Annotated in this window: 50 protein-coding genes; 31 read left to right on the top strand and 19 right to left on the bottom strand. The window is 31.0% G+C overall.

The window, feature by feature from the left end; all coding sequences use genetic code 11:
• The 9 genes from ACW9W3_RS00725 to ACW9W3_RS00685 all read left to right on the top strand — a co-directional run.
• The coding region (locus ACW9W3_RS00725; RefSeq protein WP_457764263.1) for a flagellar assembly protein FlaJ at nucleotides 1-1,080 on the top strand (1,080 nt) is incomplete at its 5' end.
• Nucleotides 1,081-1,166: 86 nt separating this feature from the next.
• Nucleotides 1,167-2,528: a methyl-accepting chemotaxis protein gene (locus ACW9W3_RS00720; RefSeq protein ID WP_457764262.1), complete on the top strand. Its 1,362-nt coding sequence runs from the start codon at nucleotides 1,167-1,169 to the stop codon at nucleotides 2,526-2,528.
• A complete protein-coding gene (locus ACW9W3_RS00715; protein WP_457764261.1) occupies nucleotides 2,528-3,097 on the top strand; it encodes a chemotaxis protein CheW in 570 nt (189 codons plus the stop codon). The genes ACW9W3_RS00720 and ACW9W3_RS00715 overlap by 1 nt, the downstream gene beginning before the upstream one ends.
• Nucleotides 3,098-3,325: 228 nt before the next feature.
• Nucleotides 3,326-4,381 (top strand): chemotaxis-specific protein-glutamate methyltransferase CheB, encoded by a 1,056-nt coding sequence (gene cheB / locus ACW9W3_RS00710; protein ID WP_457764260.1) that lies wholly within the window; start codon nucleotides 3,326-3,328, stop codon nucleotides 4,379-4,381.
• Nucleotides 4,353-5,924 carry a chemotaxis protein CheA gene (locus ACW9W3_RS00705; RefSeq protein WP_457764259.1) on the top strand — a complete coding sequence of 524 codons (1,572 nt, stop codon included), beginning with the start codon at nucleotides 4,353-4,355 and terminating at the stop codon, nucleotides 5,922-5,924. Before cheB ends, ACW9W3_RS00705 begins: the two co-directional genes overlap by 29 nt.
• 9 nt (nucleotides 5,925-5,933) lie before the next feature.
• The gene (locus ACW9W3_RS00700) at nucleotides 5,934-6,647 is read left to right on the top strand and encodes a chemotaxis protein CheC (RefSeq protein WP_457764258.1); all 714 of its coding nucleotides are present in this window, start codon (nucleotides 5,934-5,936) and stop codon (nucleotides 6,645-6,647) included.
• The gene (locus ACW9W3_RS00695) at nucleotides 6,647-7,453 is read left to right on the top strand and encodes a CheR family methyltransferase (RefSeq protein ID WP_457764257.1); all 807 of its coding nucleotides are present in this window, start codon (nucleotides 6,647-6,649) and stop codon (nucleotides 7,451-7,453) included. The genes ACW9W3_RS00700 and ACW9W3_RS00695 overlap by 1 nt, the downstream gene beginning before the upstream one ends.
• Nucleotides 7,454-7,614: 161 nt before the next feature.
• The gene (locus ACW9W3_RS00690) at nucleotides 7,615-7,992 is read left to right on the top strand and encodes a response regulator (protein WP_457764256.1); all 378 of its coding nucleotides are present in this window, start codon (nucleotides 7,615-7,617) and stop codon (nucleotides 7,990-7,992) included.
• Nucleotides 7,993-8,143: 151 nt separating this feature from the next.
• Nucleotides 8,144-9,526 carry a YncE family protein gene (locus tag ACW9W3_RS00685; RefSeq protein WP_457764255.1) on the top strand — a complete coding sequence of 461 codons (1,383 nt, stop codon included), beginning with the start codon at nucleotides 8,144-8,146 and terminating at the stop codon, nucleotides 9,524-9,526.
• On the opposite strand, the gene ACW9W3_RS00680 is transcribed toward ACW9W3_RS00685, so the two are convergent.
• The gene (locus ACW9W3_RS00680) at nucleotides 9,523-10,170 is read right to left on the bottom strand and encodes a hypothetical protein (RefSeq protein ID WP_457764254.1); all 648 of its coding nucleotides are present in this window, start codon (nucleotides 10,168-10,170) and stop codon (nucleotides 9,523-9,525) included. The genes ACW9W3_RS00685 and ACW9W3_RS00680 overlap by 4 nt on opposite strands.
• Before the next feature lie 135 nt (nucleotides 10,171-10,305).
• Between ACW9W3_RS00680 and ACW9W3_RS00675 the strand changes: the two genes are divergently transcribed.
• Nucleotides 10,306-10,674: a response regulator gene (locus tag ACW9W3_RS00675; protein WP_457764253.1), complete on the top strand. Its 369-nt coding sequence runs from the start codon at nucleotides 10,306-10,308 to the stop codon at nucleotides 10,672-10,674.
• A gap of 22 nt (nucleotides 10,675-10,696) precedes the next feature.
• Here the strand turns inward: ACW9W3_RS00675 and ACW9W3_RS00670 are convergent, their stop codons facing one another.
• Nucleotides 10,697-12,154 (bottom strand): sensor histidine kinase, encoded by a 1,458-nt coding sequence (locus tag ACW9W3_RS00670; protein ID WP_457764252.1) that lies wholly within the window; start codon nucleotides 12,152-12,154, stop codon nucleotides 10,697-10,699.
• A 113-nt stretch (nucleotides 12,155-12,267) separates the two neighbouring features.
• Here ACW9W3_RS00670 and ACW9W3_RS00665 point away from each other — a divergent pair, with 113 nt between their 5' ends.
• The 4 genes from ACW9W3_RS00665 to ACW9W3_RS00650 all read left to right on the top strand — a co-directional run bounded on the left by ACW9W3_RS00665 (nucleotide 12,268) and on the right by ACW9W3_RS00650 (nucleotide 14,281).
• A complete protein-coding gene (locus tag ACW9W3_RS00665) occupies nucleotides 12,268-12,651 on the top strand; it encodes a response regulator (RefSeq protein WP_457764251.1) in 384 nt (127 codons plus the stop codon).
• A gap of 30 nt (nucleotides 12,652-12,681) precedes the next feature.
• Nucleotides 12,682-13,179: a response regulator gene (locus ACW9W3_RS00660; protein WP_457764250.1), complete on the top strand. Its 498-nt coding sequence runs from the start codon at nucleotides 12,682-12,684 to the stop codon at nucleotides 13,177-13,179.
• A 69-nt stretch (nucleotides 13,180-13,248) separates the two neighbouring features.
• Entirely contained in the window at nucleotides 13,249-13,725 is a 477-nt protein-coding gene (locus tag ACW9W3_RS00655) for a universal stress protein (protein ID WP_457764249.1), read from the top strand.
• Nucleotides 13,726-13,828: 103 nt separating this feature from the next.
• Nucleotides 13,829-14,281: a hypothetical protein gene (locus tag ACW9W3_RS00650; protein WP_457764248.1), complete on the top strand. Its 453-nt coding sequence runs from the start codon at nucleotides 13,829-13,831 to the stop codon at nucleotides 14,279-14,281.
• 1 nt (nucleotide 14,282) lies between these two features.
• Here the strand turns inward: ACW9W3_RS00650 and ACW9W3_RS00645 are convergent, their stop codons facing one another.
• Entirely contained in the window at nucleotides 14,283-15,716 is a 1,434-nt protein-coding gene (locus tag ACW9W3_RS00645; protein ID WP_457764247.1) for an NAD(P)/FAD-dependent oxidoreductase, read from the bottom strand.
• A 143-nt stretch (nucleotides 15,717-15,859) separates the two neighbouring features.
• On the opposite strand from ACW9W3_RS00645, the gene ACW9W3_RS00640 reads away from it, so the two are divergent.
• Entirely contained in the window at nucleotides 15,860-16,234 is a 375-nt protein-coding gene (locus ACW9W3_RS00640) for a hypothetical protein (RefSeq protein ID WP_457764246.1), read from the top strand.
• A 44-nt stretch (nucleotides 16,235-16,278) separates the two neighbouring features.
• Here the strand turns inward: ACW9W3_RS00640 and ACW9W3_RS00635 are convergent, their stop codons facing one another.
• Entirely contained in the window at nucleotides 16,279-16,845 is a 567-nt protein-coding gene (locus tag ACW9W3_RS00635) for a hypothetical protein (RefSeq protein ID WP_457764245.1), read from the bottom strand.
• Between the two features lie 299 nt (nucleotides 16,846-17,144).
• Nucleotides 17,145-17,720: a hypothetical protein gene (locus ACW9W3_RS00630; RefSeq protein ID WP_457764244.1), complete on the bottom strand. Its 576-nt coding sequence runs from the start codon at nucleotides 17,718-17,720 to the stop codon at nucleotides 17,145-17,147.
• A gap of 406 nt (nucleotides 17,721-18,126) precedes the next feature.
• Between ACW9W3_RS00630 and ACW9W3_RS00625 the strand changes: the two genes are divergently transcribed.
• Nucleotides 18,127-18,753 (top strand): plastocyanin/azurin family copper-binding protein, encoded by a 627-nt coding sequence (locus tag ACW9W3_RS00625; RefSeq protein WP_457764243.1) that lies wholly within the window; start codon nucleotides 18,127-18,129, stop codon nucleotides 18,751-18,753.
• A 19-nt stretch (nucleotides 18,754-18,772) separates the two neighbouring features.
• Here ACW9W3_RS00625 and uvrC read toward each other — a convergent pair whose 3' ends face one another.
• The 5 genes from uvrC to ACW9W3_RS00600 form a co-directional block, all read right to left on the bottom strand.
• A complete protein-coding gene (gene uvrC, locus ACW9W3_RS00620; RefSeq protein WP_457764242.1) occupies nucleotides 18,773-20,359 on the bottom strand; it encodes an excinuclease ABC subunit UvrC in 1,587 nt (528 codons plus the stop codon).
• On the bottom strand, nucleotides 20,356-23,175 hold the full coding sequence (gene uvrA, locus ACW9W3_RS00615; protein ID WP_457764241.1) for an excinuclease ABC subunit UvrA: 2,820 nt from the start codon (nucleotides 23,173-23,175) through the stop codon (nucleotides 20,356-20,358). Before uvrA ends, uvrC begins: the two co-directional genes overlap by 4 nt.
• Nucleotides 23,162-25,117 (bottom strand): excinuclease ABC subunit UvrB, encoded by a 1,956-nt coding sequence (gene uvrB / locus ACW9W3_RS00610; protein WP_457764240.1) that lies wholly within the window; start codon nucleotides 25,115-25,117, stop codon nucleotides 23,162-23,164. Before uvrB ends, uvrA begins: the two co-directional genes overlap by 14 nt.
• A gap of 119 nt (nucleotides 25,118-25,236) precedes the next feature.
• Nucleotides 25,237-25,410, bottom strand: coding sequence for a DUF1059 domain-containing protein (locus ACW9W3_RS00605; RefSeq protein WP_457764239.1), 174 nt, complete (start codon nucleotides 25,408-25,410; stop codon nucleotides 25,237-25,239).
• 82 nt (nucleotides 25,411-25,492) lie between these two features.
• Nucleotides 25,493-26,125, bottom strand: a complete 633-nt coding sequence (locus ACW9W3_RS00600) for a pyridoxamine 5'-phosphate oxidase family protein (RefSeq protein WP_457764238.1) — start codon at nucleotides 26,123-26,125, stop codon at nucleotides 25,493-25,495.
• Nucleotides 26,126-26,202: 77 nt separating this feature from the next.
• Here ACW9W3_RS00600 and ACW9W3_RS00595 point away from each other — a divergent pair, with 77 nt between their 5' ends.
• The gene (locus ACW9W3_RS00595) at nucleotides 26,203-26,439 is read left to right on the top strand and encodes a hypothetical protein (RefSeq protein ID WP_457764237.1); all 237 of its coding nucleotides are present in this window, start codon (nucleotides 26,203-26,205) and stop codon (nucleotides 26,437-26,439) included.
• A gap of 69 nt (nucleotides 26,440-26,508) precedes the next feature.
• Nucleotides 26,509-26,928 carry a hypothetical protein gene (locus tag ACW9W3_RS00590; protein ID WP_457764236.1) on the top strand — a complete coding sequence of 140 codons (420 nt, stop codon included), beginning with the start codon at nucleotides 26,509-26,511 and terminating at the stop codon, nucleotides 26,926-26,928.
• Here the strand turns inward: ACW9W3_RS00590 and ACW9W3_RS00585 are convergent.
• From ACW9W3_RS00585 to ACW9W3_RS00575, 3 genes are all read right to left on the bottom strand, one after another.
• Nucleotides 26,923-27,153, bottom strand: coding sequence for a hypothetical protein (locus ACW9W3_RS00585; RefSeq protein ID WP_457764235.1), 231 nt, complete (start codon nucleotides 27,151-27,153; stop codon nucleotides 26,923-26,925). The two genes, ACW9W3_RS00590 and ACW9W3_RS00585, sit on opposite strands and share 6 nt — an antisense overlap.
• A gap of 59 nt (nucleotides 27,154-27,212) precedes the next feature.
• Nucleotides 27,213-28,319, bottom strand: coding sequence for an LLM class flavin-dependent oxidoreductase (locus tag ACW9W3_RS00580; RefSeq protein ID WP_457764234.1), 1,107 nt, complete (start codon nucleotides 28,317-28,319; stop codon nucleotides 27,213-27,215).
• A 94-nt stretch (nucleotides 28,320-28,413) separates the two neighbouring features.
• The gene (locus ACW9W3_RS00575; protein WP_457764233.1) at nucleotides 28,414-29,358 is read right to left on the bottom strand and encodes an iron-containing alcohol dehydrogenase; all 945 of its coding nucleotides are present in this window, start codon (nucleotides 29,356-29,358) and stop codon (nucleotides 28,414-28,416) included.
• A gap of 242 nt (nucleotides 29,359-29,600) precedes the next feature.
• On the opposite strand from ACW9W3_RS00575, the gene ACW9W3_RS00570 reads away from it, so the two are divergent.
• The 4 genes from ACW9W3_RS00570 to ACW9W3_RS00555 all read left to right on the top strand — a co-directional run bounded on the left by ACW9W3_RS00570 (nucleotide 29,601) and on the right by ACW9W3_RS00555 (nucleotide 33,792).
• A complete protein-coding gene (locus ACW9W3_RS00570; protein WP_457764232.1) occupies nucleotides 29,601-30,188 on the top strand; it encodes a response regulator transcription factor in 588 nt (195 codons plus the stop codon).
• A 266-nt stretch (nucleotides 30,189-30,454) separates the two neighbouring features.
• Nucleotides 30,455-31,537: a sensor histidine kinase gene (locus ACW9W3_RS00565; protein ID WP_457764231.1), complete on the top strand. Its 1,083-nt coding sequence runs from the start codon at nucleotides 30,455-30,457 to the stop codon at nucleotides 31,535-31,537.
• A 214-nt stretch (nucleotides 31,538-31,751) separates the two neighbouring features.
• The gene (locus tag ACW9W3_RS00560; RefSeq protein ID WP_457764230.1) at nucleotides 31,752-32,168 is read left to right on the top strand and encodes a response regulator; all 417 of its coding nucleotides are present in this window, start codon (nucleotides 31,752-31,754) and stop codon (nucleotides 32,166-32,168) included.
• Between the two features lie 346 nt (nucleotides 32,169-32,514).
• Nucleotides 32,515-33,792, top strand: coding sequence for a glycerate kinase type-2 family protein (locus tag ACW9W3_RS00555; RefSeq protein WP_457764229.1), 1,278 nt, complete (start codon nucleotides 32,515-32,517; stop codon nucleotides 33,790-33,792).
• A 189-nt stretch (nucleotides 33,793-33,981) separates the two neighbouring features.
• Here ACW9W3_RS00555 and ACW9W3_RS00550 read toward each other — a convergent pair whose 3' ends face one another.
• A complete protein-coding gene (locus ACW9W3_RS00550) occupies nucleotides 33,982-34,281 on the bottom strand; it encodes a hypothetical protein (RefSeq protein ID WP_457764228.1) in 300 nt (99 codons plus the stop codon).
• Nucleotides 34,282-34,532: 251 nt separating this feature from the next.
• Nucleotides 34,533-35,588, bottom strand: a complete 1,056-nt coding sequence (locus tag ACW9W3_RS00545; protein ID WP_457764227.1) for a sensor histidine kinase — start codon at nucleotides 35,586-35,588, stop codon at nucleotides 34,533-34,535.
• Nucleotides 35,589-35,747: 159 nt separating this feature from the next.
• Between ACW9W3_RS00545 and ACW9W3_RS00540 the strand changes: the two genes are divergently transcribed.
• Nucleotides 35,748-35,987: a hypothetical protein gene (locus tag ACW9W3_RS00540; protein WP_457764226.1), complete on the top strand. Its 240-nt coding sequence runs from the start codon at nucleotides 35,748-35,750 to the stop codon at nucleotides 35,985-35,987.
• Here ACW9W3_RS00540 and ACW9W3_RS00535 read toward each other — a convergent pair.
• Nucleotides 35,980-36,942: an exonuclease gene (locus tag ACW9W3_RS00535; protein WP_457764225.1), complete on the bottom strand. Its 963-nt coding sequence runs from the start codon at nucleotides 36,940-36,942 to the stop codon at nucleotides 35,980-35,982. The genes ACW9W3_RS00540 and ACW9W3_RS00535 overlap by 8 nt on opposite strands.
• A gap of 76 nt (nucleotides 36,943-37,018) precedes the next feature.
• Between ACW9W3_RS00535 and purN the strand changes: the two genes are divergently transcribed.
• Nucleotides 37,019-37,636, top strand: coding sequence for a phosphoribosylglycinamide formyltransferase (gene purN, locus ACW9W3_RS00530; protein WP_457764224.1), 618 nt, complete (start codon nucleotides 37,019-37,021; stop codon nucleotides 37,634-37,636).
• On the opposite strand, the gene ACW9W3_RS00525 is transcribed toward purN, so the two are convergent.
• A complete protein-coding gene (locus ACW9W3_RS00525; protein WP_457764223.1) occupies nucleotides 37,633-37,953 on the bottom strand; it encodes a cupin domain-containing protein in 321 nt (106 codons plus the stop codon). The genes purN and ACW9W3_RS00525 overlap by 4 nt on opposite strands.
• A gap of 1 nt (nucleotide 37,954) precedes the next feature.
• A complete protein-coding gene (locus ACW9W3_RS00520; RefSeq protein WP_457764222.1) occupies nucleotides 37,955-38,287 on the bottom strand; it encodes an antibiotic biosynthesis monooxygenase family protein in 333 nt (110 codons plus the stop codon).
• Nucleotides 38,288-38,331: 44 nt separating this feature from the next.
• On the opposite strand from ACW9W3_RS00520, the gene ACW9W3_RS00515 reads away from it, so the two are divergent.
• Complete coding sequence (locus ACW9W3_RS00515; protein WP_457764221.1) at nucleotides 38,332-39,195, top strand: bifunctional 5,10-methylenetetrahydrofolate dehydrogenase/5,10-methenyltetrahydrofolate cyclohydrolase; 864 nt, start codon at nucleotides 38,332-38,334, stop codon at nucleotides 39,193-39,195.
• Nucleotides 39,185-39,748, top strand: a complete 564-nt coding sequence (locus ACW9W3_RS00510; protein WP_457764220.1) for a 5-formyltetrahydrofolate cyclo-ligase — start codon at nucleotides 39,185-39,187, stop codon at nucleotides 39,746-39,748. The genes ACW9W3_RS00515 and ACW9W3_RS00510 overlap by 11 nt, the downstream gene beginning before the upstream one ends.
• On the opposite strand, the gene purD is transcribed toward ACW9W3_RS00510, so the two are convergent.
• Nucleotides 39,739-41,001 carry a phosphoribosylamine--glycine ligase gene (gene purD / locus ACW9W3_RS00505; protein ID WP_457764219.1) on the bottom strand — a complete coding sequence of 421 codons (1,263 nt, stop codon included), beginning with the start codon at nucleotides 40,999-41,001 and terminating at the stop codon, nucleotides 39,739-39,741. The genes ACW9W3_RS00510 and purD overlap by 10 nt on opposite strands.
• An 86-nt stretch (nucleotides 41,002-41,087) precedes the next feature.
• On the opposite strand from purD, the gene ileS reads away from it, so the two are divergent.
• The 5 genes from ileS to ACW9W3_RS00480 form a co-directional block, all read left to right on the top strand.
• Nucleotides 41,088-44,285, top strand: a complete 3,198-nt coding sequence (ileS, locus tag ACW9W3_RS00500) for an isoleucine--tRNA ligase (protein ID WP_457764218.1) — start codon at nucleotides 41,088-41,090, stop codon at nucleotides 44,283-44,285.
• 52 nt (nucleotides 44,286-44,337) lie between these two features.
• Nucleotides 44,338-44,925 carry a DNA protection during starvation protein gene (gene dps, locus ACW9W3_RS00495; protein WP_457764217.1) on the top strand — a complete coding sequence of 196 codons (588 nt, stop codon included), beginning with the start codon at nucleotides 44,338-44,340 and terminating at the stop codon, nucleotides 44,923-44,925.
• Between the two features lie 112 nt (nucleotides 44,926-45,037).
• On the top strand, nucleotides 45,038-45,367 hold the full coding sequence (locus ACW9W3_RS00490) for a hypothetical protein (protein WP_457764216.1): 330 nt from the start codon (nucleotides 45,038-45,040) through the stop codon (nucleotides 45,365-45,367).
• A 40-nt stretch (nucleotides 45,368-45,407) separates the two neighbouring features.
• Entirely contained in the window at nucleotides 45,408-46,514 is a 1,107-nt protein-coding gene (locus tag ACW9W3_RS00485; protein ID WP_457764215.1) for a succinate--CoA ligase subunit beta, read from the top strand.
• Nucleotides 46,511-47,038: CoA-binding protein (locus ACW9W3_RS00480; protein ID WP_457764214.1), on the top strand; the 528-nt coding region annotated here is incomplete at its 3' end. The genes ACW9W3_RS00485 and ACW9W3_RS00480, both read left to right, overlap by 4 nt.

Below are 47,038 nucleotides of genomic sequence, written 5' to 3'. Positions count from 1 at the left end.
AAATTATTTTCAGAAATGTTTTACACTTTAATGTCTACTGCATCATTTATGATTTCTGCAAATTCAATTATGAGTATGCTAATGGGATTTGGGGATTCTGAATCAATTCTCATAGTTTCAATGATGGGTACAGGGGCAGGAATGGCAGTTTTTGTGGCAATGATGTTTTTCATGTTTCCAAGAGATGTGTTAGCACATACAGATGATGCAATTGAGAAAAAATTTCGAATGAAAATGTACATTGGAATATTTGGAACGGTTGGAGTTTCAGCAGTTCTTTTATTGACTAATATGTTGCCTCCCATTCTTGCTATAGGACTAGGAGGAATTCCATTACTATACCCAGGGATAATTGCAAAAAAGCAAGAATCTAAAATTGCCACATATACAGAATGGTATCCAACATTTATCCTCCATTTCGGACAATTGTTATCCACAGTAGGTTCCATGGGGCAAGCACTTCAGGCAGTGATGAGAAGTAATTTTGGTACAATTCAAATATTCATTGATGGGTTAAAAAATAGGATTAAAAATAGAATAGACCAGACCATATGTTTTCAATTATTCTCAATAGAAGCTGGTCACCACATTATAGCAAATGGAAATGATATTGTTTCAACATCAATATACAAAGGTGCAGATATGAATCTGGTAGGAAACGTAGTTGCAGACATTACAAAAAAGATAAGTGAGTTAAGAGGAAAACGAGCTCAAAACGCATCCACATTTCAATTAGTCGTGGTAATTTTACACGTATTATCTCTATCAATTTTCGGATTAATGAATAAGCTCACTGAATTATTCAATGACTTATCAGAAGGAGATCTTTCAAATGCTGCATTTGAACTAAGTCCTATTGATCCAGTCCTTATGAGTATGCTTATGCCTGTTTTACTCATAATGACATCAATTATCAGCGGATTTGCAATTAAGATTATTCAAGGAGGATTATACAAAACAGTATTTTTCCATATTGGCATATTACTTGTAGTTGGAGGAATCTCAATGTTTGCAATAAATGAATTTATGGCAGACTTTTTAGATAGCATAATTTTCACAGCTCCAGTCCCAGGAGTATAAAATTATTTTTAATATAAATTAAAACCAAATCATTTGTCTGCAATGATCAAACAAATCATTATCTAGAAAATTTCAGATATGAATGTATGACATCACAATCCATTGAAATTATAGATGATGAACAAACAAAATCAACTGAAATTAAGTCCTCAAAGGATGAAAAAATTACATCAAAGGTTTTAAGAACATTTGATGAGGCTGTAATTGCTTCTCAGCAGTTGAGTGACACAGTAATAGAATTAGAATCTGCAACAAAAAGTCAAACAAGTGGGATTGAAGAAGTATCACAATCATTACAATCTATTGCATCTGCAATTCAAGGAGTTGCATCAAATGCTAATAAAGCAATGAATATGATGAAAGAATCCGAAAAAATTTCACAAACAATCAGTGCTGATGCAGAAAAAGGAATGAGTAAAATGGATAGTATGAAATCAATTGTTTCAGAATCATCAAAAGATGTTCAAAAATTAACTTTTGAACTTGCTAAAGTAGATAACATGACTGCATTTATCACCCAAATTGCAGAACAGACAAACTTATTGGCACTTAATGCCGCAATAGAGGCAGCTAGGGCAGGAGATGTTGGCAGGGGATTTGCAGTAGTTGCAGATGAAGTAAGAAGATTAGCAGAAAATTCTAAAAAAGGAGCAGAGGATATTTCAGAATTAATATCTTCATTAAAAAATTCATCAGATAAAACAACAGACAGTATTCAAAAAGGAAATAGTGTAGTTCAAGATGCACATGGAGTAATCACAAATATCTTAGTATCAATAAAAAATATCTCAACGTCAATGACACTAGTTGTAGATCAAATGCAAGAAATTTCAGCAGCAACAGAACAAGTATCAAGTGGCACAGAAGAAGCTACTGCTGCAAGTGAAGAAGTCCTATCAGTTGCACAAACAAATCTAAGTAGTTTTGCAGATATTGCACAAGCACAAGAAAAAGAAACAAAAATTCTAAAAGATGCAAATTATTCAGCTAGAGTACTAGCAGAAATTACAGATGTCATAGATATGTCAACGATCATATCTACAACAGATGCAGATGGATTAAGTAAGTACATGAATAAATTCTTTTTAGACATCACAAAAATGCCAAAAGAAAAACTGAAAGGTGAAATGCACAGAATATTCAAATTAGATTGGCATGATAAAGTATTTGAAGACAAATTATGGAAGAAAATTTCTACTGGAAAAACATTTCATGGATACATAAGAAATATAGCAGCAGACAATAATGCATATTGGCTTAAAACAACAATCAGTCCAACATTTGATGAAAATAATAAAATCAAAGGTTATGTTTGCATTGGAATGCCAATTACTGAATTGATGCAAATGACAGGTTTGGAAGGAGCTTGTAAAGACATCGAAAGTGGTAAGAATTCAAATCCAATATTCAAAGGAATAATTAAAAAATTAAAAGAAGGGAGTTTTTGATGTCAGAAAATGAAATATCTAATGAAATGATACAAGTTGTGACATTTGCAATTACTGAAGAGTCTACAAAAAAAGGAAATTATGCCATACCAATCCAACATGTAAAAGAAATCAAAACATTAGGACCAATCACAAATATACCAAAATCAAAATCATATGTAAAAGGAGTAATGAATCTAAGAGGTAAAATCATACCAGTAATTAGCGTAAATGAAAAACTTGGAATATATGAGAGTAATAAGGATCACTCTAAACAAAGAATTCTAGTTACAGACATCGATAATGTTCTAACAGGGTTATTAGTGGATGAAGTAAACGAAGTCCTAAGAATAGATAAAAAAGATATCGAAATTGCCCCTCTGGAAGCATTTGAGGATAGTAGATATATCAACGGTATAGCAAAAGTAAATGAAAAATTATATGTTATTATAGATATTCCCAAATTCCTAGGAGGAAATGAGGATGAATCATTACCAGAAAATATTTCATCAGAACAAAGTATAGAAAATGAAAAAGAAGAAAGTATTCCAGAAATTGAAGAAATGATTAAACAAGAGATACATAATTAGGTAAAGGAAAATAATTATGTTTTTAAATATATTTCAATATAAAATTTAGATGTTGTAAATGAGAATACATTAAATTCAAAATAAAATTATCATAAAATACAATATCAGGAAAAATAGAGTCTGTTCGGCTCAAACATACATCACGTTATTATAACTTTTTAAGATTTAAAAATAATGAACTATTACCGTAATAATTACTTAATTTTTTACAAGGAAGCGTGAGTCATATTGTCAAGCCAGCAGCTAAAATCGATCAACGTAGGTATCATTAACGATTCAAATCTTATGAGAAAATACATATCAGATTTGATTTCAGGGGATGGAATACAAATTAGTCTAACAGCAACTGATGGAGAAAATGCATTAGAAAAAATTATTAGAAAAAAACCAGATGTAATTTTATTAGATTTAGAAATGCCAAAAATGGATGGATTGACTTTTATTGAAGAAATAACCAAACGTGGAATTTTAATTCCAATAATTGTAGTTAGTAATTTTTCACATGAAGGATCAAAGATGGTTTTAGATGCATTAGAAAATGGAGCAGTAGATTTTGTAACAATTAATCAAACATATGAAAATAAAAAAGATCTTCAAAAGGAATTAATTTCAAAAATAAAAATTGCTTCAAAGTCAGATCCAATACATCTAATTACAAATAAAATTAATTCATTAAAACCAAATAAAAAAAGAATTCCAGGTACAGATTCATCTGAGAGGTTAATTATCATTGGGGCATCAACTGGAGGTCCAGGAACAATTCAAAAAATATTAGCGAAATTACCAGAAGAAATTCCGGCAGGAATTTTAGTTGTTCAACATATGCCCAAAGAATTTACAAATCATTTTGCTCACAGATTATCTGAAAATACAGGATTTGTAGTCAAAGAAGCAAAGGAAGGAGACACCATCAGAGATCATGAAATTCTCTTAGCCCCAGGAGACTATCACATGATAGTAGAATCAAATAAGAAAATTCATCTAGATTCAAGTGAAAAAAGATTTGGTGTAAGACCAGCTGTAAATATGACAATGGTTTCAGCATCTGAAGTTTTTGGAACAAACTTGATAGGAGTAATTCTTACTGGAATGGGACACGATGGTGGATTTGGAATGAAATCAATTAAAAAAAGAGGAGGACATACAATTGTTCAGAATAAAGAAACCAGTATTATTTTTGGAATGCCAAAAGCAGTAATCGATCTAAATGCAGCAGATCACATATTGGGAATAGATGAGATTCCTACAAAAATTTTTGAAGAGGTGCAGAATCTTACCAGATAATAATTATCGAGAGATGTATGTCTCAGAAGCAATAGAGCATATTGAATTGATGAATCAGACATTATTACAATTAGAAGATAGTCCTACAAACAGATCATTTTTAGATCAGATATTTCGTTCAGCTCATACCATTAAAGGAATGGCATCGACTATGGAATATAGTGAAACAAGTGAATTATGTAAAAATATTGAAAATATTTTTGATGAGATAAGAAAAGGCGAAAAACAACTAACACATAATCTGACAAGTGCCCTTTTTGTTTGTATTGATCTATTACAACAAATGATATCAGATGAAAAACTAAAAATAGATTTAAAACCATATTTAAAAAAATTAGAATCTCCTGATGAAGATGTTAAAAATGTTATAATGCAAGAAGGAATGAAAAAAAATACACCTTCAACAATTAGAGTTAAAATGTCAGATATGGATTCCATTGTAGATTTAGTAGGAGAGTTATTAACATCTAAAATGCAATTACAACAAACATTAAAAGATAAAAAATATAATGATTTGAAACAAGTATCAGTACAGATAGATCGTTTAGTTACAGATTTACAATACCATGCAATGAAGATCAGACTTGTTCCAATAAATCAAATTTTTGATAGATGTAACAGAACAGTACGTGATACATCACAAAAACTTGGAAAGAAGGTTAATTTGAATATGGATGGATCGGGAATTGAATTAGATAGAAATATTCTAGATTCAATAACAGACCCACTACTGCATATTTTAAGAAATTGTGTAGATCATGGCTTAGAATCTTCTGAAGACAGAACACAGTGCGGAAAATCAGAAACAGGGAACATAAATGTAATAGTTGAAAGAAAAGGAGAAAATGTTCTAATCACCATAGATGATGATGGAAAAGGAATTGATGTCGATAAAGTCAAAGAAAAAGCTGTAGATTCAGGAATAATAACTTTAGAGGAATCAAGTTCAATGTCAGATGAAGATGCAGTACAATTAATTGGAGCCCCAGGATTATCTACTGCAAAAAAAGTTACCGACATATCAGGACGAGGTGTTGGAATGGATGTTGTAATTTCTCAAATCGAAGCAGCCAACGGCACTGTAAAGATCACTAGTCAAAAAAATAAAGGAACACAAATTGTATTATCTTTACCTCTCAGTCTCTCAATAATTAGAGGACTTCTTGTAAATATATCAGGGGAAAGATTTGCCATACCACTTTCAAATATAATTACCACAGTGAAAATTAAAAATGAAGAAATATCCATACTGCATAATACTGAATTTATAAAACATGAAGAAAGCATTATTCCTTTGATTCGTCTAGACAATTTTTTAGAAATAAAAAAAGATAAAGAAAATTTAAATGAAGATTTGACTGTGATTATTATTGAAAATAATGGAAAGAAATATGGATTTTTAGTTGATGAATTTGAACGGAATCAAGAGATAGTTATAAAAAAATTGAATGAAAATGAATCATCGGATTTGTTTTCAAATGCAACTATTCTTCCAGATGGGAAGATAGCTTTAGTTATTGATCCATCAGCGATAATCAATTAGGAGATAATGATGTACTTAGAAAACTATGAAATTCAAAAATTAGTAGGAACCGTTGAAGAATTTATTACAGAAAAAACATGTTCTGCATTGTGTACATTATTAAATGAACCAATTTCCCATAAAATTTCAATTCAAGAAAATAAAAAATCATATAAAACAGATGTTTCTTTTTCATCCAATGAAATTAAACTTTGTTCTGTAAGATTAAATGGTAAAGGAGATTTACACATTGAATTACTTTATACTATAAAATTAGAACATGCATTAAATATTGCATCAAAACTATTAGGATCAAAAATCAATAAATTAGATGAAATGGGAATGTCTGCATTACAAGAAGTTGCAAATATTTTGACAGGTTCATTTTTCAATGCATTATCTGAAAATACAGGATATAGAATTGATCTATCTACACCATCATTCAAAGAAGGAAAATTAGATGACTTGATCAAAGAACCTACAAAAGATGTCGACAGTTGCCCTGATGATGTAGTTATTACAGACATAAGTTTGTGTGGAGAAAATACAAAAACCGAAATTCATATGATAATGATTCAACATCCAGAACATGCAAAAAAACTAATTTCATCTAATAATGAAATATTAAATGTAAAAAAATACTATACTGAGTTAAATACAAATTTGTTAGGAGGAAAAAATGATTCTATTGATGAATTAATAGAAGGTTATAATTCTACGGAAAAAACTTCAGGAGAACAATGATGATTGAATCTAAATCAATTTCACACATAGAGAAAATCATTGTAGAGATTAAGAAAAAAACAGGCAAAGACATACAAAATTTCAAACCTGTGTTCATAGAAAGACGAGCGCAATTCAGAATGAGAGACCTAAACATTTCAGATTGGAATGAATATATTAAATTATTTTCCACTTCAAATGAAGCCGAATTATTATATTCATCTTTTTCAATAAATGTAACAAAATTTTTTAGAGATCCTCAAATATGGGAGAAATTAGAATCAGAAACAATACCTAGTTTAATAAAGAAATCAAAATCATATTCATTTAAAGCTTGGAGCTGTGGTTGTGCTTCGGGGGAAGAATCAAACAGTATTTCAATATTACTTAAAGAATCATCTAAAGCACAAAATCATAACTATCAAGTTTATGCAAATGACATAAATCAAAATGCATTAACTCGTGCACAAAAAGCCATATATCGAAATGCAAATTTGATAAACGTTAAGAATCAATTATTAGACAAGTACTTTGAAAAAATATCAGAAGAAGATTATCTAGTTAAACATGAGATAACCAGTAAGATCGAATATGAGAATATTGAATTGATGAAAAATTCTAGGAAATTTTTTGATATTATTTTCTGTAGGAATGTTTTGATTTATCATGATAAAAAATCACATGATAGTATTTACAAGAAATTCGCAGAGGCGTTAAAAGATGGCGGGATTTTGGTTTTAGGTCAAGATGAATCTATGATTGGAACTAATGGGAATAATTTCTTCAAATTATTATATCCTAAAGAAAGAATTTATCAAAAAATATAGATGTAAATTTATTAAACTAGATGGATTTTTTAATATTATTACTAATGTTTGTATGTACTAAACAAACTCTGAGATATTAATACAAGTATGAAGATAATATATGAAAACATTGAGAAGAAGAATTAACAATAAGCATTTGGAATTTGTGGGGGATTTTTAGAATGGGTGGTGGAGTTAAAGTCTTAATTGCAGATGATGCATCATTTATGAGAACTGTTTTAAAAGACATTTTAAAATCAAACGGGCTTGCAACAGATATTGTTGAAGCGCCAGATGGGGTGGAAGCTGTTCGACAATATATTAATCACAAACCAGATTTAGTCACAATGGATGTAAACATGCCAAAGGCAGATGGAATTCAGGCATTAAAAGGAATAATGAAAGTAAATCCAAATGCTCGTGTAATAATGGTGACATCTGTTGAACAAAAACATATTGTTCAAGATGCAATGAAATCAGGTGCAAGAGATTACATAATAAAACCATTTGAGAGAGGAAATGTGGGATTAGTATTCAATAAAGTATTACGTACAAAATAAAAAACTCAAGAGATTTTGAAAATCCTTCAAAACCAGTGTATCAGCAGTAAAAAGCAGTACCGCATAAATCATAGTGTATTCTACCAGAATGGAAGTATATTTTCAAGAATAATTCCGGATTCCCTATAGTCTAATTTGCCATAATTCATGTATGAATTTTAAGCATAATGGACAGATACTAATTTTAGTATTGATCTTTGGGATAAGCACATTTTCAGGAAATGCTCATGCCATTCAAGATTCAGTATCAGTGGGAAATTTTCCACGAGATATAGACTTCGATCCATTTTTGAATAATCTATATGTCCCAAATTATGAATCAGGTACAATTTCTGTAATAGATGCCACTAATATGATTATCAAAAATACAATCAGCATAAATGAAAATAATTCAAATCCTACTAGAATAGCTGTAGATAAAAATCAGCATTTGATATATGTCACAGACAAAATATCTGGTACACTTACTATAATTAATGGAATAGATGAAAAAATCATCAACACGTTAAAGATAGGAGAATCATTATGGGATATAGAAATTAATGAAAAGAACAACAAAATATACATTTCAGACTTGATTAAAAACGAAATAATTATTCTTGATAAAAATAATTTTAAAGTAATTGAATCTATATTTGTTAATTCAAGTCCTTGGTCAATTGCAATAAATCAAAATACCAATAAAGTGTATGTTGCAAGTGGTACTTCAGAAGTAATCAATGTAATTGATGGTGAAACAAATAGTTTAATTGATGAAATTAATCCAGGAGTAAAACCTTGGGGACTATCAATTAATGAAAAGAGTAAAATTCTCTACGTCTCAAGTTGGGATTCTAATGAAATTATAGTAATGGATATTCAAACTAATCAAATAATATATGAAATTCCAATAATATCTGGAGCATGGCAAATGACTACAAATCAAAACAATGGAATAACTATAATTTCAAATGAGCATTCAAATGAATTATATCTGCTAGATGAAAATTCTAAGAAAATCCAGACAATTTCTGTATTAGACTCACCACAATCTATAGTGGCATCCCCAAATACAAATATAATTTATATTACAAATCCTTTATCTAATTCAGTTTCTTCGGTCATTTATGATTATGATAGTTATAGTCTTACACCAATTATTGAAGAGGTAATCAAGGGCAATGATTCAGTAAATGATGAATTAATTTTAGAAGTAATTCAGGGGATTACAAATATTCCCCAACGTGAAGATTTTGACACAGATATAATCTCAGGACTTTTAAAGAATTTAGGAATAACAGGTGAGTTTGATGGGAATGGAATTGCACAAATTCTATTAGATGATTATAATGAAAAGAAAAAAGTGCAACCAAAAACAGCTCAAGTACCTACCTGGACGACTGATCTAGCTATGATGTTTAGCGATGATCTTGGTAATCAGCCAAAGAAAGAAATCAATTGTGATGATGATGTATTTTTCCCTATTAACGATATTGACAACGTTAACCCATTTGATATTTGGGTAAGTATTCTACCCATCTGTGCATTATCTTAGTCATCAGTATTTTTTTTGATAAATAAAAATGATGTTCCAAGAATTCCAATCCCTAGAATAATTGCAAGGATAATTGCAGAAATGTAAACCAAACTAGGGATTGAGGACAATAAGTAGCTTAATTCAGTTTGATATAATGGGCTAGTGGCAATTCCTGCAAAAATTAAAGATATTGTAATCAAGCTTCCAAACACGTTTGTTCCAAACAAATGAATCCAAGATATCAGAGTATTAAATTTAGTAAATCCACTTTGCAGATTTGTTTCAATATGATTATAAAATATTCCAATAGTTGCCAAACCAGCAGTTAATCCAATTTGGAGTACAAATCCAAAAAAGAAAATTCCCAAATTATCTGTAAATGCAAATTCAAACATATTTTGTGGATTTCCATTGAATACAAAAAGTTGATTAAGAAATAGAGCTATAGTCAATCCAGTTACTATTGCACCTTGAATCATTGCAGATATGATGAATTTTTTGCCAAATTTTCCAGGTTTTGATTCATCAGAAACTTCAAGAAATGCTCGTTTTGAAATCTTTTTTTCTAGATTTGCATAATCGTTAAATTTTTCTAACAATTGTGCTTCTTTTTTAGAATCATATTCAAATTCATCAAAATTGTCAGAGTTTTCAAATCTCATAGAGATAATCACCAGTATTTGCATAATATTATATAATGTGTGCCAATTGAACGAACTGTATCAAAGTAAAAATCATTTTTTCTTGTTTGGTATGAACAGACAATATATGATTAACCACAAATTAACTAAAAAAATATGTCAAAACGAATTCTTGTAGCAGAAGACAATAGATTTACTGCTATGCAGTATGAGAAAATACTCCAAAGTGGAAATCACGAGGTAGAAATTGCAAAAGATGGAGATGATTGTATTAAAAAATACATCAAAAGTATGGATGATGTTTCAAAAGAAAGTAAATTTGATGTGCTAATTTTAGACCATTCTATGCCACAAAGAAACGGTGCAGAAGTAGCATCAGATATTTTATCATTAAATCCAAAACAAAAAATTATTCTTGCATCAGCATATGCATTATCAACTGAAAGGAATTTTTCAAAATTAAAAGATAAAATATTATTTCTTCAAAAACCATTCCAATTATCAAAAATTCTAGAACTAGTCTAAATTCACAGTAAATTATGTTATATCAATTATTTCTCATAGTTTTTTCAATATCATCCATAACTGAATCTTTCCAAGTAAGATCAAAGTCAACTATTGGCAATTCAATTTCAAAAACAGGGTGTCCATTTTTATTATATGCCAAAATTCTTCCATTATGAGCATCAATAATTTTTTTAGATATATACAATCCAAGTCCGAAACCTGAAACTTTGTAATTTCCTTTAGTTACAAATTTTTTGAAGATTTTTGGCAGAACATCATTTGGAATTTCAGGACCAGAATCACTTATGAATATTTTTATAGTTTTTTTATCTTTAAGTAGATTTGTTTGAATAGTTATATCTCCAGTTGCTGTAAATTTAATACAGTTATCCATAATATTTCTGAGAACCTGTTTAATTCTAGTTTTGTCAAGATTCATTACAACATCTAAATCAAGTCTAGTCTTTATCGGTACTTTTCTATCAGGGTTATAATGCTCAGAATCTAGAACTTCAGAAATTATATCATTTATATTATTTTTCTCTAAATGTAATTCTAATTCATCATTTTCAATTTTTGTGAGATCAAGTACGTTATTTGCGATATTTTCTAAATTCAGGGCAATATTAGATATTCCTTCTAGAGCTTCTTGTTTAGAAATTATGCCTGTTTTAGCAAGTTCTACAAATCCAAAAATTGGTTGTATTGGACCCTTGAGCTCATGAGATGCAATTGAAATGAACTCTTCTCTTTTCTTATCTACTTTTTTTAATTTTTCATTTAATTTTTGGAGGTTTTTTGTTTGTTCTTTAATTTCATTTTTAAGATTTTTGTTTGTTTGATTGAGAAAGAAGACCAACATCGAGGTCACAACCCCCACCAAAATAATCATAGTCCACTGCAAAATCTGAAAATCAGTAATTATTGCATCTACAGATAATTTTGAATGTACTGGGATTATCTGAAGCATTTGCTCAATATCCTCAAGTTTTTCAAGTAATTCGTATTGCAAATATTTTAAATTCTCATATTCTAGTAAAAATCCACCAAAATCCCCATCATAAAAATAGGATAATGCATTAGATGCACTATTTTCATATTCCAAATGTAAATTATAGTACAAATTAACAGTATTTTCAAGATCTAGTGATTGTTCATCTACCAAAATTTCATCAATTTGATTATTGTCTAGAATTAATCGATTAAAATCATAAATTTTATTTTTAATTTCAGTATTATATATCCAAAATGTCCCAACACCTGTCAAATGTTCTTCAGATTTTAAACTTTCAAATATTGTCATTTGTCTTTCATACTTTACTTTAATATCATCAAAATTAGATATTTTTTGATTGTAATCTAAAATAAAGTTGTAATTCTGATTAATATCATTCATTGTTTTTATGGTGTAAATTGAAACAACCCCCAACAACAAAATTATCATTGATATACATATTCCAATTCTAAACTGAGAATGACTAGAAATTTCTAACAACATTTTGTTTAAATTAAAACTAACTTGAATTACTGCTTGTTTAGATTAAACAGACGAATTTGTTTGTTCAAAAATTTAGAACAATTCCTTTTGATATAGAAAAAGCGTAAAAAAGCATGACTAGTGCAATTATTGTAGATGATGATTTTGATACAGTAGAAGTATTTTCAGAATTTCTTTCATTACAAAATATTGATGTTATTGGCAAAGCATACAATGGATTAGATGGGATAAAATTATTTGAGGAAAAACATCCAGATATTATTTTTTCAGATCTTTGGATGCCAGAATATGATGGATTTTATCTAATAACAAATTTAAGAGAAAAATTTAAGGATGCAAAAATAATTATGGTAACAGCAGATTTAACTCAGGAAACAGATAAAAAATTAAAAGAATACAATGTTGATGCGATAATTTTCAAACCTTTCAAAATAAATCAAATTATGAAAGCAATAGAAAATGTTTCAAATAATACAAAGCCCATTATTTCAACATAGATTATAAATAATAGAGAGAGGACTAAAAATATGAAAGTTCTAATTGTTGAAGATGAAATTGATTTATTAGAAGAGTATAAAATTTTCCTCGAATCAAATAATCATACTGTTTCATTGGAAATGAATGGAGAGTCAGGACTAAAAACATATTTTAGTAATTTTGATTCCAATTCCGAATCCACCCCATATGATATAGTAATTTTAGATTATCAGTTATCAGGGAAAAATGGCATGCAAGTTGCATCAGAAATATTGGCAAAATGTCCAAATCAAAGAATTTTATTTGCCTCAGCATATGTTGAAGACACATTAAAAGAATCAATTAAGACTTTGAAACAAATTGTAGAACTACTTCAGAAACCATTTGGATTGCAAAAACTTTTGAATGTAATTGAAGATACCACAACATACGAAGAATTAGCCAAACTCAATGTAGACATAAAAAATCTAAAAGAACTTGAACCCACTCATGCACAAATTAGCACTTATTTGGAGATTATGAAAAAGATTCATGATAAATTAGAATAGATTATGAAGTCATATTCTGTTTAATTTAATCATACAACTTGCTTTAAAATTTACATAATAATATTTAGCATGCAAGTATATGCGCCACAACAAGAAAAATTCTCAAAATCACTTTTTAAAAAAATTCTAGTCCCATTTGACAATTCAAAAATGTCAGATAAAGCATTTTGGCATGCAATAAATCTGAACTTTAGACACAAAATAGAAATAATTATTGTTTCAGTTTATCATAGCGATCATCTATCAATTTCATTTTTAGATTATAATGCACATCAGACAATTATAGAAAGAGAAAAATTAAATGAAATTAAATTAAAACATAAAAAATTAAAAGAGATTTCTCAAGAACGTGGGATTGAATGTAGATCTTTTGTAGCAGCTTCATCCTCAATAACTCAAACAGTAATGTCTTACATTTATTCAACTAAAGCTGATCTGGTAATTATGGGCACAAGAGGAAACGGTTCTGATAGAAAATTAATGTTAGGAAGTGTTTCTCTTGAAGTATCACAAAATTCACCAGTTCCAGTATTGTTAGTAAAATGATTTTACAATAAAACATAATCAATATTTATTAAAAAAATTAGATAACGTTTGTGTAAAAAGAACACACATATGATAATACTAGATTTGTTTGAGAAATATCTGATTGCAAAAAACTTTAGAGAAAAAATCAAATGAAAATATTTCTAGTGAAAAAATCAAAGAGGAACTCTTTCATAAATTTTATGAAGCAGTTAATTATAAAGATGAAATAAATTTTGATAAATATTCAATTAATGACATTATTAATGAAAAAGTTGAAAAAGCAATTAACGAGATTGTAATGAAAATCATTAATACAAAAACAACATTGACTAGTTCAAAAAATGTAGGTGAAATTGCTAAAAATTGTGAAAAGTTTTTTCAAGATTCAAATTTTGGAATATTTGAGTACACACAAAAATCAGGTAGAAATAATTTTAAAGTCACTCATAAATCAGGAGATAATGGTACTAAATTTTTAAAAAAGTTTTTTGAGAAAATATTCAAATCATGTTTAAAGAATTATTCTTATCACATAATTGCTAATGAGAATTCTTTATGTATAATTTTCAGATAAATTAATTATTTGACATTAATTGTTCCTTAATGGATGGAATATGTTCATTAATGTGGATTGAATGCATTTCTTTCTTCTTTATAGAACCAACAAGGGTTACATCTCGTGCAAGAATACTATCAGTGAGCCAATCTACACAGATTTTTAATTTTTTACCAAATGTTGGAATTTTTGACATATAATATGCCCTCCAAATTACCCATGCAGAAATTCCAGTGATATTTTTTCCTGCAATTGTAGCAATTCCAACTCTTTCACCAATTATTGCCATGATACCTAAACTATGAAAAGTGAATTTTTTAAATTTACTTTGTTTTTTATATGTAAGTAGCAAATTCTCAGCCACAGTTTTTGCTTCTCTTATTGCATGCTGTGCAGTTGAAGGGTAGTACGAGTTCAATGAATCATCCTTTATTAATGCACAGTCACCTAAAACAAAAACATTTTCTTTATCTTTCATTCTCAATGAACCATCTACAATTATTCTTTCACCAATACCATGTTCACATTTTAATTCAGAAATTACTTTATCCATTTTTGTTCCACCTGTCCAAATCAGTGTAGCGCAAGATAGTTTCCCACCATTACTTAATTCTACATTCTCCTCATCAGCATCAATGGCTTTTGTATTTTTTAGAATCACGATTCCATCTTTTTCAATAAACCTAGTAGCTTTTTCAGATAATTTTTCATTGATTTCAGGTAAAATACGATCTTTGGCAGAAATTAAAATGACATTAACATTTTTTGGATTTATCGTAGGATATGACTTTGAAATAGAATTTTTAATAAACTGGTTTATTTCACTGACTGTTTCAACTCCTGCAAATCCTGCACCTACAACTACAAATGTTAACAAGGTTCTTTGTAATTCATAATTTCCTGTTTGTGCAGCGTGCTCCAACATGACAATTAGATGATTTTTAATTGCTATTGCATCAGATATTGTTTTCATTGTGAAAGAATGTTTTTCAAGATTTTTATTGCCAAAGAAATTTGTTTGACCGCCTAATGCCAATACTAAATAATCATATTCTAGTGTTCTGACTTTATTATCAAATGATCTTTGAATTGTTACTAATTGTTGCCTTAAATCAATTGAATCAATTGATGCATGTAAAAATTTGGCTTTTTTGCAAAAATATCTTACAGGTATTGTAATGTTACTAGGATGTAACAATCCAGATGCTACTTGAGGCAACATAGGCGTAAAAAGAAAGAAGTTTTCATCAGACACAATAGTAATTTCAACGGATTCGTTTTGAAACTTTTTTTCAATTTTATTTAATACATTAATTCCACCAAAACCACCACCTAAAATCAAAATTTTCTTTATAGATGGAGAAGTGCTTTTATGAATTCCTATGTAATGAGCGTAATATTTTGATTCAGAATCAAATACAAGATCACAGCAATTACAATTAATTACAGACATGAATAATTAAATTTGAACAATCTAAAAACAACCTGTCTGTTTGGTTTCAACAACAGATGTATTTTGAGAAATAATTTGAAGGTAAATTGAGTGATTGAATCAAACAAACACTAGGTAATATTTTCAATTAAAGTAGAACTAATATGAATTATAAAATAATATCTTCAATAATGATTGTAACAGTTTTACTTTTAGCACAAACGGTGTCAGTTGTAGATGCACATCACGATGCAGATCCTAGAAATAAAGAAGCAAGAAGTACTGCAGAGGTAAAAAGTGAAGATTATGATAATCAAGGTAATAAAAAAGAAGTTATTGAAGAAAAGAGAGCTGCTTTTCTAGCATACAAAGAAGCATTTCTAGCATGGAAAACTGCCAAAGAGAATTATAAATCAGCTAAAAGTTCAGGAGTACAAGATGACATTGATGCAACAAAAGTGATTTTTGATGCTGCAAAAATTACTAAAGATAATGCATATGAGGATTATAAAGAAGCATTAAAAAAGAAAGCAAGGTAATATTTGTATTAAAAAAATTTAAAGTTAAAATAATTTAATTTGTATTAATATTTTTTAAAAATAAATTTCCTAGTAATACCCAAAAATATTGCAACCTCCATAGTTTCTATTACCATTATTTGCCAAAAATACATGACCCATCCCCCCATCATTTGATCAGTAACTGCCAATACTACAGAAAAAATTTCAAAATTTTGTATTGTTAACATTGGTAATGCAGCAATTGCACCAACTTGCTCTTGAGGAGAAACTTGAGAAGATATTTGATTTATCACATCAAAATTCAAATTAGAGTCAATAAGTATTCCCTGATTTCCAAATTCAGTGATTACTTGTTCTTTTAAAATATGATATTCAGTATTTCCAGCATGAATGCAAGAAATTGTCAAAATGCCCATTGATAAAAACAATCCAGTTTGAGAATAAATTATCCATTTTCGTTTTCCTTTATGATTTTTAGTAATTTGTCGAATGAACATTTTGCCAAAAAATCCTAATTTTTCTTTTTTTGATAAATATAATATCAATGCAAAAACTACAGTAATTATCCCAATAGAGCCTATCCATCCATCAATAAAAATTACTTTGGCAAAAATTCGTAGTGGAACCAAAATTACTATTAAAGAGAATGTCACAATTAAAAATTCAAAAAAAGGATGAAGTAAATGATCTTGGTTACTTTTTTTAATTAATGCCATAAATTAGAAATATCATCAATCCATCTAGAAATCAGCTAGTTCAAAAAAAACACGCAATATAATTTATCAAATTTTGTTTTTCTAGATACAGATAAAAAATAGTAACGAGTCAAAACTAAGAAAAACAGCAAAAAGATCTTTTTTGTTGGACGTTAGTCTGGTCTTTGATGGAACACTATTTTTATCAATTTTTTTTCTTTTGAAAATTATATTTATGGTTTAAACATGGATGGAAGATAATCTTTGTATTTATCATATTCAGATTGTGATTGCCATTCCTCATTTATCATCCCAGAGTTTTTGAATGTGATTATTTCTTGAGTAATTTTTCCATATTCTAGCATCAAAGAATGTTTAAGATCTAGTATATCCTCATCACCAATGTAAGAGTCAATTGCAGTCATGTATTTCTGATATTTGATTTGGAAATTTAACAAGTTAGAATAATATTCATCTTTACCAATTTTCTCTGTAGAATAATCAAAGCTTACTCGATTATAATCGTCACTTAGTTTCATTCCATTAGCAAATATCTTTTCACTTTCTTTAAGATCTGGAATTTTTGTTTCTTTACGAATTTCTTCCTCAGTGATTTCTCTGAGTTCGTTTAGAGTATGATCTTGTTCAGATTTTTCTTTTGATGCTTGTTCAATAAAGTCCTCGCCAACTTTTAAAATTGCCGATTGACCTGTAAGTTCAAGTTCAGAATATTTTTCCCCCTCAGTATTATTCATTACAAGAAGAAGTGGAATTGCAATTAAGGGCAGTAAAAATAATAATTTGTTCATTTCTTCTTCAAATTAATATCAAGAGGAATGATATTAAAAACAAGGTCAGGCAAAACAAAATACAGGTACTTATTAACTAAAAATTTGAAAAAAGCAAAAGAGCTTAAGACCAAAAACACAAAGTTACTTGGTGACAGCTCAATTGCAATGTATGTGTATCATACGAACCAATTTTCATAAAACAATGAATTGTTCAACATCATTGACTAGAGTCAATAAACAATTAGAGTGATCATGTAGGATTTACAAGAATAATTTAGAATTTTTGGGATTATTTGAAGAATTTGGTAAACCAGTATTCTATCAGGATTTGATGAACGAAATCATCATTAAATTTAGAACATTACCATAAAAATTCAGAATAGTAATTAGATTTATTTATTATTGGCATGGCTAAGAATCAATTATGGCAGGTATAGACAAGGCTGCAATTGCATTTTCTATTGCAATAGTAGCTATAGGCGTAGGTATTGCATTCACTATGGGTGCAGCGCAAGATGCCGCTCCTGTAGTCTCCGCTCCAAGTGTTTCAACCAAAACTATAGAGCCAAAAACACAAGCAGATCCATTTGCAGATATTGCAGAAAAGGTGAAGCAAGAAGCTCCAAAAGTTGAAGAAAAAAAGGTGGAGAAATCTCAGGAAAAACCAGCAGAAAAATCTGTAGATATTGAAGAAAAAGTCAAGATGGAAGAAACTCCAAATGACAAAGCTATGGAAAAACCAGCAGGACCAACAACACATACTGTTGATATTCCAGTAGGCACTTCAGTTCCAGGATGTGAAGAATCTAATGCATGTTATTCCCCAGCAAATATCACAATAAATGCTGGCGATACTGTGAATTGGGTTAACACAGACTCTGCAGCACATACAGTTACTGGTGGAAGTCCAGCAGATGGTCCATCTGGCGTATTTGATAGCAGTCTAGTCATGGCAAGTGCAGAATTTGCATTTACCTTTAATGATTCAGGCAGTTACGATTACTTTTGCATGGTTCATCCTTGGATGGTTGGCAGTGTTACAGTAAACTAACCAAAAAAATCCTTTTTTCTTATTTTATTTTATTTTTCCTAATTGTTCTATTATATGCAACACCAAATCGATGAGTTTCATCTCTAGCATACTGTAAAATTTTCAATGATGGTTTGGCTCTTGGAATTACAATAGGATTTTTATTTTTTGGAACGTAAACTTCTTCATTTTCTTTTGCCAGAGAAATACAAGGAAGTTTTAATCCTAAAGATTCTAGAGAATTTATTGCCGCATTAAGCTGACCTTTTCCACCATCAATTAATATCAAATTAGGTAATTGTAATTTATCTTCCAATAATCTATAATATCGTCTTTTAATTATTTCACCAATCATTGCAAAATCATCTCTTCCAGAAACAGTTTTAATTTTGAATTTTCTATATCCTGCTTTGTCGGGTTTTCCATCTACAAATCTAGACATTGAACCAACTGCAAAGTCAACACCATGATTAGAAATATCAAAGCATTCAATTATTTTAGGAATTTCAGATAAATTTAGAATTTCTTTTAATTCAATTAATCCAGGTTCGCCTCCCTTTGAATGAATCAATCGAATATTTTTTAAAATCAAATTAATAATTTCTCTTCGCTTTCCTTTAGTAGGAGTGGAAATTTGCACATTAAATCCTGCCTGCTCTGAAAGTAAAGATTCCAATAATTCTTTTTTTTCAGGAATCTCACTGACTAGAATAAATTTTGGGATTTTGTGAGTAGAATAATACTGGAAAAGAAAATTCGAGAAAGAGTTATCCCCCACTAGATCAAAAAAGAATTTATCACTATCTCGAATCACGCCATTAATCATTCTAAAATTCATCACAGTAACAGACTGCTCCAGAATACCAACTCCAAAATATTCCTCATCGGATTTATCAACATATTCCATTTTTTGTTTAGTTTGAAGGCTCCCTAGTCTCACCAGAGTATCACGAATATCTTTTGCCCGCTCAAATTGTTGGAGTTTTGCTGCTTGATGCATCTCTTCTTCAAGTTTTTTTGTAAAGATTTTTGTTTGATTTTTACCCTTTAGAACATCTTCCAATGCAGAAACATGTTTTGAGTATCTTTCCTGAGCGTCTTTAAATTCACAAGGCCCTTCACAATTTCCTAAATGGTATTCAAGGCATACTTTTTTTGGTAAAGTTTTACAGATTCTAATTTGAAAAGCTTTTCGTAAAGTTCCAATTGTGAGTAATTTTGAGCTACCCTGAGTAAACGGACCAAAAGTTTTTCCTTTACCTAAAAATTTACCATCTCTAGTTCGTCTTGCAACTAATAAGCGAGGATATTTTTCATCAGAAATTCTAAGATATGTGTATCTTTGCTGATCTTTTAATTCGATATTGAATCTTGGACGATATTTTTTTATCATGTTTGATTCTAAAAGAAAAGCCTCACTTTCATTATCTGTTAAAACAAATTCAATGTCAGAAATTTTTTCCACAAGTTTTTGTGTCTTGTAATTTTGATTTTTTGTAAAATATGACTTTACTCTGTTTTTCAAATTTTTGGCTTTTCCAATATAGATTATTTTTTTATCAGAATCTTTCATCAAATAAATTCCAGGGTTAGTTGGAACATTTATTGTGGAAATATCAAGGGTCATTTTTTCAATAATTTTCTCAAAAACTTTCCTGTATAACTCCCTAGTGCCTTTGATACTGTTGCAGGTGTACCAATAGTCACAATTTTACCACCTTCATCTCCCCCTTCAGGGCCAAGATCAATTATCCAGTCAGAATTTTTTATGACATCCATATTATGCTCAATTACAACAACAGTATTTCCCAAATTTACCAATCGATTAAGAACATCCAGTAACTTTTGAACGTCGGCAAAATGCAGTCCTGTAGTAGGTTCATCTAAAATATAGAGAGTTTTCCCAGTACCACGTTTTGAAAGTTCTGATGCAAGTTTGACTCTTTGAGCCTCTCCACCAGATAGAGTGGTTGATGATTGGCCCAGTTTAATATATCCCAATCCAACATCATGGACGGTTTGTAATTTTCGTTTGATTGATGGGACATTTTCAAAGAAATTTAATGCCTCATAAACTGTCATGTCCAAAATATCTGAAATATTTTTACCCTTGTATAACACAGATAATGTTTCAGTGTTGTATCTTTTTCCTTTGCACTCATCACATTTTACATAAACATCAGACAAAAATTGCATCTCTATTTGTTTAACACCGTCTCCATCACATGCAAAACATCTGCCATCTGCCACATTAAATGAGAATTGTCCTAGAGCATAACCGCGTTCTTTTGACAAAGCAGTATTTGCATATAGTTCTCTAATTGGAGTAAATGCTCCAATGTACGTTGCAGGATTTGATCTAGGAGTCCTCCCAATTGGAGATTGATCAATTGCAATTACTTTATCTATATTTTCTAAACCAGTGATTTCTTTGTGATTGCCTGGTCTAACAGTTGTTTTGTAAAAATGACTTTCTAAGGTTTTAAGTAATACATCATTAATTAAAGTAGATTTTCCAGAACCTGAAACCCCAGTAACTGACACGAATAGTCCCAAAGGAATTTCAACATCAATTTCTTTAAGATTATTTTCAGATGCTTTTTTTATCGTTAGTGAGCCAGATCTGTTTCGAGTTTTATTTTGTAAGGATATCAAAGAACTATCCTTTAGATATGCACCCGTAACCGAATCACTTCCATTGAGAATTTTTTTCACAGTTCCTTCAAAAACTACATTTCCCCCATGAATACCGGCACCGGGACCCAAATCAACTATCCAGTCTGAATTTCGTATGACTTCTTCGTCATGCTCTACTACAATGACAGAATTTCCAAGATTTCGTAGCTTATTTAGCGTTTTAATTAATCTTGCATTATCACGCTGATGCAAGCCAATTGTAGGCTCATCAAGAACATACAATACACCAGTAAGATTAGAGCCAATCTGAGTAGCCAATCTAATTCTTTGAGATTCACCTCCAGAAAGGGTAGAGCTCAAACGGTTTAATGATAAATAATTCAAACCAACATTCATTAAAAATTCCAGACGTTCTTTAATTTCTTTTAGAACATCTTTAGCAATGTATTGTTCATTTTTATTTAATTTCAGAGTAGAAAAAAAATCATAGCAATGATCAATTGACATATTACAAACATCAATTATTCCTTGTTCATTAATTTTCACTGCAAGAGATTCAGGTTTTAATTTTTTACCATCACATGTTGTACATGGAGTATCTCGCATGAATTGTTTTAGCCATTCACGTTTTGATTCAGAGTCAGTTTCCATAAATACTCGTTGAAGATTTACAAGTACTCCTTCAAATGCATCAGTGTATTGCCAAGAAGAATCTCCAGATTTTGAACGGTATTTAAAATCAATTAAATCAGATGTGCCATGTAGAATAATATCAAAATGTTTTGGTTTAATTTTTTCCAATGGAGTCATCAAATCAAAACCAAATTTCATTCCAACTGCTCTTAATGCTTGTCTTCTAAATGATGAGAATCTACCACTCCATGGAACAATTGCACCATCCAAAATAGATTTTGATTTATCAGGAATTACCAAATCAGCATCAAATTCCATTTTAACTCCCAATCCATTGCAAGTTTTACACATTCCAAATGGGGAATTAAATGAAAAAGAACGTGGTTCTAATTCACCAACAGTCAAGCCACAATAAGGACATGCATTATTTTGTGAGAAGATTTTTTCAGTTTTATCAGTTGCAATCATCACATCGCCTTTAGATGATTTAATCGCTGTCTGAATTGCCTCAAATAATCTTGATCTTTCTGATTTTTCAGCAGTTATTCTATCAACTATTATCTCAATATTGTGCCATTTTTGGCGATCAAGTGAAGGAATTTCATCATCTAGGCTTAAAATTTCGCCGTTAACACGTATTCTAGAATATCCATCCTTTTTGATTTGCTCAAATAATTTCTCATATGTCCCTTTTTTTCTTTGAATGATTGGAGCCAAAATCAGAATTTTTTTTCCTGAAAAATCTTTCAGTACAGAATCACATATTCTCTCAATTGATTGTGTAGATACTTTTCTGCCACAATTTGTACAGTATGGAATTCCTATTCGTGCATAAAGTAATCTCATGTAATCATAAATTTCAGTTGTAGTACCTACTGTAGAACGAGGATTTTTACTAGTGGTTTTTTGTTGAATTGAAATAGCAGGAGACAATCCTTCAATAGAATCAACATCAGGTTTATCCATCATTTCTAGGAATTGTCTTGCATAGGCAGAAAGTGATTCAACATACCGCCTTTGACCTTCAGCATAAATTGTGTCAAAGGCCAAAGTAGATTTACCAGAGCCTGACAAACCAGTAATAACAACTAATTTATTTTTTGGAATATCAATATCTAAATTTTTTAGATTGTGGTGTCTAGCTCCACGAATTTTTAATTTATTTTCGGTCATCTTTGAATTGAATCTCCTTTTCTAGTCTTTTTATTCTATCTCGGCATTCTATTGCTCGCTCAAAGTCTAGATCTTCAGAATATTTTTTCATTTGAGCTTCCAAATCAACAACGTCATTATGTAAATCATGAATTGATTTTAATTTAGATTCATCTAATGCCGTTTCTTGTTCGGGTACGGATTTTATTATTGTCTTCGGTGTGATATTATGTTTAAGATTATATTGAATTTGTTTTTCTCTTCTACGTTTAGTTTCATTCATCGCATTTTTCATAGATTGGGTATTGTTATCAGCATACATTATCACAGTCCCATGTTCATTTCGTGCTGCCCTACCACATGTTTGAATTAAACTGGTAAAATTTCTCAAGAATCCTTCTTTGTCTGCATCTAAAATTGCTACAAGTGATACTTCAGGAATATCCAATCCTTCTCGTAGTAAGTTGATTCCAACAAGGACATCAAATTCACCAAGGCGTAATTGCCTGATTAATTCAGTTCTTTGTAATCCCTCAATTTCTGAATGCATGTATCTGACCCGAACTTGTTTTTTTGAGAGATATTCTGCCAAATCTTCAGCCATTCTTTTAGTAAGGGTTGTAACTAAAACACGCTCAGATACGGCAGCTCTTTTGTGAATTTCATTGATTAAATCATCCATTTGGCCTTGTGTAGGCCTAATTTCGACCAATGGATCTAGCAATCCAGTGGGCCTTACGAGTTGTTCGGCAATTTTAGATGAGATTTTTTTCTCATAATCAGAAGGAGTGGCTGAAACAAATATCGTATTTTTGACATATTCTTCAAATTCCTCAAATTTCAGAGGTCGATTGTCATATGCACTTGGCAATCTAAACCCATATGTTACAAGTTCATTTTTACGTGAATGATCACCTTTGTACATCCCATGTAGTTGGGGTAGGGTTACATGAGATTCATCAATTACCAAAATATAATCATCTCCAAAAAAATCCATCAAACAAAATGCCTTTTCTCCAGGGGATCTCCCATCAAAATGTCGAGAATAATTTTCAATACCAGAGCAATACCCTAATTCTTCAATCATTTCCAAATCATATTTTGTTCTCATTTCAAGTCTTTGTTTTTCTAATTCATTTAATTCAGGTAGTCGTTTTTGTAATTCTTTTTTAATTGAATTAACAGCTTTTTTACGAACATCTTTTGCTATAAGATAATGCTTTGCAGGAAAAATCTTCATTTGAGATACTTTCTTTTTTTCTTTTAAAGAAACATGATCAAGTATGGTAATTTTTTCTATTTCGTCTCCAAACATAGAAATTCTCACTAGATCTTCAGAATATGCAGGAGTTACATCAATAGTATCACCTTTTACTCTAAAGTTTCCAGGTGCGACTTCAATATCATTTCGTTCATATCTTGCATCGATAAATTTTCGAATTATTTCAGTTCGTTTAATTTCTTCTCCAGTGTTTATTGTAATTGCCAAGTCTTCCCAATCCTTTGGATTTCCCAGAGAGTAAATACATGAAACAGTAGATACAATTATTGTGGGCTCTCCAGATAAAAGCATCGCAGTTGCTTCTAATCTTAATTTTTCAATTTTTTCATTTATTTGAGTATCTTTTTCAATATATGTATCAGTTTGAGGAAGATAGCTTTCTGGTTGATAATAATCATAATATGAAACGAAATAACCAACATTATTTTTAGGGAAAAACTGTTTTAGTTCCGAATAGAGTTGAGCTGCTAAGGTTTTGTTATGTGATATCACAAGTGTATTTTTCCCTGTTCGAGCAATGACATTTGCAATAGAGAATGTTTTTCCACTTCCAGTAACTCCAAGTAAAGTTTGAATTGATTTTTTATTTACACCTTCAACTAAAGTGTCAATTGCTTGAGGCTGATCCCCAGTAGGTGAATACTCAGAGACTAATTCAAATCTAGATGATTGTTCCAACATATACAATCCCTAAAAACTGAACTTATAGCTAACGTTTCTTAATTGAAACCCACAGGTAAACAAAAAATAATTTATAGTAATTAACATAGATTGAAAAAAATGATTAGTAAAAATACTATTTATCTATCTTTAATGGAGGATTGAATTTTTATTTTATCTCCGGTGGATAGTTGAAGATCGTGCTTGAATTCTGCATGAGCAACTATTTTCTTCATCAAAGTTGCAGTGTCATTAGCCGTTGTTGACCAAGTACAGTCTTTGACCAAGCTAGAGCATGTGTAATTTTTTACCACAATTCCAAATAATTTAAAACAACATAGTACATGTGTATGTTTGATTTGAATAAACTTGTAATAGTATAGAAAAATATAGTAACTACCAAATGGGCTCATCAATCATTCTTAGACCATCACTAGTTTCTTCAAAACCCATAATTTTTAGAGTTTGTTTAGATGATGGGGAATTTTTTTTCAGAATGTTTTTTGCAAGTTCCATTCTATCTTCAGGCTTCAAGTATTGTCCTATTTTGTATTTACCATGAATTGTGTTCGGAATAATTTTTATTATACTAACAGCATCTAAAACGCGCATTTCAGATTCAATTGGATCGTATTTTCCTTCTGGCTGATATTTTTCCATTAGACCATTAAGTGCAAGTGTTTTTTCATCCCTATTAGTTACAAACGTTCCAGTTCCTTTAACTACAACACTGATGTACAATGTATCTGCAAGTGATGCATTATGAGGATCTTCAAAATAAGAAGGCAAAAATTCTAGTTCTTTATCTGCCTCAAATCCAACTTTATTATTCCTTGAAATATTATCTAATTTTTCACCCTTTACATGAGAATGCATGTAAATTGCATCATTGAGAAATACAAAATTCATTGGAATAACTTGAGGAAATCCATTGACATCAATACTTGATAGACGGCCGACATGCTCGTCATGTAGAAATTCTTTTATTTTCTCATATGATCTAATCTGAAGAATTCCTACTAGCTGCATAAATTAAATGAGATAAATAATATTATAAATCCAGATCATAAAAAATAGCTAAAATACAAGATAGATGAAAAACAAATATGGATGATCCATATCTTGATGAATTAAAAAATGATTTTAAGAATTATTCTGAACAATTAAAAAAATTAAAAAAGAAACTTCTAAAGGCAGATTCGACAGAATTACAGACAAAAATAATCAAACAGATTGACTCTATTGCAAATAAAATGGAAAATAATCAAAAACAGTCAGTTAAAGTAACAAAATCCAGATTAAAGGAAATAAGAAAAAAATCAAAAAGAAATGAGCAGTATTGAGATTGACTTTTTCTATCATACTTTTTATGAATGTAAATTGCTAAATTTAGCTTAAAGATTCCAATATAGATGAGTAAAATTGATGAGGAATATGAAGATGCGACTCAAAAAGTACTAGAACTTTTAGAGGAATGGGGTTCAGAGTCAAGATTCATCTGGTTTAGAGAAATACATAGAATTACAGACATTGACAAGGGATTACTACGGAATATTCTCAATGAATTAAAAAAATCAAAAGAAGTTAAAGACATGCATGGTACAAATAATAGAATATTTTTCTGCCTCAAAAAATACTATATCAAATGCAGAGATGTTGAATTTAGGTTTAAAGGAAAAGAGATAATGTTGAAGGATGGAAGCAAAACAAAAATTATTCAGGGTTCAACAAATGCAACAGAACGTACACGTAAAAGATTGGAAAAACAGAAAAACAAACGCAAGGCTAAGGCATTTTCAAAAGCTAAAAACAAAAGACCACATAAATCATAAAGAATCTTCAGATTGTCTTCTAGAAAAATTAAATTCAGCACGTTTGAGTTTTGAAGATTCAGCAACATCTTCAGTCATATCATACAGATTATGGAGTTCCATATTTGGAGTTAATTCATCTTCTTGCTCATCATCTAAATCAAATTCCAGATTTGCCAAGATTTCGACATTTTCATCTAAAATGTCAAGACATTTTTTTACAGAGTCAGGAAGATCGTCCTTCATAATACATCATTAAAATAAGCTAAGTAAATGATTTTCTGTATCAAATAATATGGAACAAGTTATTGTTTGGCTTTTGCTCTAAGTGCAGGCATAACATGACTTGCAAATTTATCAATAGAGCCAAAGTAGTTCTTGCCCCAGAATCGAATTACAAAGTGATTAACACCAGCATCCATGAATCGTTCAAATGTTGGAATAATATCTTCAGGAGTTCCAACAGCAGTAGATGAACGTGCTATTTTATCTGGAATTTTAGTAGCTGCTTCTCTCATTTTAACAATCCAACTTTGATCAGACATGGAATATTCTGTAAAGTATTTTACGAAATCAAATCCTTCAATTTCTTTTAATCCATGAACTCTCAAAACTTCAGGTTTGAATAAACTAACTTTGACAGCTTCTTTCATTTTTGCCCAAGACTCTTCCGCATCTTCAGAAAAGTAAACATCGATATCTAAGGCCATTTGGAAGTTGTCTTTTTCTTCCTGAGTTCTATTATGTTTATCCATTGAAACTTCGATTTGTTTTCTATGATCTTCAAATAATTCAGGGGTGTAACCAATTGGCAACCAACCATCACCAAGTTTACCTGTTAATTCTAATGTTCGCTTTCCACCAGAAGCCATGTAAGTTGGAGGACGGGGTTTTCTAATTGGTGGTGCTTGCAAACATGCACCTTCTAATTGATAATATTTTCCAGTATAGTCTACAGTGTTATCTGGAGTAGAGTTATACAAAGTATGAATAACTTCAATTTGTTCTTCCCATTTTGAAACTGGTTTTTCAAATGGAATACAAAATTCTTTTAGATTTTGAGCCTCACCAGCGCCTATTCCAAGTATTGCCCTACCTTTTGAAACTCTATCAAGAGTAATAGCTGCTAGTGCAATATTTGATGGGTGTCTTCTAATTGCATCAGTTACACAAGTTCCTAATTCAACATTATTTGTGACAGCTGCTATTGCAGATAACATAACCCATGGATCTAACACTGTAGCGTTTTTCCATTGTGGTACATTGGTGTGATCCATATAGAAAATTGAATCATATCCAGTTTTATCAGCAAGCATGCAAGCCGTTAAAATTTGGTCTTCAGTATAACCAGCTCTTGCAACATTTAATCCATTTTGAATGCCAAATTTGAGTTTCTTTGAAGCCAAGTACAATTACCTTAGAGTATTAGCATAAAAAGTTTCATCTAGCTGCCAATTTCGCAGTTTATTAAGAAAATAGAAAAAAGGTAAAAAATTTATGAATTTTTTACAAATTACCTGCATTGATATCTTCAAGACATTTAACAACGTCATCTTTGGATATTGGGATTGGGTTTGGATCCAAATGTCCTTTATCAGTCATTACGACATCTGCAGCTTCAGAAATATCGGCTTTGAGTTCTAATTTATCAAATCCAAGTTTTCCCATAGCTTCTTTGAATCTATCATAGAAGATTGACTTGTTATGCTTGTGTGCAACTGTAGTACAAGATGATAAGGAATAGCCATGTGGTACACCTTCATTTGAGAACACATAGGACAAAGCATGTCCCAGAGTTGTCGAGCAATTTCCAAATCCCATTCCAGATAACATTGAACCATATGGGTAGTTTTCTGGTTTGTCATTCATTATTGCATCATAAAGAATCTCAAATGCCTGTTTACATAGAGTTCTAGTCAAGTCATTACCGAGTTTACTATCATAGCCCTCAGTAGCTTGAGCACATGCATCACAGACAGAATTTTTGATGACTTGTTCTGGAGTTCCATTCATAAAATATGAATCAACTACAGCCATGTCGGCCAAAAATCTATCTTCGTGTAACAATTTCTTTTTTCCATCAAATTTCAGAACACAATATGTTGTCATTTCAGCTCCAGTTCCAAATGTAGTAGGAATCAAAATCTTTTCTACACCAAAATCTTGGGCAGCATATTTTACAACATCCATTGAACTTCCTCCACCCAATCCAATTAAAACAGATGGTTTTTTGTCTTTGAATTGAGAAATCAATGTATTGACATCGTCAATTGATGGTTCAGGTTTCACTTGATCATATAACATATAATCCTGAATTCCCATTTTTGCCAACCATTTATCAGAGAGTTCTGGTGGAACAGTTGTAACAACAAGGGCATTTTTTGGATACTCTGTTTGACCAAGTGCGTCTTCTCCAAAGTTGATAACTTTTGGAATACGTACTGTGTGCATAAATCAAAGGCATCATTGATTATTATTATATCATCCGACGAAAAAGATGGGCAATATGTCTCAAAAGAGTATTTTTTGTAAATTATGAAGATATCATAATTTTTTGCCTATCAATCACCAGTATGCATTTGGCATTTATTTAATTCAAAATATTCATCATGTATAGTAGATGGTAAATTGTGTGGTTTTTTTGAGCTTACTGCAATACAATATCATATTATATGATAGAAAATGTGACAGAAATGAACCCTTTACGTTTTAGTAAAATTCTCATAGTAGATGATTCAGATGCATTTAGAGCAAAAATTAAGAGTCTTCTAATTGAGGCACAGGTAGGATATTACTTTTACGAAGCAAAAGACGGGTTGGAAGCAATTTCTCAATATATTGCCAAAAAACCACACATTGTCATAATGGATATTATGATGCCAAAGGTTAATGGAATACAGGCTGTAAACAAAATAATCCAAATTAATCCTTATGCCAAAATCATAGTTACTTCAACAAAAGACAACAAAGAATTAGTCAATGATGCAATTAGGGGAGGAGCAAAAGATTATGTCATCAAACCATTTGTTTCAGGATCAATGGTAATGGCAATTTCAAAACAACTACTTGAAAAGCGTTATGAGAAAAAACTCCCAATAACAAAGATCAATTCAAAAAGTAAACCATTAATGCATAATGGTATAAAATACGGAGATGTTGATAATATTAAAGAAGATGGGGAATTTGAGATGAGCGTAAATGCGGATTCTGAAACAGAGAAACTTTTGGAGGTAGCAAAAGAGATCAAAGATATGGGAAGTTATTACGAAATATTGGTGTAACATGAATAAATTTACAAATTAGAAGATGCGTAGTCTTGAAAAACTCCTCAAACCCAATTCCAATATACATAAACAATTTTAGGGTATTGTAAAAAAGAGCAGTGATTTAGCTAAGATACAAGTCGAGTATTTTTACAATTATCATAAAATCATAATTTTAAACATCAAGGAATCAGCAGTTATTAGATCATAGAAAAATATTCTGTCATTGTTTGTTTAAATTAAACACTGAGAAATGTTTATGCAAGTTTTTTGTATCAGAATTAATGCGTAAATATATGATTAGAAAAGGATTGGAAGCAGATATGGATCCGATGAACGCACCAGAAAGAACAGTATTTTATGAAAAAGAAAAGATACACAATGAAGGAATTCTACAAAATGAGAATTCAGATGGTAATGAAAGTCAATTAGAATCAAAAAACCCACATTCATTTACAAAAACAGAAAATCAGGAAGAAGGTAGTTTGCTCAATGAACATGCAAGAAGAATATTTAGTGATTCATTAACTGCCATGAATGAAGCGGATAAAAAAAGAAATGAAGTTGTTTTCATGCAATTAGATGCTGAAAAAAAAATATCCCAGGAACTTAATAAAAAACTCCATACAAATTTATCAAAAATTGCAAGTGCCGAAGTCGAACTTGTAAAAAAGAAGAGAGAGTTAGAAGAAGAATTAAATGAAAAAACCAAACAGTTAATAAATTCTGAACGATTTGCAGCCATAGGAGAGTTATCAGGGCGACTTGCTCACGAATTACGCACTCCATTGACGGTCATTAACGGATCGGTGGGGGTTTTAAAACTCAGAAAAGGCAAGGAAATAGATGATTTTGTAATGAAAAGATTAGCACTAATGGAAGAATCCGTATTTAGAATGAATCACCAAGTTGAGAAAGTTTTGAATTATGTACAAAAGATACCCATAGAAAGAAAAACAGCATCATTGAGGAGAATTATTGAAAAAGGAACAGCGATGCTTAAGACAAATCCAAACATAACAATTCTCACTCCAAAAAATGATATTATGTTTAATTGTGATGCAGTAAAAATGGAGATCATAGTAGGAAACATTGTTTTAAATGCTATTCAAGAATTAGGAAAAGAAGTAGGACAAATAATAATAGAGATGAGTGAAACATCAGAAAGTGTTAAAATTTCAATACAGGATTCCGGAAAGGGAATAGCAGATAAAGTTGGACAGAAAATTTTCGATCCTCTATTTTCAACTAAACAAGATGGAACTGGTTTAGGACTCTCAAGTGTCAAAAACATTGTAGAACAACATAAAGGTATAATACAATTTAAAAATAATCCTACAACATTTACAATTACGTTTCCAAAATAGAATAATTTACAACATAAAAAAAATAGATATTTTAAAAATCAAATAGTTTTATAAAAAAAAATTTGGTAACAATGAATCTTATTCTAATGATAAAATATTTAATTTAATTGGATAGAAATACTAATTTTCCTTTTGAATTCAAGGAAATAGTGAACCTAATCTGTTTTTCACGAGCTGACAACTTCATAATAATATATCTGAAGTATCAATTTTGATGGCAGAATTAGATCCTTTACGTTTTAGTAAAATTCTCATAGTAGATGATTCTAAAGCATTTAGAGAGAAAATTAAGAGAATTCTTTCTGATGCAAAAATTGGGTTTTATTACTATAATGCAGAAGATGGAATAGATGGATTTGCAAAATATGTCACATATAGACCCCACATAGTGATAATGGATCTCAATATGCCCAACGGTGATGGGGTAAAAGCCACTAAAGCAATTATGAATTATGATCCTAGTGCAAAAGTCATAATTGTTTCAGCAAGAGAAGATAGAAAAGCAGTAGACGAAGTAATTAATAATGCAGGTGCAAAAGATTACATTTTAAAACCATTTGACTCAGGTCAGGTAATTATGGCAGTGTCAAAATTACTTGCAAAAAATAGACTAATAAGAAAACATATTTAGTAGAGATTTTGTTACTCGATTAAATATATAGATATTTTTACAATAAGTCTAAATTTACCAAGTATTTGATGTTTAATACAGAGTTGTGGAATCAATCATTCCAATATGTTTTTTTAACAAATTACATACTTTCTTCTAAAAAATAGAATATCTCAAAATCTATTATTCATAAAGACAAGACTTGAATAATTGAATTATGTTTAAACTAGACATAATTGAGAGAAATTTGAAGTAAAAATTCAAAAATATCATGCATTGAACATTTCTAATATGAATAATAGAATAAACTTGTTTAATATTACAATTCATCACTTGTGTTATTATATCTTGTATAATTTAGTACAGTATGATTATCCAAAATTTTAATGAGTTAGCAGTTACAGATAAGAAAAAAGATTGTCTTGAAATTTTAGAGGCAGGTCTTCAAGCAGCAGATCCTCAAAATATCATTCCAAAATATGTTTCACCTAATCAAATTAAGATAAATGGTGAAATAATCAATATGGGGAAATTTTCAAATATCTATTCTGTAGCTTTTGGGAAGGCAGGTGATTCTATGACAAGAGCATTAAATGCAATAATACCCATAAAGAGTGGAATCGTGGTGATTCCTAAAGGTTCTAAATCAAAAATTAAAGGAAAGAAATTCCAGATTTTCAATTCCAGACACCCTGAACCTGATAAAACAAGTGTGAAAGCTGCAAAAGAAGTAATGAAATTTGTCGAAAATAAGAGAAGTGACGAATTAATCATTTTTTTGGTATCAGGAGGAGGATCCTCACTTCTTGCAATGCCCGATAAAATTACTCTAGATGACAAAGTCCATGTTACAAAATTGCTTTTAAAAACTGGGGTAACAATTCAGGAATTTAATTGTATTAGAAAACACCTGTCAAAAATCAAAGGTGGAAAATTAATTAAAAATATGAAATGTCAAGGAGTGAGTTTAGTAATGTCAGATGTTGAAGAAGATGATCTTTCATCCATTGCTTCAGGTACAACATACATGGATGATACTACTTATGCAGATGCGTTAGAAATTATTGATAAATACAAAATACGATGGAAGATGCCAACAGAAGTTTTACAGATTCTAGAAAATAGGTTAAATGAAAAAACAAATGAAACCCCAAAAAAAGCCCAAATTCAGAATTTCATTATTGCAAATAACAAGGATTGTTTAGATGCAATGCAAAAAAAAGCTGAAGGTATGGGGTATAGAGTATCTACAATACAAGTTTTTGGGGATATTAAAAAGATAGTCCCAAAAATACTTGAAAATATTTCAGATAATCAAAATACATGTTTGATTTTTGGGGGAGAACCAACAGTAAGGGTTTTGGGAAAAGGAATGGGCGGTAGAAATCAAGAATTAGTTTTGCGAATATTAAAAAATACTCAAAAATCAAAAAAAAGGGTTATCGCATCAATAGGAACAGATGGAATAGACGGAAATTCTCGATATGCAGGTGCAATTACAGAAAATATCAAAATAGATTTGAGTATGATAAAAGAATTTCTCAAAAATAGTGATTCAGGAAGATTTTTTCAAAAGCAAAAAGGAAATATTTTAACAGGTTTTACACATACAAATCTAATGGACATAGGTATTATTTTGAGATAAATGAAAAGAATTCAAAGATCATTTATGACAATTACAACTACAGCTGTCTGGTACACATCGATGAGTAATACAGTCCTTGCAACCTTTACTTCTTCCATTTTTTACACGTAGCCACTCTTTATCCAATTATATCACTGAAGATTATGACTTTCATATCAAGATAAACTATTATAAATTAAAGTTAAGAGATTATTTCGATTTTTCATAATACTCTACAGGATGGGAGAATTGTCTATAATAGTCAACTTCCTGCCAGAATTTTTCTTCATTTATGTCCTTTCCTTCTTTAATCCACACATTTAGAATTTTTTGCATGAACATTTGTGTAGTGTCATCAATTTGAGGCCTCACACCAGTATCTTTTTCGATTCTGTCTCTTTCTTCTTTGAATTTTTTCAGTAATCCTTTGAGATTATTTCCATTTATTTGAGCTACTTTTTTTCTTTTTTTAATTTGTAAATCGTTTCTAAAATTTGAAAAAAATCCCATAATTTATCTAGTTATTTGATTTTAAAAAGAATTTACGCTACAATCATATGATTCAGCACATTTTTGATCTCAAACGTAATATCTTGTAGATTCACCATATGATCATCTTCATTCGTTTTATACCAGTAGGGTTTTTCAGTTATTATTCTTTTTTAGAGTTAATCTGAGAGAAAGCAATACAACATTTATCACAATAAGGAACACATTATGTTCTAGCTAGTTTAATGAGTATAATTAGAAGCATAAAAAAATTACTGGTCATCATTTAATGCTGAAATTGAATAGTTTTTAGGAAGAGTGATTTTGAATGTAGTGGGATTGTTTTTTACACTTATTTGACCTCCATGTAATTGAAGAATTTGTCTAGAGGATGCTAATCCCAAACCGGTACCTTGAGATTTGGTAGTAAACATAGGCTCAAAAATTTGTTCAAGTATTTTTTCAGGAATACCAGGTCCGGAATCACTAATTTCAATTTCCCCATATTTTGCATTGTCATTAATGGTGATATTGATCTCACCTTTAAGACCAATTGCTTCAACGCTATTTTGTAAAATATTTGTTACAATACCACGAACTTTTGTTACATCACATTTTATAAGACTTGCAGTTAAAGTGGTTTTCAATAAAACTTCTTTTGGTAGTTGTACTTCATTAATTGAATTTTTTACAAGAAGTTTTAAATCACAGAAAGATAATCGGATTTCAGGTTTACGAATAAATCCAAGTACATCATTAATTTGATTTGTGATATGGTTTATAGCATTCTCCATGTTCGTTATAGAGGAATTTAATACTTGATCTTCTTTTGCCTGATGTTTTAATTTCATTAAATCAATTTGAGATTTTAATACAGTTAATGGGTTTTTCATGTCATGAGCCATCTTAGAAGATAACTCACCAATCACTTCTAATTTTTTATTTTGGTTTGATTGTAATTCTTGTAGCATTACTGAATTTAGTTTTTTTTGTGTTTCAGTTAATGTTGTTCTTGCTTTTTTTAGTGATGCAGATTTAGCTTTTAATTTTTGTTTAGTTTGGGCATGAGCTTTTAATGCATCATCAATTTCACTCTTTAATGCAATTAATTGATCATTCGTCTCATCAAGATCATCATCAATTTGAAGATCTAGAAGATGTTGTGGTTTATTACTAAAAGTTGTTTTCTTTGTTTTTTGTAAAATTTTAGATTCTAGACTGAAATTATTTTGATCAGCATGTTCAGGTTTAGCTTTTTTAAAGAATACAGTTCTTCGTGGAGCATCCATCGGATCAATGTCATCATCTCTAACATTCTCTCTATGCATGAATTTTCGCATAAATTAATAGGGAATAGTTCAGATATGTGATATAATATGTTCAAAAAATACAAACAATTCAAAATATGCCATAATTTAGCCATATTTTATTAGAATAATGGTATGCTGTTTTTATAGATCAAAGTGCCATTTTAACCAGATATCCCCATGTTAGAAAAACAATTCAATCCGGATTTACTATACAACAGTATTGTGCATTTTTACATTGATAAAAAAGGATATTCAAAAGACAAAGCAAATTCTATTGCTCAATCAGTAGTCCAAAAAGAAGCTCAGAGAAGGATATGTAAAAATGAAAAATGTAAGCATTTTTCACATGATCATATCAGAAATACTGAAACATGTCTAGTTGAAAATTGTGATTGTAATAGATTTTCAGCTAAGTAAAGTCATCTAAAGAATTTTCGATGAGAGGTTGGGCATTAATTCCAATTTTACGTAATTCTTGGGCAAACTCATCTACAAAACCATGAATTGTATAAACTTGTTCGGCCCCTGATTGCACTACCATTTCTACAAGTTCATTATAATCACAATGATCACTCATAGGAATAGAATAATCTGTTCTTCTTCCAAAAGAGAATCTAGATGACTGAGCCCATCCACTAAATCCAATTGTTACTGCACCATATTTTGATTTCATGTCTTGAATGAATTTATTTTTACTTGACATTAGAGGTGCTACCATCACCCATGGTTTTTTATCAAGTAATCCATTTTTTTCAGCCTCTGAATGACCAATTCCATCTTTTAATGACACTCCAAATTTCTGATGAAGTGAATTCATGTCTTTTACAGAATCATGAAAGTAAAGAGGCCCCCAATGACCAAATAGTTGGGTAATGGTTTGAGCTTTTCCTAATTGATATCCCATTAAAATGACGGGAATTCCTTTGCCATAAAGTTCTGAAATCAATTCATTTACTTGTTTTTGAATTTGTTCCATTTTTGGAAAAACAAATTCAGGTAATCCAAAGGTACATTCGGTAATCAATGTTTTACATTTTGGAATTTTTGCCCCTTGTAGAAAACCTCTATCTCGTGTACAGATATCCCCAGTATAGAAAATATCATCAAAAAGCAAACCCTTGGCACCAAGAATATGGCCACTGTTAATTAGAGAGAAATTCTCAAGTGATTCTACATGGTTTTCCATTTTAAATCCACGAAGATTAGCAATTTCATTTGTCTCTATTGATGCTAATATGGTACCACCGTTTTTGGTAGGAAGATGATCAGAATGAGCATGAGAGACAAAATTGATTCCAGATTTATCACTATTTTTAGGATCCAAATAAACACGATTCTCATTTACCTCACACAGGATTCCGTTTTTAGTCATCCTGACTTTTCTAGGCAATGAAAACCAAGGTAAATGGATTTGATATAAATTGCAGGTTTGATCTAGTATTGACTAGTTGCTAAATCTAGGAATTCTAATCTCAGGTCGTGGAAGCAACATGGAAAGTATTCTAAAGTCAATTAAAAGTAAAAAAATTCCAATAAAACCATCAGTAGTTATTTCAAATCGAAGCGAGGCCAAAGGCCTCAAAATTGCTAAAAAATTAGGAATAAGCACCGAAATAATTGAGAGTAAAAAATTTGAAGGGAGTAGAGAAGATTATGATAAAAAAATAATTTCAATTCTAAAAAAACACGGAGTTACACCAGATAATGGCCTAGTATGCCTTGCAGGATTTATGAGAATAATCAGTCCACAATTTGTAAAAAAATTCAAAAATAGAATAATCAACATTCACCCCGCATTACTTCCAAGTTTTACGGGGTTAAATGCACAAAAACAGGCATTAGATTATGGTTCAAAATATTCAGGATGCACAGTTCACTTTGTAGATGCAGGGGTTGATACGGGGCCAGTAATTATCCAAGCAGTTGTAAAAATCAAAGAAAACGATACAGAAGAATCACTATCAAAAAGAATTCTAAAAGAAGAACATAGAATTTATCCTGAAGCAATAAATCTAATTGCAAGGAATAAAGTCAAAGTTGTTGGAAGAAAAACCATCATCAGTTAAGAATCAGGCCCACCAAAAAAATATAAAACTTTAAGCTCTTTTGAATTGCCGTGAAAAAAATGCTTCGCGTCCTTCCCTACAAAAAATAATTTGTCTTTTGAAACAGGGTAATCTTTGTCTTTAATTTTTAAAAATCCATCTCCAGATATCACATAATATACCTCATCAGTTTTATGAGGTTCTTGGGTGTCCTCTTCATCTGGTTGTAAAACCAAGATTCCTGCTGCAAGACTATCACGATTAATAAAAGTGTGGAAATATGAATTGCTTTTTTTAATTTTTTCTAGATATGAATCTAAGTTATAATCTAGTTTCAATTTATTCAGCAACAATTGAAAATGTTTTTCGCGCAGGTGGGGCACTCATGTAGGAATGGCCTTCTGGATGGAGTTTATCATGTTCAGGGCTATTGTGCATTTTGATGAAAGTTTCTTTGCTTTCATGTTCGACTATAATCCGGAATCCTCCATCATTTGCTTTTAGAAAACGTCTTGAGATAAACCCCGGAAAGTTTGCTAGTACTTTGTTTGATTCTGAAAACCATTTTTTAAAATCATCTTCAGCACCATCTTTTAGCTGAACATCTGCCATCATTACAAACATGTTGTGACTAGTAATATCTCCATTAAATTTCTTTTCAGAGATTATCAATTATGAATTCCAAGAATTAAATATCTACAAATTAAAATCAGTGTATGACAGGCATTAAGATTGACGGTAAAGTAATTGCTCAATCAGTTAAAGATAGGGTAAAAAAAGCAGCCGCAGAGTTAAAATCCCAAGGAATCAACCCATGTTTAGCCACGATTTTGGTTGGGGATAATCCAGCATCTGCTACGTATGTGAGGAACAAGCACGTTGCATGTGAAGAAGTTGGAATTACAACAAAAGATCACAAACTGGATTCAAACGTAACACAAATAGAACTAAATGAAATCATCGATAGTCTAAACTCTGACAGTTCAGTACATGGCATACTAGTTCAACTCCCCCTACCCCAACAGTTAGATGAATTTGTAACTACATCAAGAATATCACCAATTAAAGATGTAGATGGATTGACCCCACACAATGCAGGGTTATTAGCAATGAAGAAAGCAATACTTGTAGCATGTACTCCGTCAGGTGTAATGGAGATGTTTGAATATCATAAAATTGATTTGGAAGGAAAAAATATTGTTTTGATTAATAGAAGTAATCTAGTAGGAAAACCGCTTTATCATTTATTATTAGAAAAAAATGCAACTGTTATTACATGTCACTCTAAAACAAAGAATCTAACAGAGTTTTGCAAATCTGCAGACATTATAATTACAGCAGTAGGCGATAGAAACAAATTCATTCTAACACCGGAGATGATTAAAGAAAATGCAATTGTAATTGATGTTGCAATATCTCGATTTGAAGATAAACTTGTAGGAGATTCAGATTACGAAGAAATTATTAAAAAAGCATCTTTTGTAACACCAGTCCCAGGAGGAGTTGGTCCGATGACTGTTGCCATGCTATTAAAAAATACAATTACTGCAGCGTCATTAGGTAGTCAAATTGGAAGATAATTCTAAAAAAGATTCACTGAGAAATCTTCTTTTAGAAAAAAGAGACAACACATCTTTTGATCTTCTAAAAATTGCAAGTCAAAAGATGCAAAAAAAAATCAAAAAGATTTATGCTTTCAAAAATGCTAAAAAAATCGGAGCATACTATCCAATTCAGAGTGAGATTCTCACACAAGATATTATTCAAGAATTAATTAGTGATGGAAAAGAGATTTTTCTGCCAAAAGTAATTGGAGATAAAATGGAATTTAGGAAAATAAAGGATTTTTCGAGCCTAGAAAAGGGGAGTTTGGACATTATGGAACCAAAAGATGACTGTCCAACAGACAACAATCTAGATGTTATTTTAGTTCCAACCGTAGGCATTTCTCCAGAGGGAGTAAGATTAGGATATGGATATGGATTCTACGATAAATTTCTAGCAGAAAATAATGTAACAACAATTGCGTTAACTTTAGAAAAACAAATTATAAAAAATATTCCAAAATCAGATCATGATGTAATTATTGATTGGATAGTAACAGAAGACAGATTTTTTCAGACTCAAAAATAAGATAATCCTTTTTTGCCAATATCAGTTCTACAATACTTGTTATTCCAAGATATTTTTTCAGTTGCAGCATATGCATTCTTTATTGCATCCTCTAAACTATCACCCAAAGCAGTAACCCCTAAAACCCGCCCTCCATTTGAAAGAATATCTCCATCTATTTTTTTTGTACCAGCATGAAAAACAAATGATTCATCAGAGATCAAATTAAAACCGGAGATAGTTTCATCTTTTGGATAAGACTCAGGATACCCTTTAGATGCCAGTACAACACATACTGCATATTGATTTTTCCAAGTGGGTAAAGGCATGTCAGATAATTTGCCCTCAATACTTGCAACAAAATAATCATACAAATCAAAATCCATTCGCATAACAATTGGTTGGCATTCAGGATCACCCATCCTAACATTATATTCTAAAACATATGGTTCATCATATCTAATCATAATTCCAGCATACAAAAATCCCTTGAATTCAATAGATTCATTTTTCATTGATTGGATAGTTTTATCAATAATTTTTTTCTGTATTTTTTCTGCCATTTCATCTGTGATTATTGGGGTAGGAGAATAAGCACCCATGCCACCGGTGTTTGGACCTTTATCATCATCAAAAATTCTCTTATGATCTTGACTAGATGCCATTGGAATGGCAATTTTTCCATCAGAAAGTGCAATGTATGATGCCTCAATACCATCAATTCGTTCCTCAATAATTATTCGATTTCCAGCCTCACCAAATGATTTTTTGACGAGTATTGTTTGAATGGCAGATACAGCTTCCTCAGAACTATTACAAACAATAACGCCTTTCCCTGCTGCAAGTCCATCAGCTTTTACCACCACATTGTAATCAAGTGATTTTACATAATCCTGAGCTTTTGTTGCATCATCAAAAATTTCAAATCTAGCTGTTGGTATATTATTTCTCTTCATGAAATCCTTGGCCCAAATCTTACTTGATTCAAGCTGTGCTGCCTTTTGAGATGGACCAAAAACTTTGAGGTTTAGCTGATTAAATTTATCAACAATTCCTGCAGCCAATGGATCTTCGGGACCAACTACGGTAAAACAATTATTTTTTTGAGCAAAATCAGCTAATTCATCTAAGTTATTGACATCAATTGAGACATTGTTTTGAGTCCCACCGTTTCCGGGAGCTGTAAAAACTGTCTCAACCTTATCACTTTGAGATAATTTCCAGGATAATGCATGCTCTCTTCCCCCAGAGCCAACTACAAGGATATTAACCAACAAAAATCATCTTTTACTCAATTATATAATCCAAGTCTCATCAAATCAATTTAGCTTTATAATGCCACATACATATCAAAATCCAGATGGAACTTGCAACAAAGTTTGATGCAAAATCAGTAGAGACACAGGTAAAAGAATACATCAAATCTATCGATTTGGAAAAACAAATTTTTGCATCAGACAAACCTGAAAAAATTAGATTCATCGAAGGGCCACCAACAATGAATGGCATTCCACATGCAGGACATCTAAGAGGCAGAATCATCAAAGATTTGTGGTATAGATTCAATACACTTCAAGGAAAAAAAATTGAATTTAATGGAGGATGGGATACACAAGGTCTTCCTGTAGAATTACAGGTGGAAAAAGAATTAGGGGTTTCAGGTGGAAAAACTGAAGCAATTAAACAATTCGGAATTGAGAGAATTGTTACCGAATGTAAAAAAGTTGTAAAAAAATACAACAAATCTTGGGTAGAAGTTGACGAATTACTTGGCATGTCATTTAATCATGAGAAAGCGTATTGGACTTTTAGAGATGAATTCATTGAAAGAGAGTGGCAAGTATTAAAAAAAGCATATGAAAATGGAATTTTAGAAGAAGATTTCACAGTGATTGCATACTGTCCCAGTTGCCAAACATCACTGAGTCATGCAGAAGTAAATCAAGGCTATGAAGAAGTGAAAGATCCTTCGTTATACTATAAAGTAAAACTAGTTGATGAAGATGCATTTTTGATTGTATGGACCACCATGCCATTTACTTTAGTTACTGATGCAATGGTTGGATTTCAACCAGAGGAAGATTATGCATATGTCAAAGTTGAGAATGAAACATGGGTTATTGGAAAAACCAGGCTAAAAGAATTCATGATAGAGATGAAAATTGAAAATTATAAAATTGAAAAAACTGAAAAAGGTTCTGAATTTGAAGGGAAAAAATATACTCACCCATTACTTGAACTAATACCAGAGTTAAGAGAATGCTCAAAAATTAATAATTTTCATGTTGCAGTTTCAGAGACATTTGTTGATGCAAGCACAGGTAGTGGTCTTGTTCATTTATCCCCAGCCAACGGGGAAGAAGATATCAAGATAGCTAACAAAAGAAAAGTAAAGATTTTCAGTCCAATTGATGATGAAGTAAAATTCACCAAAGATGCGGGAAAATATCAGGGAATGTTTGTAAGAGATGCAGACAGAATAATTGTAGAAGATCTAAAAGAGTGTAACGCACTAGTAAAAATTGGAAAAATTAAACACAAGTATCCTCTGTGTTGGAGATCACACCATCCAATCGTATGGCTTGCAAGAAGAGGGTGGTTTTACAAGTTAGACAGATTAGAAAATAAAGCAATTGAGGCAGCAGAAAGTGTCGAGTATTTTTTTGAGCAACCAAAAAATAGATTCTTGGGAATAATCAAGGAAAGACACCCATGGTGTATTTCAAGAGAAAGAATATGGGGATGCCCTTTACCTATTTGGGGTTGCGAGGATTGTGGTGAGAAAAATTGGCTATTCTCAAGAAAAGAGATTATTGATGCTGCAAATAATTTGCCTGATGGTCCTGACTTTGAATTACACAGACCTTGGATCGATAACATTACAATAGAGTGTAAAAAATGTGGAAGTTCAAAAACAAAAAGAGAAGAATATGTTTTAGATACATGGCACAATAGTGGATCAGCTCCATACGCATCATTGACTGATGAGCAATATGCCAATGAAATTCCAGCCCCATTTTTTACTGAAGGTATTGATCAGACTAGAGGATGGGCATACACCCTGCTGATTGAAAATGTAATCTTAAACAATGGTCCAAATCCACCCTACAAATCATTCTTGTTTCAAGGACATGTACTTGATGAGAACGGTGGAAAAATGAGTAAAAGTAAAGGAAATGTTTTGGAAGGAGCAGAATTATTGCAGAAATATCCAGTCGATTTGATAAGATTCTATTTCATGTGGAAGGCAAGTCCAATTGAACCACTAAGTTTCAGTACTGATGAATTAATGTCAAGACCATATCAGGTAATTAACACATTATTTAATCTCCACTTGTATTTTAAACAAAATAGTGAATACGATAATTTTGGACAATCAAACACAATTTCTTGGGCAAAACAAAATGATCTACTCACATCACCAGATATTTGGCTACTATCAAAACTTCAAAAATTAATCCAAAAAATTACAGAGAAAAATCAGACTTGTAAATTTCATGAAAGTGCAAAAGCAATTGATGATTATATCATTAATAATCTAAGTCAAATCTACATTCCAATTACTAGAGGGGAATTATGGGATGAAGATGAGGACAAGAAAAATAGAAGGCTATCAATTTATGCAGTTCTAAGTGAAGTACTCAAAACTTTAGATATTTTGATTCATCCATTTTGTCCATTTACAAGTGAATATCTATACCAAACAGTATTTGATGGTGAACAAAGTATTCTTTTAGACAAATGGCCAGAGTATGAAAAGTTACTTGTGAACGAAGAAATTGAGGAATCATTTGATATTATGAAAGATGTGATTTCTGTATCATCTGCTGCAAGAATGAAAGGAAAATTAAAAAGAAGATGGCCACTAAATGAAGCACGAATTTGTGTCAAAAAAGATCAAAAGTTCAAACTTGAGTCACTATCAGATTTACTGCAATCTCAATTAAATGTAGAAAAATTCTCAATTGTAGAAACTCAAAAGGATTCAGGATTAGAACAAATTTTAGAATTAAGACAATTAGGAATGCCAGTAAAACCAGTAATTGAATTAGAAAGAAAAAGAATAGGACCCAAAGCAAAACAACACATGGGAAAACTAGTTGCAAAATTTGCTGAAACAAACCCTGAAGAAATTATTTCATCATTACAAGAAAAATCAAAATATGACTTTGATATTGACGGAGAAATTATTTCATTAGATAAAGAAGATTACATTGTAGATTTTGATGCAAGTGAAAATTTTGCAGTATCTAAAAGAGACAATTACATCGTATTTATTTCAACATCTAGAAATAAGGATATGATGGCCAAAGGGTTGGTAAAAGATATTGCAAGAAGGCTTCAGACCCTCAGAAAAGAGAGAGGATACAATCCCACTGATGTTTTAGAGACTGCATCAATTCTGGATTTGGATGAAGAGTCACTTGCAATGATACAAGACAAAGCAGAAGAATTGGCATTTTTAGTCAGAGTTAACCAGGTAAATTTTTCAGAATCATGCAAAGAGTACAAAGATGACGATATTGATGGTCAAAAAATCAGAATATCTGTAGAATAGATATCAAAAATCAATGTAATATTTTTATTACAACTGCAAAGTGTAAAATCAAATGTCCGAATCAAACGTACCAAATGTTGTTGGAATTAATGTTCTAAAGCAAAATGGGCTAGATGTTGATGAATTGGTAAAAGAGTTGATAAAAAATGCAGCAGTTGAATTTACTGCATACTATTACTTTACCAATTTGAGAGCACATTGTACAGGCATGGAAGGCGAAGGACTAAAGGGGATTATCGAAGATGCAAGATTAGAAGATCTTAGTCACTTCGAATCATGTCTTGAGAGAATCTACCAATTAGGCGGATCCCTCCCAAATGATGCAACAGAATTTATCAAAATGTCTGGATGTGAATTCTTACAGCTTCCAGCAAATCCAACAGATCATAAGGCAATTCTAGAGAAATGTCTCAAAGCAGAGCAGGGTGCAATTGTCAATTGGAATAAAATTTGTCAAATGACATTAGGAAAAGATCCTGCCACATATGATATTGCAAAAGATATCTTAGCAGAAGAGATTGAGCACGAGTCTTGGTTCTTAGAACTAATCTATGGACGACCATCAGGACACATGAGAAGAAAGTTTTCTGGTGAAAGACCACATACGGGAAAACACTCTAGAGCACTTGATATGGCTTAAGGCCAAATCACTTTCTTTCTTTTAAATTGTAAATTTTGTGATTTTATTGACGACATGTTGTGAAGATGCGTTGTTTTATCACGGTTAAATAGAAAAATCACTCACATAAAATATGGTAAAGCAGATTAGCTTGGATGCATGGCAGATTCAGCAGTTATCAGATCTGTTAGAAAAAGGTTCAAACATTGTTGCAAAGACAAATAGACCAATTGTATTGTATAGACAAACTCTAGAAGAAGAAGAAGAATCCTATGAAGAAATTGTCTGCACTCTTACCAAAGGATATGTCATTGAACAGATGGTGACATCAGGAGGTGTTTTAGTTCCAAGCTTTCATCAACAATTTGTGTTTACTATCGAAGAGTATCCTGAGGAATTATTAAGAAAAAGTAAAGATCGCTTTTTAGAAATGATTGATTTTCTTGATGAGCAATTAAAATAGCATCATAGTTAATAAAGACCGTAAAAATCAGAATTCTTGCATGCAATTACTAGAATTTCAAGCAAAAGAATTATTTCGAGAATATGGAATTAATCTACTAAAGAGCATATCATCCACAAATATTGAAGATGGTCGAAAGCATGCAAAAGAATTAGGATATCCATTTGTAATTAAAATTCAGGTACCAGTTGGTGGTAGAGGAAAAGCTGGCGGAATTCAAAAATGTCAAAATGATGATGAATTTGAACTAAAATATCCCCAAGTAATGGACTTGACAATCAAAGGAGAGAAAGCAAGGGCAATTTTACTTGAAAAAATGGCAGATATCAAAAAAGAGTTGTATTTGTCATTATTTTTGAATCGTTCAAAAAGATGCTACACAATCATTGCATCTGCAGAGGGCGGCGTAGAGATTGAATCAGTCAAAAATCAGATTATCAAAGAAGTTGGATTAGGACATGTTTCAGATGAACTTGCAAAGGAAGTTGCAAAAGAGATGGGATTGAAAGGAAATACAGCAGAGCAATTTGTAGATACTTTGAAAAAATTATCAAAGCTTACTATTGAAAAAGAGGCAGAATTAGTAGAAATTAATCCACTTGCAATCATGCAAGATGATACAATCATGGCACTTGATGGTAAATTTGTCACAGATGATAACAGTAACTTTAGACATCCAGAACTACAAAAGTATCAAGAAAAGACAGAGATTGAAGAGCAAGCTGAAAAAAGTGGATTTTCATTAGTAGAACTTGACGGAGACATTGCAGTTGTAGGAAATGGTGCAGGACTAGTAATGTCTACCTTAGATATGTTATCAGATAATGGTGGCAAGCCAGCATGTTTCTTAGATGTTGGTGGCGGTGCAACTACAGAATCAGTGTACGAAGCATTGACTTTGATTAGCAAATTAGATAGAGTAAAAGGAATTTTAGTGAATCTCTATGGAGGAATTGTAAAGACAACAGTAGTAGCCGAAGCATTTCTAAAAGCATATGAAGATAATTTAATTGACTTGCCAGTATTTGCAAGATTAAAGGGAACAGAGTCAGATAAAGCAAAAGAGATGTTGCAAGGATCTAGAACTAAAATTTTTGATTCAGTAGAAGAGGCAATCAATGCTGCAGTGATGGGAGTAAAAAAATGACAGATATTTTTGGACTACTGAAGGGGAAACCAGGTGAACATGATTATGAAAATAAAGGAGTAATAGTTCAAGGAATCACAGGATCATATGGATCATTACATGCAGGAAAAATGTTGGAATACGGAACTAACATAGTAGCAGGTGTCACTCCAGGTAAAGGAGACCAAACATGGAATGAAAGTGTACCAATATACAATACCATGCAAGAGGCAGTTGATGCTACCCATGCAAAAATATCAATTATTTTTGTTCCAGCAAAATTCTTCTTAGCAGCTGCAAAAGAAGCACTAGAAGCAGGAATTAAACTACTAGTTGCAATTCCAGAGCATGTTCCTATTAGAGATACTATGGAGACATTAGAACTTGCAAACAAAAAAGGCGCAGTAGTAATTGGGCCCAATACTCCAGGAATAATGATTCCAGAATTAATTAAAATAGGAATCATGCCACCAATGCCATTCAAAGCTGGAAAAATTGCAGTCTTGTCAAAAAGTGGAACATTACTCTATGAAATTTCTGATGCA

Source organism: Candidatus Nitrosopumilus sp. bin_68KS (assembly GCF_054095825.1).
This window is presented reverse-complemented; position numbering and strand designations above follow the sequence as displayed.

Excerpts from the sequence above, each read along its gene's own strand:
- ACW9W3_RS00720 (WP_457764262.1), top strand. The coding sequence starts at position 1,167 with ATGACATCACAATCCATTGAAATTATAGATGATGAACAAACAAAATCA.
- ACW9W3_RS00715 (WP_457764261.1), top strand. The coding sequence starts at position 2,528 with ATGTCAGAAAATGAAATATCTAATGAAATGATACAAGTTGTGACATTT.
- ACW9W3_RS00700 (WP_457764258.1), top strand. The coding sequence starts at position 5,934 with ATGTACTTAGAAAACTATGAAATTCAAAAATTAGTAGGAACCGTTGAA.
- ACW9W3_RS00695 (WP_457764257.1), top strand. The coding sequence starts at position 6,647 with ATGATTGAATCTAAATCAATTTCACACATAGAGAAAATCATTGTAGAG.
- ACW9W3_RS00690 (WP_457764256.1), top strand. The coding sequence starts at position 7,615 with ATGGGTGGTGGAGTTAAAGTCTTAATTGCAGATGATGCATCATTTATG.
- ACW9W3_RS00685 (WP_457764255.1), top strand. The coding sequence starts at position 8,144 with ATGAATTTTAAGCATAATGGACAGATACTAATTTTAGTATTGATCTTT.
- ACW9W3_RS00680 (WP_457764254.1), bottom strand. The coding sequence starts at position 10,170 with ATGAGATTTGAAAACTCTGACAATTTTGATGAATTTGAATATGATTCT.
- ACW9W3_RS00675 (WP_457764253.1), top strand. The coding sequence starts at position 10,306 with ATGTCAAAACGAATTCTTGTAGCAGAAGACAATAGATTTACTGCTATG.
- ACW9W3_RS00670 (WP_457764252.1), bottom strand. The coding sequence starts at position 12,154 with ATGTTGTTAGAAATTTCTAGTCATTCTCAGTTTAGAATTGGAATATGT.
- ACW9W3_RS00665 (WP_457764251.1), top strand. The coding sequence starts at position 12,268 with ATGACTAGTGCAATTATTGTAGATGATGATTTTGATACAGTAGAAGTA.
- ACW9W3_RS00660 (WP_457764250.1), top strand. The coding sequence starts at position 12,682 with ATGAAAGTTCTAATTGTTGAAGATGAAATTGATTTATTAGAAGAGTAT.
- ACW9W3_RS00655 (WP_457764249.1), top strand. The coding sequence starts at position 13,249 with ATGCAAGTATATGCGCCACAACAAGAAAAATTCTCAAAATCACTTTTT.
- ACW9W3_RS00645 (WP_457764247.1), bottom strand. The coding sequence starts at position 15,716 with ATGTCTGTAATTAATTGTAATTGCTGTGATCTTGTATTTGATTCTGAA.
- ACW9W3_RS00640 (WP_457764246.1), top strand. The coding sequence starts at position 15,860 with ATGAATTATAAAATAATATCTTCAATAATGATTGTAACAGTTTTACTT.
- ACW9W3_RS00630 (WP_457764244.1), bottom strand. The coding sequence starts at position 17,720 with ATGAACAAATTATTATTTTTACTGCCCTTAATTGCAATTCCACTTCTT.
- ACW9W3_RS00625 (WP_457764243.1), top strand. The coding sequence starts at position 18,127 with ATGGCAGGTATAGACAAGGCTGCAATTGCATTTTCTATTGCAATAGTA.
- uvrC (WP_457764242.1), bottom strand. The coding sequence starts at position 20,359 with ATGACCCTTGATATTTCCACAATAAATGTTCCAACTAACCCTGGAATT.
- uvrA (WP_457764241.1), bottom strand. The coding sequence starts at position 23,175 with ATGACCGAAAATAAATTAAAAATTCGTGGAGCTAGACACCACAATCTA.
- uvrB (WP_457764240.1), bottom strand. The coding sequence starts at position 25,117 with ATGTTGGAACAATCATCTAGATTTGAATTAGTCTCTGAGTATTCACCT.
- ACW9W3_RS00600 (WP_457764238.1), bottom strand. The coding sequence starts at position 26,125 with ATGCAGCTAGTAGGAATTCTTCAGATTAGATCATATGAGAAAATAAAA.
- ACW9W3_RS00595 (WP_457764237.1), top strand. The coding sequence starts at position 26,203 with ATGGATGATCCATATCTTGATGAATTAAAAAATGATTTTAAGAATTAT.
- ACW9W3_RS00590 (WP_457764236.1), top strand. The coding sequence starts at position 26,509 with ATGAGTAAAATTGATGAGGAATATGAAGATGCGACTCAAAAAGTACTA.
- ACW9W3_RS00585 (WP_457764235.1), bottom strand. The coding sequence starts at position 27,153 with ATGAAGGACGATCTTCCTGACTCTGTAAAAAAATGTCTTGACATTTTA.
- ACW9W3_RS00575 (WP_457764233.1), bottom strand. The coding sequence starts at position 29,358 with ATGCACACAGTACGTATTCCAAAAGTTATCAACTTTGGAGAAGACGCA.
- ACW9W3_RS00570 (WP_457764232.1), top strand. The coding sequence starts at position 29,601 with ATGAACCCTTTACGTTTTAGTAAAATTCTCATAGTAGATGATTCAGAT.
- ACW9W3_RS00565 (WP_457764231.1), top strand. The coding sequence starts at position 30,455 with ATGCGTAAATATATGATTAGAAAAGGATTGGAAGCAGATATGGATCCG.
- ACW9W3_RS00560 (WP_457764230.1), top strand. The coding sequence starts at position 31,752 with ATGGCAGAATTAGATCCTTTACGTTTTAGTAAAATTCTCATAGTAGAT.
- ACW9W3_RS00555 (WP_457764229.1), top strand. The coding sequence starts at position 32,515 with ATGATTATCCAAAATTTTAATGAGTTAGCAGTTACAGATAAGAAAAAA.
- ACW9W3_RS00550 (WP_457764228.1), bottom strand. The coding sequence starts at position 34,281 with ATGGGATTTTTTTCAAATTTTAGAAACGATTTACAAATTAAAAAAAGA.
- ACW9W3_RS00545 (WP_457764227.1), bottom strand. The coding sequence starts at position 35,588 with ATGCATAGAGAGAATGTTAGAGATGATGACATTGATCCGATGGATGCT.
- ACW9W3_RS00540 (WP_457764226.1), top strand. The coding sequence starts at position 35,748 with ATGTTAGAAAAACAATTCAATCCGGATTTACTATACAACAGTATTGTG.
- ACW9W3_RS00535 (WP_457764225.1), bottom strand. The coding sequence starts at position 36,942 with ATGACTAAAAACGGAATCCTGTGTGAGGTAAATGAGAATCGTGTTTAT.
- ACW9W3_RS00515 (WP_457764221.1), top strand. The coding sequence starts at position 38,332 with ATGACAGGCATTAAGATTGACGGTAAAGTAATTGCTCAATCAGTTAAA.
- ileS (WP_457764218.1), top strand. The coding sequence starts at position 41,088 with ATGGAACTTGCAACAAAGTTTGATGCAAAATCAGTAGAGACACAGGTA.
- dps (WP_457764217.1), top strand. The coding sequence starts at position 44,338 with ATGTCCGAATCAAACGTACCAAATGTTGTTGGAATTAATGTTCTAAAG.
- ACW9W3_RS00490 (WP_457764216.1), top strand. The coding sequence starts at position 45,038 with ATGGTAAAGCAGATTAGCTTGGATGCATGGCAGATTCAGCAGTTATCA.
- ACW9W3_RS00485 (WP_457764215.1), top strand. The coding sequence starts at position 45,408 with ATGCAATTACTAGAATTTCAAGCAAAAGAATTATTTCGAGAATATGGA.